General features: G+C 65.1%; 41 protein-coding genes and 4 pseudogenes (1 of these 45 only partly in view). 26 read left to right on the top strand and 19 right to left on the bottom strand.

Annotated elements, in window-relative coordinates:
• Nucleotides 1-936, bottom strand: a 936-nt coding sequence (locus C463_RS10335) for an RNA-guided endonuclease InsQ/TnpB family protein (RefSeq protein WP_008443463.1), incomplete at its 3' end; no start/stop codon positions are given.
• 544 nt (nucleotides 937-1,480) lie between these two features.
• Nucleotides 1,481-2,707, bottom strand: a complete 1,227-nt coding sequence (locus tag C463_RS10330; protein ID WP_008443462.1) for a glycosyltransferase family 2 protein — start codon at nucleotides 2,705-2,707, stop codon at nucleotides 1,481-1,483.
• Between the two features lie 585 nt (nucleotides 2,708-3,292).
• Here C463_RS10330 and C463_RS10325 point away from each other — a divergent pair.
• From C463_RS10325 to C463_RS10310, 5 genes and pseudogenes are all read left to right on the top strand, one after another.
• A complete protein-coding gene (locus tag C463_RS10325) occupies nucleotides 3,293-3,661 on the top strand; it encodes a response regulator transcription factor (protein WP_008443461.1) in 369 nt (122 codons plus the stop codon).
• 424 nt (nucleotides 3,662-4,085) lie between these two features.
• Nucleotides 4,086-5,012, top strand: a pseudogene (locus C463_RS10320) (RNA-guided endonuclease InsQ/TnpB family protein); the annotation flags it as partial.
• A 149-nt stretch (nucleotides 5,013-5,161) separates the two neighbouring features.
• Entirely contained in the window at nucleotides 5,162-5,986 is an 825-nt protein-coding gene (locus C463_RS10315) for an IS5-like element ISHla3 family transposase (protein ID WP_008443456.1), read from the top strand.
• 25 nt (nucleotides 5,987-6,011) lie between these two features.
• Nucleotides 6,012-6,353: pseudogene (locus tag C463_RS17755) on the top strand (zinc ribbon domain-containing protein); the annotation flags it as partial.
• A gap of 64 nt (nucleotides 6,354-6,417) precedes the next feature.
• Nucleotides 6,418-7,329, top strand: a complete 912-nt coding sequence (locus C463_RS10310; protein ID WP_008443455.1) for an NAD-dependent epimerase/dehydratase family protein — start codon at nucleotides 6,418-6,420, stop codon at nucleotides 7,327-7,329.
• A 96-nt stretch (nucleotides 7,330-7,425) separates the two neighbouring features.
• Here C463_RS10310 and C463_RS10305 read toward each other — a convergent pair whose 3' ends face one another.
• Nucleotides 7,426-8,703, bottom strand: a complete 1,278-nt coding sequence (locus C463_RS10305; RefSeq protein WP_008443454.1) for an IS200/IS605 family transposase — start codon at nucleotides 8,701-8,703, stop codon at nucleotides 7,426-7,428.
• A 53-nt stretch (nucleotides 8,704-8,756) separates the two neighbouring features.
• Between C463_RS10305 and C463_RS19225 the strand changes: the two genes are divergently transcribed.
• The 6 genes from C463_RS19225 to C463_RS10280 all read left to right on the top strand — a co-directional run bounded on the left by C463_RS19225 (nucleotide 8,757) and on the right by C463_RS10280 (nucleotide 13,628).
• Nucleotides 8,757-8,894: a hypothetical protein gene (locus C463_RS19225; protein ID WP_167539447.1), complete on the top strand. Its 138-nt coding sequence runs from the start codon at nucleotides 8,757-8,759 to the stop codon at nucleotides 8,892-8,894.
• Nucleotides 8,895-9,028: 134 nt separating this feature from the next.
• Nucleotides 9,029-9,592, top strand: coding sequence for a metal-dependent hydrolase (locus tag C463_RS10300; RefSeq protein WP_008443452.1), 564 nt, complete (start codon nucleotides 9,029-9,031; stop codon nucleotides 9,590-9,592).
• A 302-nt stretch (nucleotides 9,593-9,894) separates the two neighbouring features.
• Nucleotides 9,895-11,277, top strand: a complete 1,383-nt coding sequence (locus C463_RS10295) for a hypothetical protein (protein ID WP_008443450.1) — start codon at nucleotides 9,895-9,897, stop codon at nucleotides 11,275-11,277.
• Between the two features lie 248 nt (nucleotides 11,278-11,525).
• On the top strand, nucleotides 11,526-11,798 hold the full coding sequence (locus tag C463_RS10290; RefSeq protein ID WP_008443448.1) for a hypothetical protein: 273 nt from the start codon (nucleotides 11,526-11,528) through the stop codon (nucleotides 11,796-11,798).
• 98 nt (nucleotides 11,799-11,896) lie between these two features.
• The gene (locus C463_RS10285) at nucleotides 11,897-12,346 is read left to right on the top strand and encodes a hypothetical protein (RefSeq protein ID WP_008443446.1); all 450 of its coding nucleotides are present in this window, start codon (nucleotides 11,897-11,899) and stop codon (nucleotides 12,344-12,346) included.
• Nucleotides 12,347-12,377: 31 nt separating this feature from the next.
• Entirely contained in the window at nucleotides 12,378-13,628 is a 1,251-nt protein-coding gene (locus C463_RS10280; RefSeq protein WP_008443444.1) for an RNA-guided endonuclease InsQ/TnpB family protein, read from the top strand.
• 237 nt (nucleotides 13,629-13,865) lie between these two features.
• On the opposite strand, the gene C463_RS10275 is transcribed toward C463_RS10280, so the two are convergent.
• The 3 genes from C463_RS10275 to C463_RS10265 all read right to left on the bottom strand — a co-directional run bounded on the left by C463_RS10275 (nucleotide 13,866) and on the right by C463_RS10265 (nucleotide 15,559).
• Nucleotides 13,866-14,423, bottom strand: coding sequence for a DUF7504 family protein (locus C463_RS10275; protein WP_449271964.1), 558 nt, complete (start codon nucleotides 14,421-14,423; stop codon nucleotides 13,866-13,868).
• A 495-nt stretch (nucleotides 14,424-14,918) separates the two neighbouring features.
• Nucleotides 14,919-15,245 (bottom strand): DUF5615 family PIN-like protein, encoded by a 327-nt coding sequence (locus C463_RS10270; protein WP_008443441.1) that lies wholly within the window; start codon nucleotides 15,243-15,245, stop codon nucleotides 14,919-14,921.
• Nucleotides 15,246-15,247: 2 nt separating this feature from the next.
• Nucleotides 15,248-15,559, bottom strand: coding sequence for a DUF433 domain-containing protein (locus C463_RS10265; protein WP_008443439.1), 312 nt, complete (start codon nucleotides 15,557-15,559; stop codon nucleotides 15,248-15,250).
• Nucleotides 15,560-15,718: 159 nt separating this feature from the next.
• On the opposite strand from C463_RS10265, the gene C463_RS10260 reads away from it, so the two are divergent.
• Both C463_RS10260 and C463_RS10255 read left to right on the top strand, forming a co-directional pair.
• On the top strand, nucleotides 15,719-16,009 hold the full coding sequence (locus tag C463_RS10260; RefSeq protein WP_008443435.1) for a UPF0175 family protein: 291 nt from the start codon (nucleotides 15,719-15,721) through the stop codon (nucleotides 16,007-16,009).
• Nucleotides 16,006-16,524 (top strand): annotated as a pseudogene (locus C463_RS10255) (DUF3368 domain-containing protein). Before C463_RS10260 ends, C463_RS10255 begins: the two are co-directional and overlap by 4 nt.
• A gap of 223 nt (nucleotides 16,525-16,747) precedes the next feature.
• On the opposite strand, the pseudogene C463_RS10250 reads toward C463_RS10255, so the two are convergent.
• From C463_RS10250 to C463_RS10230, 6 genes and pseudogenes are all read right to left on the bottom strand, one after another.
• Nucleotides 16,748-18,068 (bottom strand): annotated as a pseudogene (locus C463_RS10250) (RNA-guided endonuclease InsQ/TnpB family protein).
• A 165-nt stretch (nucleotides 18,069-18,233) separates the two neighbouring features.
• A complete protein-coding gene (locus tag C463_RS19220) occupies nucleotides 18,234-18,392 on the bottom strand; it encodes a hypothetical protein (protein ID WP_167539446.1) in 159 nt (52 codons plus the stop codon).
• Between the two features lie 137 nt (nucleotides 18,393-18,529).
• The gene (locus tag C463_RS10245; RefSeq protein WP_008443429.1) at nucleotides 18,530-18,748 is read right to left on the bottom strand and encodes a type II toxin-antitoxin system RelE family toxin; all 219 of its coding nucleotides are present in this window, start codon (nucleotides 18,746-18,748) and stop codon (nucleotides 18,530-18,532) included.
• Nucleotides 18,749-18,854: 106 nt separating this feature from the next.
• The gene (locus C463_RS10240; RefSeq protein ID WP_008443427.1) at nucleotides 18,855-20,153 is read right to left on the bottom strand and encodes an IS200/IS605 family transposon protein TnpB; all 1,299 of its coding nucleotides are present in this window, start codon (nucleotides 20,151-20,153) and stop codon (nucleotides 18,855-18,857) included.
• Nucleotides 20,154-20,404: 251 nt separating this feature from the next.
• Nucleotides 20,405-20,692, bottom strand: a complete 288-nt coding sequence (locus tag C463_RS10235) for a ribbon-helix-helix domain-containing protein (protein ID WP_008443419.1) — start codon at nucleotides 20,690-20,692, stop codon at nucleotides 20,405-20,407.
• A 59-nt stretch (nucleotides 20,693-20,751) separates the two neighbouring features.
• The gene (locus C463_RS10230) at nucleotides 20,752-22,464 is read right to left on the bottom strand and encodes an L-lactate permease (protein WP_008443417.1); all 1,713 of its coding nucleotides are present in this window, start codon (nucleotides 22,462-22,464) and stop codon (nucleotides 20,752-20,754) included.
• Nucleotides 22,465-22,675: 211 nt separating this feature from the next.
• Here C463_RS10230 and C463_RS19215 point away from each other — a divergent pair, with 211 nt between their 5' ends.
• Nucleotides 22,676-22,825, top strand: coding sequence for a DUF7550 family protein (locus C463_RS19215; protein WP_004595158.1), 150 nt, complete (start codon nucleotides 22,676-22,678; stop codon nucleotides 22,823-22,825).
• Between the two features lie 648 nt (nucleotides 22,826-23,473).
• Here C463_RS19215 and C463_RS10225 read toward each other — a convergent pair.
• The 3 genes from C463_RS10225 to C463_RS10215 form a co-directional block, all read right to left on the bottom strand.
• Nucleotides 23,474-24,661 (bottom strand): ABC transporter ATP-binding protein, encoded by a 1,188-nt coding sequence (locus C463_RS10225; protein ID WP_008443415.1) that lies wholly within the window; start codon nucleotides 24,659-24,661, stop codon nucleotides 23,474-23,476.
• 160 nt (nucleotides 24,662-24,821) lie between these two features.
• Nucleotides 24,822-27,095, bottom strand: coding sequence for a phosphoribosylformylglycinamidine synthase subunit PurL (gene purL, locus C463_RS10220; protein WP_008443413.1), 2,274 nt, complete (start codon nucleotides 27,093-27,095; stop codon nucleotides 24,822-24,824).
• Between the two features lie 137 nt (nucleotides 27,096-27,232).
• On the bottom strand, nucleotides 27,233-28,456 hold the full coding sequence (locus tag C463_RS10215) for an RNA-guided endonuclease InsQ/TnpB family protein (protein WP_008443411.1): 1,224 nt from the start codon (nucleotides 28,454-28,456) through the stop codon (nucleotides 27,233-27,235).
• Between the two features lie 289 nt (nucleotides 28,457-28,745).
• On the opposite strand from C463_RS10215, the gene C463_RS10210 reads away from it, so the two are divergent.
• Nucleotides 28,746-29,960: an RNA-guided endonuclease InsQ/TnpB family protein gene (locus tag C463_RS10210; RefSeq protein WP_008443406.1), complete on the top strand. Its 1,215-nt coding sequence runs from the start codon at nucleotides 28,746-28,748 to the stop codon at nucleotides 29,958-29,960.
• Between the two features lie 170 nt (nucleotides 29,961-30,130).
• On the opposite strand, the gene C463_RS10205 is transcribed toward C463_RS10210, so the two are convergent.
• Nucleotides 30,131-30,508, bottom strand: a complete 378-nt coding sequence (locus C463_RS10205) for a hypothetical protein (protein ID WP_008443404.1) — start codon at nucleotides 30,506-30,508, stop codon at nucleotides 30,131-30,133.
• 104 nt (nucleotides 30,509-30,612) lie between these two features.
• On the opposite strand from C463_RS10205, the gene C463_RS10200 reads away from it, so the two are divergent.
• From C463_RS10200 to C463_RS10165, 8 genes are all read left to right on the top strand, one after another.
• Nucleotides 30,613-31,662 carry an MBL fold metallo-hydrolase gene (locus C463_RS10200; RefSeq protein WP_008443402.1) on the top strand — a complete coding sequence of 350 codons (1,050 nt, stop codon included), beginning with the start codon at nucleotides 30,613-30,615 and terminating at the stop codon, nucleotides 31,660-31,662.
• 116 nt (nucleotides 31,663-31,778) lie between these two features.
• Nucleotides 31,779-32,726 carry a DUF4129 domain-containing protein gene (locus tag C463_RS10195; protein WP_008443400.1) on the top strand — a complete coding sequence of 316 codons (948 nt, stop codon included), beginning with the start codon at nucleotides 31,779-31,781 and terminating at the stop codon, nucleotides 32,724-32,726.
• A 52-nt stretch (nucleotides 32,727-32,778) separates the two neighbouring features.
• Entirely contained in the window at nucleotides 32,779-33,330 is a 552-nt protein-coding gene (locus C463_RS10190) for a DUF7269 family protein (RefSeq protein ID WP_008443398.1), read from the top strand.
• Entirely contained in the window at nucleotides 33,327-34,850 is a 1,524-nt protein-coding gene (locus C463_RS10185) for a DUF58 domain-containing protein (RefSeq protein WP_008443397.1), read from the top strand. Before C463_RS10190 ends, C463_RS10185 begins: the two co-directional genes overlap by 4 nt.
• A complete protein-coding gene (locus C463_RS10180) occupies nucleotides 34,790-35,473 on the top strand; it encodes a DUF7519 family protein (RefSeq protein ID WP_008443395.1) in 684 nt (227 codons plus the stop codon). Before C463_RS10185 ends, C463_RS10180 begins: the two co-directional genes overlap by 61 nt.
• A gap of 56 nt (nucleotides 35,474-35,529) precedes the next feature.
• On the top strand, nucleotides 35,530-36,225 hold the full coding sequence (locus C463_RS10175) for a phosphoribosyltransferase (RefSeq protein ID WP_008443394.1): 696 nt from the start codon (nucleotides 35,530-35,532) through the stop codon (nucleotides 36,223-36,225).
• Nucleotides 36,226-36,237: 12 nt separating this feature from the next.
• Complete coding sequence (locus tag C463_RS10170; protein ID WP_008443392.1) at nucleotides 36,238-36,930, top strand: HD domain-containing protein; 693 nt, start codon at nucleotides 36,238-36,240, stop codon at nucleotides 36,928-36,930.
• A 180-nt stretch (nucleotides 36,931-37,110) separates the two neighbouring features.
• Nucleotides 37,111-38,535: an FAD-dependent oxidoreductase gene (locus tag C463_RS10165; protein ID WP_008443390.1), complete on the top strand. Its 1,425-nt coding sequence runs from the start codon at nucleotides 37,111-37,113 to the stop codon at nucleotides 38,533-38,535.
• A 61-nt stretch (nucleotides 38,536-38,596) separates the two neighbouring features.
• Here C463_RS10165 and C463_RS10160 read toward each other — a convergent pair whose 3' ends face one another.
• On the bottom strand, nucleotides 38,597-40,039 hold the full coding sequence (locus tag C463_RS10160) for an HD domain-containing protein (protein ID WP_008443388.1): 1,443 nt from the start codon (nucleotides 40,037-40,039) through the stop codon (nucleotides 38,597-38,599).
• 129 nt (nucleotides 40,040-40,168) lie between these two features.
• On the opposite strand from C463_RS10160, the gene C463_RS10155 reads away from it, so the two are divergent.
• The 3 genes from C463_RS10155 (at nucleotide 40,169) to mtnP (ending at nucleotide 42,320) form a co-directional block, all read left to right on the top strand.
• Nucleotides 40,169-40,357 carry a hypothetical protein gene (locus tag C463_RS10155; RefSeq protein WP_008443387.1) on the top strand — a complete coding sequence of 63 codons (189 nt, stop codon included), beginning with the start codon at nucleotides 40,169-40,171 and terminating at the stop codon, nucleotides 40,355-40,357.
• Nucleotides 40,354-41,352, top strand: coding sequence for a YeiH family protein (locus C463_RS10150; RefSeq protein WP_008443380.1), 999 nt, complete (start codon nucleotides 40,354-40,356; stop codon nucleotides 41,350-41,352). The genes C463_RS10155 and C463_RS10150 overlap by 4 nt, the downstream gene beginning before the upstream one ends.
• Before the next feature lie 101 nt (nucleotides 41,353-41,453).
• On the top strand, nucleotides 41,454-42,320 hold the full coding sequence (mtnP, locus tag C463_RS10145; RefSeq protein WP_008443379.1) for an S-methyl-5'-thioadenosine phosphorylase: 867 nt from the start codon (nucleotides 41,454-41,456) through the stop codon (nucleotides 42,318-42,320).
• A 434-nt stretch (nucleotides 42,321-42,754) separates the two neighbouring features.
• Here mtnP and C463_RS10140 read toward each other — a convergent pair whose 3' ends face one another.
• Both C463_RS10140 and smc read right to left on the bottom strand, forming a co-directional pair.
• Entirely contained in the window at nucleotides 42,755-43,738 is a 984-nt protein-coding gene (locus C463_RS10140; protein WP_008443378.1) for a segregation and condensation protein A, read from the bottom strand.
• A protein-coding gene (gene smc / locus C463_RS10135; protein ID WP_008443377.1) for a chromosome segregation protein SMC crosses the window boundary here: on the bottom strand, nucleotides 43,731-45,508 show its 3' end. Its footprint extends 1,804 nt past the window's final position; the window shows 1,778 of its 3,582 coding nt (coding positions 1,805-3,582); the start codon falls outside the window, past its right edge; its stop codon occupies nucleotides 43,731-43,733. Before smc ends, C463_RS10140 begins: the two co-directional genes overlap by 8 nt.

Here is a 45,508-nt window from a genome sequence, read left to right as displayed (position 1 = left end):
CTTGTACTCGACGTACTCGGACAGGCGTCGAAACGCCCAAATATGGTGCCACTTCGCGTCCGGAAGCCGCTCGCGGATGTCCGTTAGGTCCTCGAACACGATCAGGTTACAGTCGTGTTCGACGGCTTCCGAAACGATCTCGTTGGCAACCGTGTGGATGTATTGTTTTCGCCACGCTTCTTCACGCTTTCCGAGGCGAAGAAGCGCATTGTGTGCGGCCTGCGTCCCGCGCTGTTGTATCTCACCACGCCGCTTCTCGAACTCGCGGCACCAGTGATCGTATTCGTCACCCTGCCAGAACGTGCCGGTCGAAGCTACTGCGAGGCTGTTGACTCCGAGGTCGATACCAAGAACTGTTTGGTGCCCGGTATCTGCCGAACCCTCGGACTCGTCGTCATCGTCCTTCCGGGTTGTAATGTGGAAGTAGAACTCGTCAGTCGCCTTGTCGTATTGGAGTGTACTCGCCCGGAACTCGTACTCGTCCGAAAGAACATACCGTTCGTAGGGTGTCGGGCTGTCCGCCGGGAGTTCAAACTCGCACTCAACACGCCCGTTGACGGTTGAAAGCGAGACTTTATTCCGGTAGAACGTTGCGCTTCGCTTATCGTAGAGCATACTCCACGACGTGAACTCCGGCTGGCTCACACGCTTCCCTTGTTTCCACCGTTCGACACACCCTTTCGTTGCTTGGACGGCACGTCGGATAGCCTCTTGGACAAGGTTCGCGGTGAGTTCAGTTTCCTCTCGCAGTTCCTCATAGAGCGCGTCTCGCGCAGTTGAGTTCGCCGTAACGCAGTTCGTGTAGGAGCGCTCGTCCCAACAGAACTCGGCGGCACGGTTCGCACAGTGAAGGAACTGACGAGCTGACTCGTGGAGGTCGTCGCGTCGCTCGTCGGGAACGACGAGCTTGACCGGCGCGGTTCGACGCCCCTCCATACTTCAGATGAAGAGCTATCGGTTCTTAATTATTTGGGAGTCAGGTGGCCACGGTATGTCGGTTGTGTCGTACCATGTCGGTTTCCTCNTACTTCAGATGAAGAGCTATCGGTTCTTAATTATTTGGGAGTCAGGTGGCCACGGTATGTCGGTTGTGTCGTACCATGTCGGTTTCCTCACCGACCTACTCGCTCGCTTCGCTTACTCCTTGAGGTCGGAGGCTCCACCTTGTGTAATGCTGAGCCGTCGGGGACTCCGCTCCGCGTCGTCCGAATTCCGCGGCGACCGCCGCAACGGACGGTCACTCGAACCACTCGAGGTATGAACACGACGGACAGGTCGCCCGGGTAACCCACTCATCGCCTCGGTCGTGGTTCCGGGGAGGAACGTTCGTCACGTCGAGGTCACCGTCCCCGCACGCGGGGCAGTTCGATGGGATCGGCATCGGTACGACACTCCGAAATCCAATCGGGAGGTATCAAGCTACCCCTATTACGTGTTAATTGAGTAATAATTCAGTTTCACCGGAACGGGCCGAGAGCGATCAGTTCACCGAGCTGAGGAAGAACGACGAGAAGACGAGCTGGACGCCGATCACGATCGCCGTGAACGCGAGCAGGGAACTCGTCGTGAACGGGACGGAACCGAATCCCCTGAGCGCCCAATCGAGCACGAGCCAAGTCGCGTACACCGCGCCGGCGGTGAAGACCGCGAGCCCGGCAGACGCACCGCGTTCGAGGGTCGCGTTCTCCATGATCCACGACGTGGCCATGTCGTTCGGTTTCTGTATCGGGTCGCTGGCGACGGTGGCGAACACGCCGAGCGAGCCGACTTGAACCCCCAGTATCGAAAACAGGCTTCCCGCGATCATCGAGTTAGTGCCGAGCGTCATCGCGCCGATCTCGATACCGGTGTGCGCGATCAGCAACACCGCCGCGCCGAACGCCGTGAGGAGCATCCCCGGGACCGAAAAGAGGTACCCCGGTGCGTTCACGAGCATGAACCGGACGTGCCGCCAGCCGTCGCGGAAGCTGTCGAGGGTCTCTTCGCCCTTCCGTTCGTGATAGATGATCGGTACCTCCTCGATTTGGAGATCGCGGGCCCCGGCGTCCATGATCATCTCCGAGGCGAACTCCATCCCGGTCGTCTCGAGATCCATCCGCTCGTACGCGTCCCGAGTGAAGATGCGAAAGCCGCTGTGGGCGTCGCTCACGCCGGCTCGATAGAACGTGTTGAGGAACCGCGTGAGGAGCGGATTGCCGATGTACTGATGGAGCGTCGGCATCGCGCCGTCTTTGATCTCGCCGTCGAGCCGGCTCCCCATGACGATGTCTGCTCCCGTCTCCTCTAGATGGTCCAACAGCCGCGGGATCTGCGTGAAGTCGTACGTCGTGTCGGCGTCGCCCATCACGATGTACTCGCCGCGGGTCCGTTCGAAGGCGTACCTGTACGCGTACCCGTACCCTTTGCCGTCGGGCTCGACGACGACCGCGCCCATCTCACGGGCGATCTCGGGCGTCCGGTCGGTCGAACTGTCGCTAATCAGGATTTCGGTAGGGACCTGTAGTTCCTCGATTGCGGCTTTGATCCAGTCGATACAGGTTCTGATCCCGTCTTCTTCGTTGAGCGTCGGCATCACCACACTCAACACGGGCGACTCGTCGGCGTCGTCCCGCACCAGTAGTTCGTCTGCTGACCGCTGCGTCCGATCGACAGCCTGGTCTGCCGACTGTACCACCTCGCCGCGCTGCGTCTCGGTTTTCGTGGCCATCGAATGTTGTCTTGATCTTATTCAATTTCACTAACTATTTGAAGGTTGCGTGTGCCGGCAAAATGCGGTGTTATAACATTAACCTGACACAACATGTAATAAAATCGGAACGTGCTGTCTGGTGCGATGAGCGCTCCCGTGTAAACTACCCTACTCTACTCCACTCACCCATACGGGGTTCGCTCGTTGAGGTCGGGGGCTCCACCTCGAAAATGCTGATCCAGTCGCCTGCGCGGTTACGGTCTCCGGCCGACGGCACTACCCCACGCCTGTCGTCGAACAATCGCTCGACTACACGGCCACAGATCGGTATCAGAGACGAAAGCGAGTCCAGTAGGCGTGCGTGCGCGTGTCGCGCTCGGTGTCTTCCGTCCGGCTGTCTCGTCGACGTTCGTGTACTCGTCTCGTGGCCCTCGGCGCCGTCGTACCTCCGAGACATCAAAAAAGAGCGCATCCTGGCCATCGCCAACACCACCTAGCTATCGTAGCGATACAACTACCAGTGTCCGGCAATATCACGGCTCGAATCCCGAAAAATGTCAAAATAGCCCAAAGTATATTACACTGAACTAACTAGTTAAGCGTATGACAGCTGAGAGGACCGTCCTCCTTGTAGAGGATAACGATGATCTTGCGTCCCTCTACCGACGCTATCTTGATGGTGAGTATCGAGTACGCTCGGCCCGGACAGGACGAGAGGCGATCCGAAAGGCAACGCCAGCTGTCGATCTTGTGGTCCTTGATCACAAGCTACCAGATATGCTTGGCACCGACATTCACGACCAGTTTCGAACCAGTGGCTTAACGACACCAGTGGTGATGGTCTCTGGCACCGATCCAGAGTTACTTCCGGACAGTGATGGTATCGCCGCTTGGCTTATTAAACCATTCTATAAGGAGGAACTACAAGAAACAGTTCAAGCGGTTCTCACTGCGGCCGAGCCGGAGAGGTAACCGTATATACAATTTTTCAAGGCGAAAGACAACAGTAGTAGCCCTAGGGCAGTACTTCCTGAGAAAGAACTATATTGTGTAATATCCAACAGTAGTCCATGGCAGAGACCACGGAGGGGCCACGCTGTAAATGTGGACGACGGATCCCACGCGGACTCTCGGCGGCAGCCCAGTGCGACCGGTGTCGAAAACAACAGGGCGAACGCTAGAGAGCTGAGAGAGTCGTTCAGACTGGCGTGCTGTCTCGGTGCGACACAGCTAAATGGAGACGACGCGACTACAGAGAGATCTTTTCAACTGAAGCGGTAGCGCGGAGTCCCCTTCCTCAAGGAGCGACCGAAGGGAGCGAGTAGGGAGGGGACGAGCGCGTTCGTATCTGTAACAAACACCAGATTATAAGTAGCCTCTCGTACACATTGAAACTGTGGCAGACGACCACGTGCGTCGGACGGCAATTACTCGTCTCTCGGTAGACGGTGAGCAACGCGGGTTGCTTGAGGAAACCATCTCCGAGTGGAAGCGTGGGTGCCAACTCGCCACGGACATGGCGTGGGGGAAGTGTAACGCCAAGAGCGACGTACAACCCCTCGCCTACGACGACGTGCGCGAGGAAACCAACCTCGGGAGTCAGCACGCGATCCTCGCCACCCACCAAGCCGCACAAGCCATCACCGGCTGTCTCGAACGCCGCTCGAACGGCAAACAGGCCAGCAAACCCACGTTCACCGCCCCCACGATAAAGTACGACACTCGAACGATGACGCTGTTCGATGACGATACAGTGTCACTCTCCACGACGGAGAGTCGCGTTCGATGTGAACTTGCGCTCCCTGAAGCCGAGGATGGCTACCAACGGCAGTACCTCGACTCCGACCACTGGAGCGTCACGGAAAGCACGCTCACCGCTCGTGACGGCGACTATTTTTTACACATCGGCTTCCGCCGACCCAAGACCGACACTGAGCGAGACACCGCCGAGGACGGAACGGTCCTCGGGGTCGACCTCGGTATTGAAAACCTTGCCGTCACCAGCACAGCACGATTCATCAATGGGCGCGAACTCTCACACAACCTCCGCGAGTTCGAGAAAGTCCGTGCGGGACTCCAACAGACAGGCACGCGAAGCGCCCACAGAACGCTCGAACAATCAAGTGGACGCGAACGACGATACGTTCGTGACGTGGTTCACCAAGCGTCGAACGCGATTGTGGATGAAGCACTTCGATACGAGTGCGACGTGATCGCGTTCGAGGACTTGACTGACATCCGCGAGCAAACCGGCGCGTCGTGGGGGCATAAGTGGGCGTTCCGAACGCTGTACGAGCAAGTGGCGTACAAAGCCGAAGCAGTCTGCTGTGTTGAATAGCGATCTAATCAGCTGTTATCACGGAGCAGAAGGACGAAGCCGAGGAAATCGATTCTGTCCATGGAAGTCGATCTCCTCGACTTCGTTGAGCAGTGTCGTCGCCTAGTCAAACAAGCGTNAAATCGATTCTGTCCATGGAAGTCGATCTCCTCGACTTCGTTGAGCAGTGTCGTCGCCTAGTCAAACAAGCGTTGGGAAAGCACGCGGGCGAGCCCGCCAGCGGCGGGTTCGCCCGCTGGAAACATGTTGTGCTACACTGTCTTCGGCTCGAAGACGGCCACAGCTACCGAGAAACGCCGAATCGGCTGAAGTATATGGCCGAGATTCGTGACGCACTCGGCTTAGATCCAGACGATCTCCCAGACTACAGCACGATCTACAAGTCGTTTGATCGGCTGAAAATGTGGGTATGGCGGGCGCTGCTGCGCGTTTCCGCGCAGCAGCACCCGCAGTCCGGACACGCTGCGCTCGACAGCACGTTCTTCGATCGGCGACGTGCCTCCTCGTACTTTCGCCAGCGGGCAGGACGGACGATACAGACGCTGAAAGTGACGACATTGACTGATGTGGAATCACTAGCTGTTCTCGACGTTCACATCGCAGCGCGGTGGAAGCATGACACGAAGACGGGACCGCAGGTCGTCCGCCGAAACGCGGACGACCTGCAGTCCGTCGCTGCCGACAACGGCTTCCAAGACTGGCACACCGAGTACGAAATCGCCGCACACGATATCGATTACCTCGTTCATTATCGCGGCTCGTCAGCGAACGCAGCCGCGAAAAACGCTCTGAACCGGGCAAAGGGCTACTCTCAGCGGTGGATGGCCGAAACATCCTACTCGACAACCAAGCGCTCGCTCGGCGATGCCGTGCGAGCGCTTGGCTGGTATCGGCAGTTCCGTGAAATCGTCTTGATGTTCGCCATCACCAACATAGAACCACTGTGTGAGCCGCTGTAACCGTGACTCAGCATCTATTCAACACAGCAAAGCAGTCGGCATCTCTGTGAAGCAAGTGGGGTCGGCGTACACGTCGCAACGGTGCGCCGAGTGTGGATTCACGGCAGACGAGAATCGCCGAACTCGCACGGAGTTCCGGTGCGTGAAGTGTGAGTCGGAAGCGAACGCGGACTACAATGCGGCGAAGAACATCGGGATGCGGTATGTCCGTCGAGGCCAACAGTCGTCTCGGCGGACGGGCGACAGTCAACTCGCCCTCAAGTCTGGAACGGTGACGCCAAGTGGCGGATTCTCCGCCCACCCGGGCGGGTTTGAGGCTGAGCTCACGGACAAGCCCCTCCCTCAACGAGCGAACCCGTCAGGGTGAGCGAAGTAGGGAGGAGTAGTTGACTACCGCAACCCTTTCACGGAACCGTTGAGCAGAGAGACGCATGGACGATACACGTGTGCTCGTCACAGGCGGCGCTGGCTTCATCGGCTCGAATCTCGCCAATCACCTCGCTGAACGCAACCACGTAATCGCTGTCGACGACTGTTATCTTGGCACCCCTGACAACCTCAGCGACGACGTCGAGTTCGTCGACGCGTCGGTCGTCGATGACGATCTCCCAACTGACGTCGACGTTGTGTTCCACCTTGCGGCCCTCTCATCATACAAGATGCACGAGGAGAATCCCGCACAGGGCGCTCGAGTCAACGTCGAGGGGTTCGTGAACACCATCGAGCAAGCCCGCCAGGATGGGTGTGACACCGTCGTGTACGCAACCACGTCCTCGATCTACGGCGACCGCACGGAACCCTCACCCGAGACGATGGACGTCGAAGCCCGCACCGGTTACGAAGCGTCCAAACTCGCCCGGGAGCGCTACGCGGAGTACTTCCACAACTTCCATGAGATGACCCTCGCCGGGATGCGCTTTTTCTCCGTATATCAGGGCTTCGGTGGCGCCGAAAAGCACAAAGGCGAGTTCGCGAACACGGTCGCACAGTTCACCGACAAGATCGTGAACGGGGACCGCCCAGAGCTGTTCGGCGATGGCACCCAGACGCGCGATTTCACCCATGTCGACGACGTCGTTCGCGCGTGTGAACTTGCCGCCGACCACAAACTCCAGGGGATCTACAACGTGGGCACCGAAGAGAGCTACTCGTTCAACGAGATGATCGAGCTGATCAACGACGAGCTCGGCACCAACGTCGAGCCCAAATACATCGAGAACCCGCTGGACGAGTACGTCCACGACACGATGGCGGACTACTCGAAACTTCACGAGGCCACCGGCTGGGAGCCAACGATTGCGTTCGAGGAAGGCGTGTCGCGGGTGTGTGAACCGTATCAATGACATCCTCCTCGCCGTGAACGGAGAGGGAGCGAAGCTCCCTCAAGCAGTCGGGCTACGCCCGACGACGGCGAGGTTTCCTCGCGCTGGGGGTATCGGTTACCTTCCCACGGAGGCAACTTGCGGGTTTGTATGCTCCTCGTTGGGACGGGGAGAGCGTGGTGACTCTGACCATTCGTGGTCGTCCCACTTGAGGCATACAGGCCGTGCCATCGACCGTGTTACCGTTGTCTGCCGCCGAAGGAACGTCTCCGACGCTGTGAGGTCAGCGTGCCCCTCGAATCCACACGGACACGTCAGCGTGTCGCGGTGGCGCGTCGTGTCCTCCGTCGAACCGCAGTTCGGACACTCCTGACTTGTCCACGCCTCAGACCGTACTTCCACCGACATACCGTATTCCTCAGCGGTACACGCCAGTCGGTTCACGAACCCTCTAAACGCCCAGAAGTTGTGCGTCTTCGCGTTCGTCTCAACGGACCAGTGTGTGTCGAGTACGTCCGTTAATGCGCCGACGTACACTGTCGAAACGCCTTCATCGTACAAGCGTTCGATGAGGTCGCGGGTGAGTGCGTCTTGGGCGTGGTCACGTCGCTTCGTACGTCGGTCGTACAGGCGCCGGATGCGGTGGCTACTGTATCGACCGTCCTCCAGCAGTGATTGGAGTCGGGCGATTTCTCGCGTGGTTTCGCGGAACCTGTCGAACAGCTCGCGTCCTTCGTACAGGTATTGCTGACCTGTCGTGGTTGTACAGGCGACGAGGTTGTTCGCACCGATGTCCAGAGCGGCTTCTTCTGAAGCCAGTGGTTGTGCCAGTCGAGAATCATCGACGGTGACTGGCTGAAAGGCCCTGAACGATTGTGCTTGCTCGTCGTAGAACAACTCTAACCGACCTTGCTTTTCGTATTCCTTCCAGTTGGGATTGCCTCGAACTTCGAGTCGCAGACGTTCGCGGTGTCCTAGTCCGTACTCGTCTTTCAGGTCTTTGCCGACGAGAATTTCAAGGCGGGAGTATTCACCCCATTCGACGGAGTACGACGTGTTTCGGATGTACGTGCGAAGTTCTCGTCCATCGTCTGAGTTGCCCCAGAATCCGGGTTTGCCGTTGGCTTCGCCTTTCTTTTTGAGGCTGAAGAACGACTTCCACGCTTCGCGGTTCTTGCGTTCGATTTGCTGAACCGTGGATGCGCCGAGTGTTCCGCCGTAGCGACCGCGATACTCGCTGATGTCCCATACGTCTTCGTCTGGGTCTTTGTAGTGTTCGCGGCGCTCGTAGTTAATTTCGTTCCAGAGAGCGGCAGAAGCGTCCAATAGCCGTCGAAGTAACTCCTCATCCTCCTCAGACTGCGGAATCACCTCAAACGTGTTGGATCGCTTCATCAACTACTGATTGAATCGGAACACACATAAAAATGTGGTTTGTGTGTTACTGTATGGTCGAAGTCCGAATCGAGTTTGACGACGACGAGCAATACGAGCGGTTGAAAAAGCTGAAGAAGCACCGTGGGTTGACATGGAAGGGATTACTCCTCGAAGGCGAAAAGAAAGTCAGAGAGGATACCCCGGAGTAAGCGCCGAGCGTGGTTTGTGAAGTGGAGTGTCGGATTCACGCCCAGCCTAAAGGCCGAGACTCTCTCCTTGCTTATCTGTAGGTCAGCGCTCCCGATCGACTACTCTTATCCACGCAACCCACTATCTCCCCCTTATGCTTCCATTAGGCCACCTTGCTTTCGCGTATCTCTGGTACGCAGTGTACGCGGCCACCAGCACCCATCGACTCCCCGCTCGGCTTGCGCTTCTCCCGCTTGCGTTCGGCAGCCAATTTCCTGATCTCGTGGACAAGCCACTCGCCTACATTGGTATCCTCACGTACGGTCGCTCACTCGCCCACTCGCTGTTCGCATTCGCTCTGTGTTCGCTCACGGTCTGGTGGCTCACAATCCGGCTTCGTGGTCACTGGAGTGCCGAGACGCTCGCTGAACAACTTCGAATTGTCACCCCCGCAGCGTTCGCGATCGGCTACGCGAGTCATCTCCTTGGTGACACCTACCGGTTCTTGCTTACGGGCGATGTGTGGACCGCACGCTTTCTGCTGTATCCGCTGTTTCCCGTCCCGGAGTCTCCGAGTGATGATATCGCGCCGTGGGTTCGGCTCTTCGAGATCTACCAAGAGATGGGAACGCATCCGCAGATTGGTCTCATCGTTCTTGCTGTCGTTGTGTTTGTGGGACTTCGCGCGCGCCAGTACATGGCTTCCTCCCCGCGTTGACATCCTCCCCGCGCTGAAGCGCGAGGCTTTCTCCTCGATTCTCCGTAATATGCTGGAAGCGCTGACTCGTCGGACTCTCCGTGAGAGTAACTCACCGTGTTCCTCGTCCGTGCGTTGCTGGCCGCTAACTGCGTCGCGATCCAATAGTATCGCCCCCATATAGAATACATTAAACTAAGATTTGGTACTGATAAACTCAAAATGTCGGGTATGAAGTCCGATTTGAGTTACCGACTACGAGATTACCACCAAAAAATGTCGCCACACAAGAGATTTATACTGGTTAATGCTTCCCTGCCAACATGAAACAGACTCCCAGCGACAGACTGGATACAGTCGCGGATGTCGCTGCTGCGATCGAGACTGCTGGCAATGAGATCACGGATTTACGTGTCACTGTCGACGACGACAGCGGGCGTGGCACAGCACGTGTTTCGGTTCCGATCGTCGACGAACGTGTAGACGCTTCGTGTGAGCTCGATCTCGTCGCCGCGACGCTCGAGGACGGAACGCTCCAGATCGAACTTGACATTGCCACCGGGACTCCGGAGTCAACAGGCGACGAGACTGCCTCACTAGAGACCGGGGCGACCGAGACATCCGACGAAGACGGTGCTGTTCAACCCGTTGACGCCGCTCGGTCGACACAGGTCGACGAGAACGCGTCGACTGAGCGCGACTCGACACGCTCGATAGATGCGGATTCATCGGTGGGGTCGGCAGTTGATGAGGACTCGACGGCTGGGCGCGATTCAGCAGATCCGGGAGCCACCGAGGGGTCTGTGGAGTCGACACCCGGCGAGGCCACCGCTGACAGCGCCACTCCCGCGGACGATAATTCCCCGGCGTATCGTGACCCCGATCAGCTCGCCGCGGTGTACGACCCGGAGGCAACGTTCTCCGAGATGACCGACGCGCTCGGGGTGGATGTGACCCCGCAAACGGTTCGGAGATATATGGTCGAACACGGCATCCACGAGCCGACGTCACGGGCGAGCGATACGCTTGCCGAGACAGAGATGGACGCCGAGGAAGTGACGAGTGCCGCGACCCAATCCGGGCACGACGCGGAGACTGGAGAATCTGAGACTGGTGAGGCGGACCCAACAGGGTCAGAGACGGCTCCAGCCGACGAGGAACACTCACGGCGATCAGGCGGCGATGTCCAGGCGAACGACGCTGATGACACCACAGCGAACGACGCTCCCGAGACGCCCACACAGAAAAAAGCTGACCGGGCCACTGAGGTAGTTGAATCGGGCGATAGTGACTCCACAGCATCTGCCCACGCAGGCGACGACGAGGGGGTGACAAAAAAAACACAAGCGAGCGGCAACGGAATCGACGACACGGCCGCCGACCAACCAGAGGAGTCCGCCACAGACACACAGACAACCGCGTCGACGGCGACTGACGGTGGTACACAACCGACACTCTCCGCGGTTGCGTCGCTTGACCTGCCGGACGAGGTGTCTGTAGGCGAACTTGTCGCTGTCCTCACCGACTCGCGGACGGTGTACGAGGTTCGGCGGGGACTCGGCGTCGATGACGGCCAGGCCCGCGCAATCTTGCGACGGTATGACCTGATTGATCTCGTGACCGGCCGGATCACGCGGGGTGTGGAGCCTCCGGACAAACAGGAAGTACTCTCACGGCTGATCGAAGCGAGCGACCACGCGGCGTGACCGTCTCCACCACTTTGATCACGGCGTGAATGCCACGTCACGGTCGCTCGTTTCTTGCTGAACACGAGGTCGCTGTTGTTCTAGTCACAGGTACCATCATCTCGCCACGCTCCGAGACCCCCGTTCTACCGCTCATCTCGTGCTGTTCGGTCCCCGATGTCCGATGCGAGGTCATTTCAAAAAAAGACAACGAACATGACGGTGAAATGAACGGATCCGTATTTATCAATCGACGGTAATGTAGCCGTATGGGCAACGGGGGCGTGGAGAGTGACCGCGACGACAGCATCTCCCCCGGCCCCGTCCATCGAAGCCACGCCAGAGAGCTCGGAGTGATGCTCTGGGGGCTGGCAATAGTCACGATCATCGTCGTCGGCAGATACGCGACGGTCGGAGCCGTTCAAGCGCCGATACAGGAGTCGTGGCTCGTGCTGCTACAGGTGGTTGTCGTGTTGGCCGTATTCGCGGTAATGAGTCCGATTCTCGCGGCCTACCTCAGCGGGACCGGCTTCTCGCGATAAGCGGTGCGTCGGCCTCATTACGCGCGTAACTCGGTTCCCGTCAGAACCGGTCAACGAGCCAGTATATTTATCGCGACTAATAATATATCTGAAACCACATGAAACGCCTTGTCACGCTGAGCTTCCGTGCGTACAGCGCGATCGCCGTAATCTTGGCTGGCCTCACCGGACTGTGGGCGCTCGACATCATCTCTGTCCCGATTCCTCTCGTCGGATACGGCTGGGTCGGGGTTGCCGTCGTCGGCGCCGTCGTTGCGACGGGGATGCGCGCTGCCCCCGAGGAAGTGATCGAACCGGACGCGACCGACGATCGGATCGAGACGTTCGAGGAGAGCACAGTCACGGGACGCCCCCTTGAGCTGTACATCAGCGCGCTCGCGCTGTGGGCCGCCGTCTCGTTCAGGTGGGTCCTTGGCGGGATGAGCGCGGCCGGCCTCACGCTTGTCGGCTATGGGTGGTTGGCGATCGCTTTTTACAGGCTGTCGAGGCGAATGCCACGGGGCTTGACCCCGTGGATGAAGCCGACACTCCGTGACACAAGCCATTAACTAGCAACGCAGCGATAATCGAGGTACGGCGATGTGGTACGACTACCGCTTCCGCGCCTACCCTGACCGAACAGGTGTGACTGCGGAAGTGGAACGCCACATCGACATCCACCGCCAAGCATACAACCACACCCGCTACGAATACAGTGTCCTCGACACCGACGAGGACAACATCGGTTCGGCGTACCAACACCAGAAACGCCTCACCGAATGGAAAGACGAGTGGCCTGTGTTCTCCAAAGTCCACTCGAAGGCGTTACAGAAGACCGTCGAACGCTTCTACGACAACCTCTCGAACCTCTCCGAGAAGAAGCAGAACGGGCACAAGGTCGGGTGGCTCAACTGGAAGTCCCCAAGCGAGTACCAGAGTATGACGTATTCGCAGTCTGGCTTCGAACTCAAAAACACGAGTGGCCGGACTGCCACAATCTGGCTCTCCAAAATCGGTGACATCCCCATTCGATACCACCGTTCCATCCCCGACAACGCAGACATCAAAGAGGTGACGCTCAAGAAAGAGACGACGGGTGAGTGGTACGTCACGTTCGGCCTCGAAGTCGAAGACACCACGCTCCCCGAGAAACCCGCCGTAGACGACGTGGATGTTGAGGACTGTATTGGCCTCGACCTCGGCATCCAGAACTACATCTACACGTCTGACGGCGACAGCGTGGACTGGCTTGACCTCTCCGACGAGTACGAACGCCTGCGTCGGGAGCAGCGCAATCTTTCCCGGAAAGAACACGGGAGCAACAACTGGGAGAAACAGCGCCGCGGGGTTGCCAAGATTAAGCGCAGAATCAAGCGGAGGGTTGAAGACTTCCAGCACAAGCTCACGACGTGGCTCGTCACGACGTATGACGCCGTGTTCGTGGAAGACTTGAACGTCTCGGGAATGCTTCAACAGCGTGGGAACGCTCGGAATAAGCAGGATGCCGTGTGGCGCGGATTCATCGAGATGCTGGAGTACAAGAGCGACCTGTACGGTACGCACGTGGTCCAAGTAGATCCTGCGGGGACGACCAAAGAGTGCGCTGAATGTGGTGTCGAGACAGACAAACCGTTGTGGGTGCGGGAACACAGTTGTCCGAGTTGCGGGTTCAAGGCGGATAGAGACGCGAATGCGTCGTACAACGTTCTTTCTCGCGGTCTTCAAGAGTTAGGTCTGGGACAGGCCGAATCGACGCCCGTGGAGACTGCGACCGCTGTGGAAACCGATGGAGGACAGTCTTCGTCGGTTCCTGTAAGTCGCGTCATCGAAACGGGAAGCCTCAGGGCTTGACCCCGAGGCGCTTCACGGTGTCGGCGGCGGCGCTGGGCTCGTGGTCACCCACAGCGACGACGTTGCCACGGCAGTCGATCCGAGTGAGACGCTCGACACGAGCGAGTGAGGTCACGGCTGCGGGCAGGCAATGCCTGAACAGCAGGTGAGCAGGAGGCTCGCCTTGACCTCCACCTCGGGAGGAGCTATGTCCGGTCTACCGTTGTTCCGATCTCCGAGTCACCCGGCACTTCGCCCTCAAAACGTCTCCCATTCCGTGCGCTCCGGTTTGCGGATCCGAAACTCTTGGTCTTCGTCGTCGGTGCGCCGCGTCTCGATCACGCCCTCGAACAGCGGAACGAACTGCTCAACGGTCGATGCGTCGTGAACGCTAGGGTCGATCGTCGCGATCACCGGCCAGCCGGTACCGATCGATTTCTGGACGAGAATATGTGCGAACTGGAACACGTCGGAAGGCGACGTGTATACCAGCAGCGGCGAGAGGTTCGTGAGGCCGACAGAGAGTTGATCCGTTTCGTGCTGGTCGAGAACAGCAGCGAACTTCGTACCGATCGACGTGAGATTCCCCGGGTCCTGTGCGTACTTCGTCGTCTCCGTGTCCTCCTCTGATCGGCCGAGAGAGTTCGTGATACAGTCGATGACGATCGGAGTAGACGCATCGTCGCCAGTCAGCCGGTGGTACCGCGACCGAAGACACTCTGTGGGCTCGCGCGTTGCCACCACAGCCGGCCGCCCTGGCGACTCCCGTAACAGCCGGTAGAGTAACCGCCGCCGTCCTGACAACGTCGGACCCATTATCAACGTCGACCCGCTGTCACGCACGGGGAGATTCATCAACAGGTAGAAGTTAATAATGAGATAATTAAGTTTTTCCAATCATTTATCGGCGAGACCCCTCCGTCGATCTCGTTCAGCGCGCAGGGCGATTCCTGCGTGCTCTCGATTTGACCGTTCACAACCCGTTCTGCTGTGGTCCCCGTCCCTCCGGCGGGTTCGCATGACGTGCTTGCCTACTGAGAGACACTCGGCAAAGGTCGGACCTATTCCGATCGCCGAACCGTTCGATCGACGATTCCAGCGAAACCCATGAATACATCGTACACGGAGCAAACGCCGTATCCACACCATCTTCCCCCGCGTCCGTGGTTCGCTCGCCGGTGAAACGCGAGAAGCTATCGTCCGATCGGGGACGCGAGACAAACGACGCAATGACCGAACGCGGGTGGTGCGTTGCTCCGGACCGACACACGTGACTCGCCCGGAAGTCGGAATCGATCGAGTTAACGGCGATCAAAGCGACGAGAGCCAGATGGGATCCGTCTCCGCCGGATCGAACGGCAGCGCCTTGATACGTGCGACCGCTGCACGGACGGCCCCGCCGGTCATATCCTGCGGTGCGACGAAGACCGGGACGACGGCGTCGCGATCAGCGAAGTCTTTCACATCAGTCGTGACGATAGCCATCCCTTCGGATTCGGCGTACGCCACAATCGCGTTGTCAGTCGCTTCGGGATCGAGTCCGGATATCTCCCGGGAGTACACGACGTCGTGCCCGTCGCCTCGGAGCGCGGAGACGTACTCCTCGGGCACGTTCGCGTCTGCGAGGATCCGCGACACGGCTACGCTGCGTCCTCTGTCGACCCCGAGTTCTCGCCGTGGAGTTCCTCGACGAGGGCGCGCGTCCGTCGCTCGCCATCGCGACGCGTCCGCTCGGCCTCCCGCTCGTCGTCCTCGAACGCGTCGCGGTGTTCGTAGTAGTGCGCGAGCGCGCCGAAGAGGTCGGCCATCGAGATCTCATACTCGCCGGCGACGACGTGTGGATCCTCATCGGCGTCGATCACGCGCCGCTTGACGTCGCGCACGGTGATCCGCGTCCCTTCCACACGCGGCTCGCCGGAGCGAATCGCCTCGTCCCGGACGATCGAGGTCATACGATGAAATACGACCGATATCCGTTTAGTCCTTCGGGCGGCTCGGAAGACTGCGTCGGTCTCCGCCAGCTGGTGTGCGGTGACACGATGGTGGTCAGCGTGATCGCTAGATCTACGCCCGCCGAAACCTATGAATACATCATATACATAGCAAACAGCATGCCAACCATCTCCACTCGGGTCCCCGAGGACCTCGAAGCGGAACTCGAGGCGTACCTCGAATCGGAACGCCTCGACCGGAGCACGGCGGTCCGGAAGCTCCTCAGCGAGGGGCTCGAAGCGTGGCGCACCGAGCGCGCGCTCGAACGGTTCGCCGACGGTGAGGTGTCGCTCACGAAGGCCGCGGACCTCGCCGAGGTCTCCGTCTGGGAGTTCGCCGACCTCGTCGCAGACGCCGACAACGTGTGGGTCTCGACCGATCACCTCGAAGCCGACCTCGACGAGCTGTGAGCTGGGTTTTCGACGCGACGCCGCTGATCTACCTCGCGAAGGCGGACCGGCTCGACGTGATCGAGACGCTGGACTAGCCGCGAGTCGTTCCGGAGGCCGTCTACCGCGAGGTCGTGACGACCGGCGTCGAGCGCGGGTACGACGACGCGCGTCGGATCGAGCGCGCCGTGGAGGACGGTCTCGTCGACACTTTCGCGGTCGACACCGACGATTCGCCGGTCGCGACGCGACTCGCGCGGCATCCGGGGTTGAGCGACGCCGACGTCGCGGTCCTCGCCTGTGCGGACGCCCGCAGCGCGGTCGCCGTGATGGACGAGTCCGCCGGACGCTCCGCGGCCGCGGTCGAGGACGTCGAGACGCGCGGGACCGCGTACGTTGCCCTCTCAGCTGTGAAGGACGGCGCGCTGACGACTGCGGAGGGCCGTGACGCCATCGACACGATGATCGACCACGGCTGGTACGTGGCGCCGAACGTGTACACGAAGATCGTCGGGAAATTGGAGTCGTTCGAGTAACGACTATGAGGGCTCGTGAGAGAGACACCGATATGGCATCATCGCTCCCGCTATCGGATGACGAAAAAGAACAGATGCAGCGTGGTCGGGTCAGTTCCGGGGTCGCGACCGACGAAGCGGATATCGACGAGATACTCTACGGGTAAACTACCCTACCCTACTTCGCTCACCCCATACGGGGTTCACTCGTTGAGGGGAGGGCTTTGATGTGGACTCCCGGCAATCAGTCGCCAGCAAGAGGCTGGTGACTCTCACCGTTCAACGTCCCACCATTCACACGCACGTCTACTTGTGCGTCTCCGCTCCCCGACTTGGGCGAGGAACGGAGTTTGTGTTGTCGCTTCCGGGCGTACCGCACGCCAATATTCTTTGCGGCGTTGTAATCCGCGTTCACTTCATACCCACACTTCTGGCACTCGAAGTGTTCGCCGTGGCGGTTGCCGTCGTGCGTGAACCCACAGTCTGTCTGAGAACAGCGTTGGGATGTGTGGTCCGGCTCAACCTGCTCCACGGAGACTCCCTGTTCAGGGGCTTTGTAGGAGACGTACTCAAACAGGCGTCGGAACGCCCAGACGTGGTGCCACTTCGCGTGTGGAAGCCGCTCTCGAATGTCGCTTAAGTCCTCGAACGCGATTACGTCGCAGTCGTGTTCGACGGCTTCCGAGACGAGTTCGTTGGCGATCGTGTGGATGTACTGTTTGCGCCAGGCTTCTTCACGCTTCCCGAGGCGAAGCAGGGCCTTGTGTGCGGCCTGCGTGCCNGATGTACTGTTTGCGCCAGGCTTCTTCACGCTTCCCGAGGCGAAGCAGGGCCTTGTGTGCGGCCTGCGTGCCGCGCCGTTGCATCTCGCCACGCCGCTTCTCGAACTCACGACACCAGTGGTCGTAGTCGTCCCCCTGCCAAAACGTGCCGGTTGAGGACACAGCGAGGCTGTTGACGCCGAGGTCGATACCGAGGACCGTTTGCTCGGAGTGCCCGGTATCTTCCGAAACCCCATCGTCACTGTCTGTCCGCCGCATCGAAATGTTGAGGTAGAACTCGTTAGTGGCCGCGTCGTACCGAAGCGTACTCTCGCGGAACTCGTAGTTCTCGGAGAGTACGTACCGCTCGTAGGGCGTCGGACTGTCTGCCGGGAGAACAAACGACGGTTCGACTCGGCCCTCAACAGTTGCCAGCGACACCTTGTTCCGGTAGAAGGTCGCGCTTCGCGTGTCGTAGTCCATCGTTTCAGCGGTGAACGTCGGTTGAGAGACGCGCTGTCCCTTTTTCCACCGTTCGACACATGCTTTGATGGCTTCGACAGCGCGTTTGATGGCGGCTTGGACAAGTTGGGCCTGTAGGTCCGTCTCCTCCCGAAGTTCGGAATAGAGCGCGTCACGAACCTCTCGCTTGTTGGTCTCACACTCAGTGTAGGAGGTGTCTGACCAACAGTAGTCGGCGGTTCGGTTCGCGCAGTACAGATATTGCTCGGCGGTTCGGTGGAGTGCGTCGCGTTGCTCGTCGGAAACGGCGAGTTTCACGACGGCGGTTCGACGCACGCCCATAGTTTCAGAGAGTACCCGACGGTACTTATATGATCGGGAGTCGGTCGGTCGGGGTGTGGTGGTTGTGTCGTCCCATGTCGGTTTCCTCCCCGACCTACTCGCTCACTCCGTTCGCTCCTTGAGGTCGGGGGCTCCACCTCGAAAATGCTGAGTTCTGGTGTCGATTTACTCCCCGTCCTCACCCTCCTCATTGCTCTCACCTTCCGCCCGCAACGTCTCGTCCGCGAACTCCCGAATCCGCTTTCTGTCCTCGGCGCTCACGTCGACCGCCTGCGCGCTCTCGATCTGTCCGTTCACGACGGCGTTCTGCTGTGGTCCCCACACCTCCGGCGGCTGTGCTTTGATGTACTCGGCTCACTGGATCAGCCGCTCGTAGAGGGGCGGTCCGTCCAGACTGTCATCGGCATCGGACGAGTTCTCCTCAGGTGTTTGTGAGTCGGTCATTACGTTCGAATCGGCGCTCAGTCGTCGCCCGGGCGATACGCGCCCGATCGATGCTCGATGTCGTAGATCACCACGACCTCTCGGTCGCGTTCAGCATCGGCGCCGAGGCGAAAGTCACCGATACGGATCTTCCCGTGCGGAACGCCGGAGAGGGGTTCGATATACTCTGGTGGGTCCCGCCACTCGTCGGTCACGATGTCGTCAAGCTTCGAGACGATCCGCTGCTGTATCGGCATATCGAGCCCCTCGAACGCTCGCGCGGCAGGAGGTCGAAACTCCCACGTCCAGTCTTGACATCCTCCCACGGCTGAAGCCGTGGAATTCCTCCGGTGGGGATGTTGGCTATGCCGTCCCCACAGAGGCAAGTTTCCCGTCGCCGGTACTCTGGTTTGTGCGCTCCTCGTTGGGACTGGCCCTCTCGGGAGAGTGTGATAGCTCCGACCAGGTGTGGTCGTCCCACGTGAGGCGCACGGGCCGTGCCATCGACCTAACGGGTTCGCTAGCCTGCTCGTCAAGGAACGTGCGAGACGCACACAGGTCGGCGTGGGCTTCATGACCGCACGGACACCGGAACACGTCGCCGTCCCGGTCGGTGTCATCCTGCTCGCCACACACCGGGCACGTTCGCGTTGTGTCGGCTTCTGGCCGTACCTCGACCGTGATACCGTATTCTTTGGCGGTGTACGACAGCCGCTCGATGAACGCCCGGAACGCCCAGAATTGGTGCGTCTTTGCGTTCCCCTCGGCACACCAATGCGTCGAAAGAACGTCCGTGAGGTCGCCCACGTATACCGTGGTGACCCCTTCGGCATAGAGCCGTTCCATCAGGTGTCGAACCAGCGCGTCTTGTGCGTGGTCGCGCCGTCGCGTCCGTGTGCGATACAGCCGCCGTATCCGCTGACTGTTGTATTGTCCCTCGCGGAGTTTAGACTGTAACCGGGCGATCTCCTCGGTTGTCTCACGGAAGCGGGCGAACAGGTCACGCCCCTCGTAGAGATACTGCTGGCCGGTCGTGGTCGTACAGGCGACGAGATTGTTTGCGCCCACGTCCAGCGCGGCTTCGTGCGAAGCCAGTGGTGAATCCTGCCGAGAATCAGGCACGGTGACAGGCTGAAAAGCTCTGAACGTGTCGTCTGTCTCGTCGTACTGTATCTCCAAGCGACCTTGTTCGCCGTCCCACTTCGGGTTGCCAGCAACTTCGAGGCGCAGGCGGTCGTGATAGCCAAGTCCGTACTCGTCTTTCAGAGCGTGGCCGACGGGGATCTCGACTCGTGATCGCTCGCCGGCTTCCAGCGTGTATTGGTCGTTGCGGATGAACGTGCGGAGTTCTCTGCCGTCGTCCTCGTTGCCCCAGTAGCCCGGCGGAGCGGTATTCTCGCCGTTTTCGCGGGCGGCGAAGAACGACTGCCACGCGGATGTGTTCTTCCGAATGATCTGCTGTGCGGTGGCAGAGCTGAGCACATCGACGTACTGCTTCCGGTAGTCGGCGGTGTCCCACACGCTGTCGCCGTCGAAGAACTGCTGGCGGCGCTCGTAGTTCAACTCGTTCCACAGGCTCGCAGAGGCGTCCAACAGGTCCCGCAGTAGCCGCTTGTCGTCGTTGGAGAGCGGGCGTACCGCGAACGTGTTGGTTCGCCTCACGACACCAATTAATATAGTCTTGCGGTCCTAAAGTCTTGTCACTGATGCGTCCAAACGTGGATATTCCGTGGTCGCTCCACGGACAGGTGAAAGAGTGGGCCGAGGAAACCGACCGGACCCTCACCGAAGCATACATCGAGTTAGTCAATACAGGACTCGATAAGGTGGAATATCCAGAAGAGTCGTAGCGGGTGGTTTCCTACGGAATGTTGTCGCTCAGACCCACCCCTGAAGGGGTGGGCTTCCGCTCGCTACGTGTCATCGATCAGCTCGACGACCTCGTCGCGAGAGACGGCCTCGCTCTCACCCTTTCGCATCGCGTACTCCTCGGCGGCGATGCTCGCCAGCATATCACGTGACGCGCCCGGATGCTCCGTCGCGTCCCGGATCGCGTGCCGGAGGAACTCGCTCCGAGACGTGTAGCCCTCTTCCTTCCAGGCCGCATCGATCTCCGCCAGTTGGCGCTCGGTGACGCGGACGTTGATCGTCGTCGTCTCGGGGTCGTCGACATCGGAGTCGTTCGTACCCGTTTCAGACATACGTGTGTGTTGCGTCAGCGGTTATATAAAATATCGGCCCCGAACCGACCCGTCCCGGGTCAGAACAGCCCGGGGACGAGAACGTAGCTCAGGAGCATCCCGAACAGCCCGGCGAACAGCGCGAACAGGGCCATCGGGACGACCGCCTTGCGGAGCAGGTCGCCCTCGCGGCCGGTGATGCCGACGACGCCGCAGATGGCGGCGACGTTCAACACGGAGACCATGTTGCCGAGGCCGCCGCCGACGTTCTGGAGGCTGACGACGATCGTCCGGGAGAGCTCGACCGTCTCGGCGGCGTTGTACTGGAGCACGCTGAAGAGGATGTTCGAGGAGGTGTTGCTCCCGGTCATGAAGGAGCCGATGGCGCCGATCCACGGCGAGATCATCGGGAGCAGGCCGCCCGCGCCGATCGCGAGCGCCCGACTGAGCGCCTCCATCATGCCGAGGAGGCCCGCGGTGTTCGTCTGCGACTGGATCATCACCTGCGTCATCGACACCGCGATGATCAGCGTGAGCGCGGCGGGCGCGACCTGCTCGACCGAGCGCCGCCACGCCGCCCCCATCTCGTCGAGGTCCATCTTGTGGATGAGCCCCGTGAGGACGGCGATGGGGATGAACGGCATCGTGCCCGGGAGGTAGAGGTACTGGAGCGTGTAGCCGAGCTCCGTGCCGAGGATCGAGTCGATGCCGACGGTGAAGCTCTGGATCCACGCCAGCACCCCGGTCCCGGCGACGGTGAGGTCGGGCCACCGGGTGACCAGCAGGGCGAGCGCGACGAGCAGGTACGGCGTCCACGCGAGCAGCACCGACATCTCCTTGTTCGGCTGGTCGCGGGAGATCTCGTCGAGGTCGAGCCCCCCGAGCCAGGTGTCGCTCCACTGGGAGTCGCTCGGGAAGTCCCACTCGCGGTCGGGGACGAGGATATCGTTGTTCGCGAGCAGGAGCCCGACGCCGAGGACGACGAACCCGGCCGCGATGTCGGGGAGCGCGGGCCCGACGAACCACGCTATCACCAGCTGCGTTCCGCCGGTGACGACGCCGAGCAGGAGCGCGAACGGGGCGATCGGGAGCGTGTCGCGGACGGCGCCGCCGAGGCTCCGGCCGCCGTCGGCGTCGCCGAACCAGTACGTCAGGAAGAACACGCCGAGCAGACCCCAGAACACGTACGTCACCCCCGTGACGACGCCCGACCACGCGGAGACCATCGAGAGGAACTCGCCGACGCTCACCGAGCCCGACAGCGCCGGTTCGATGACGGCCCCGGTGCCGCCGATGACCGGCGTTCCGGCCGCGCCGAACGGCGGGTTCGGGGCGTTGAAGAAGAGGCCGAACACCGCGGCGGCCAGCGGCGGGAAGCCGAGGCCGATGAAGAGCGGCGCGGCGAGCGCGCCCGGCGTCCCGAACCCGGCCGCGCCCTCGATGATGGTCATGAAGCCGAGCCCGATGAGCAACACCTGGATGCGCCTGTCCTCCTCGATCTGTCCGAAGTACCAGCGGATGGTGGCGATGGCGCCGCTCCCCTCCAAGTAGTTCATCAGGAGGATGGCGCCGAAGACGATGAGGATGATGTCGACCGCCTGGAACGCGCCGTAGACGGCCGACGCGATCAGCCAGTCGAGCTCCATACGCCAGTACGTGAGTCCGATCCCGCCCGCGAGCAGCCACCCGACTCCCATCGCGCGGGCGGCGGACCACCTGAGTCCGGCGAGCAGGACGAACGCGACGGCGATCGGAACCACGCCGACGAACGCCAGGGTGAGGACACTTGTCATAGGTATCTTCTTTGGGCGTACGTTTCCGTCCCGCAACTGGCTATATGTAATTTTCTTTTTGACTGAGATTATCCACGGCGATCGGGACGCCGGAACGCGGTGTGCCGCGTGGTCAGTGACAAGTCAATTCGGCGCTTCAACGCCGCGGCGAGGAGGGTCACCTCCGCCGGGTACAGGTGGGCTTATGTGTCCCCCGACCGGATCCGCGATTATGGACGACCACTCGCACGAGCCCGACCCGGACAAGCGCGTGACCGCACCGATGCAGGAGTTCGGCAGTCGCGAGGTCGGTATCGGCGCGGCCGTCACGCTCGTCGGCCTGCTGATCGCGTACGCGGTTCCGTTCCTCGCTACCTTCTGAGCCGCCGCTCGGCGACTTTTGAATCGGACGGCACCATTGAGACACCCAGCAGCTTGTAGATTTCCTCATCAGTACAGCGGTAGCGGCGAGCGATAGCGGGAGTGGGTATCTCAGATCGCCGGCCGCGATGTCGTATTTAAATAACCGTGAGCGGCGGCGACGAGGGGTTATAAAAGGGGTGCGGTGGCGCGCCTGCGAGCGGCCGGAGCGAAGCGGAGGCCGCGAGCCAGCCCGCGAGGGACGCGGTGAGCGCTCGCAGAGCGCGAACCGCGAGGCTGGGGGAGGCGTGAGGTGCGGTCGCTGTGCGGTGCGGGGTGGGACTCAAAGGGGCAGTCGCGAGGGCGAAGCACGCCGCAGTAAGCACCGCAAGGAGCGAGTGAAACGAGCGACTGAGGAGCGCAGCAAGGCGCGCGAGCCGTCGCGACTGGGGCTTTGGAGGTCGCCATCCCAGTAGCGCTGATCACTTATAAACAGCCGACAACAACACCACAACTCTCCTTATAAATGGCCTCACTCACGATATACTACACCTACTCCCGCACTCGATCAAGAAGCACCGTTCAGCGAACAGCTGGTTCAGACGGTAATATGTCTGAAAAATATATGACAACCGGGCCAATCGTGCCCGACGTCCCAACCGCGACGCGCTTACCGGGGGTACCAGGCCAGCGGGTGGTCCGCGGTGAGCTCCAGGGAGACGGGCTCGTCGAGGTCGAACTCCTCGACGTGGTTGTGGAGGCAGTGGACGGCCTCGCCCGAGTCGAGTTCGACCCGGTAGACGAAGGAGGGGCCGACGTACTGCCGCGAGGTGACGACGCCGTCGGCGAGCTCCGGGCTCGCGGGCGTGGCGCGGAGGTCGTCGGGCCGGACGAGCACGTCGACGGGCGCGCCGTCGTAGACGGTGTCGTACCCCTCCAGCGTCACCGCGTCGAAGCGGCCGATACCGGTGTCGACCTTCCCGTCGCGGAGCTCGCCTTCGAGGAACGACGCCCGGCCGAGGAAGGAGGCGACGAACTTCGACTCGGGGCGCTCGAAGACGGACTCGGGGCGGCCGACCTGCTCGATTTCCCCGTCGTTCATCACGGCGACGCGGTCGGAGATGGAGAGCGCCTCCTCCTGGTCGTGGGTGACGGAGACGGCGGTGACGCCCGCCTCCTTCAGGATGCGGCGGACCTCCTCGCGCATCTCCACGCGGAGGCGCACGTCGAGGTTCGAGAACGGCTCGTCGAGGAGGAGCACCTCGGGCTCGGGCGCGAGCGAGCGGGCGAGCGCGACGCGCTGCTTCTGCCCGCCGGAGAGCTGGTCGGGCGTCTTCTCGCCGTGGTCGGTCATCTCGACGAGTTCGAGCAGCTCGTCGACGCGGGCCTCGCTTTCCTCCGCGTCGGCGTCGCCGAGCCCGAACGCGATGTTCTCGCGGACGGTGAGGTGGGGGAACAGCGCGAAGTTCTGGAAGACGATCCCCACGTCGCGCCGCTCCGGCGGGACGAACGACCCGTCGCCGGCGACCACCTCGTCGCCGAGCGCGATCTCTCCCTTCGTCGGCTCTTCGAGGCCCGCGATGGTGCGGAGCGTCGTCGTCTTGCCGCACCCGGAGGGGCCGAGGAACGTCAGCAGCTCGCCGGAACGGACGTCGAGCGAGACGTCGTCGACGGCGGTCTCCGGGCCGAACGCCTTCGTGACGTCCGACAGCGACAGGACGGGGTCCGCGCCGGCGCTCGACCCGTCGTCGGAAGCGGCGCTCGCCCGGTGTTCGACCGCCGAGTCCTCCGATCCCTCGGCCGTCGCGTCGTCCGACTCGACCGAGCGCGTCGTGCCGACTGGTTCCGTGGATGCCATCGATGGGGGGCGGGCGCCGGGCGGACCGGCATCCCGCGGTTGCCACCTCATACTTTAGGAGTACCTAAAAGCGTATCGCTCGCTTTCGCGGCGTCGAAATCGGGTGATCGCGAGGAGTCGGCGTGCGCGGCTTGCCGTTTTCCAACCGCGTCGCGCCGGTTCAGGCCAATTCGCGTTCGATCACGTCGCGGTGGTCGCGGACCGCGTCGGCCGAGAGCGCGACCGACTCGTCGCCGACGGTGAGCGAGAGGGTGCCGTCGGTCGTCACGTCGCCGAGTCGGAAGACCGGGAGGTCGCCCGCCGCGGCCGCGACGGCCTCGGGGTCGGTCGTCTGGACGAGGAGGCGGCCGGGCGTCTCGTCGAAGGCCGCGACGCGGTCGGGGAGCGTCGCGTCGGCGCCGGCGTCGTCGGTCACCAGCTCCGCGAGCGCGACCGCGAGCCCGCCCTCGCTCACGTCGTGGGCCGCGAGCGTCGACTCGTGGCGCGCGGCCGTCGCGAGCGACGCGACGAGGTCGCCGAGCCCGTCGGCGGCGCCGGACTCGTCGGGCAGCGTCGGGAACCGGTCGCTGCCGCCCGCGTGCGCGAGGTACTCGGAGCCGCCGAGCGCGTCGCCGCCGGCGCCGACGAGCAGGAGCTCGGAGTCGGCCGCGCGGTCGGCGTCGAGCGCGGCGGGCGGGGCGTCGTATCCGCGCGTCGTGCCCAGCACCGCGAGCGTCGGCGTCGGGGGGATCGGCCCCTCGACGCTGTCGTTGTACAGCGAGACGTTGCCGCCGACGACCGGCGCGTCGAGCGCCGAGCAGGCGTCCGCGAGGCCGTCGACGATCCCTTTAAACGCGCCGTACACGTCCGGCTTCTCCGGGTTGCCGCCGTTGAGGCAGTCGACCGCGGCGAGCGGGACCGCCCCGGTCGCGGCGAGGTTTGTCGCGTTCTCCAGCGCGACAGCGCGGGCGCCCTCGTACGGCGCGGCCGCGGTCCACTTCGGGTTCGCGCCCGAGGCGAGCGCGAGGCCGACGCCGTCGGCGGGGTCGTCGCCCGCGTCGGTCTCGTCGTCGGCCGGCTCCGTCTCGCGGATCGCGAGCACCGCGGCGTCGTCGCCGGGCTTCACGGCGGTGCGCGTGCCGACCTCGTGGTCGTACTGGCGGTACACCCAGCGCTTGCTCGCGGTGGAAGGGGCCGCGAGGACGGCCGCGACCGCCTCGTCGAGCGGGGGGTCGTCGGCGGGGAGGTCCCTGTCGGGTTCGCTCGGCGGCTCGCTCGCGAGGTCGTTCATCGGCGCGCCGTCGGCGAGGAACTCGGCGGGCGCGTCGACGACGGTCTCGCGGTCGCGGTCGGGCGCGCCGTCGCCGTCCGCGTCGCCGGCGAACTCGCAGACGTAGTTCCCGTCGGTCACCTCGCCGATCACCGAGCAGCCGAGGTCGAACCGGTCGGCGAGGTCGGCGACGCGGTCGACGTCGTCGGGGGCGACCTCGTAGCACATCCGCTCTTGGCTCTCGGCGAGCAGGATCTCGGTGGCGTTCATGTTCGGCTCGCGCTGGTGGACGGCGTCGAGTTCGATCCGCGCGCCGAGTCCGCCCTTCGCGACGAGTTCGGAGGAGGCGCCGCCGAGGCCGGCCGCGCCGAGGTCGCGGGCGGACAGGATCAGGTCCTCGTCGACGAGGGCCTCGTTACACTCGATCAGGCGCTTCTCGGCGTAGGGGTCGCCGACTTGGACCGCGGGGCGGTCCTCGGTCTCCGCGTCCTCGGCGAGGTCCTCGCTCGCGAAGGAGGCGCCGCCGAGTCCGTCGCGACCGGTGCCGTTGCCGACGAGCACGAGCTTGTTCCCCGGCTCCTGTGCGGTGGCGGTGACGAGCCGGTCCTCGTTCGTGACACCGACGCAGGCGACGTTGACGAGCGGGTTCCCCTCGTAGCCGCCGTGGAAGGCGACGCTGCCGCCCACCGTGGGGACGCCGATGCAGTTGCCGTAGTGGGAGATGCCCTCGACGACGCCCTCGAAGAGGTACCGGGAGCGCTCGCGGTCGAAGCCGCCGAAGTACAGCGAGTCGAGGAGGCCGATCGGGTACGCGCCCATGCTCATCGTGTCGCGGACGATGCCGCCGACGCCCGTCGCCGCGCCGTCGAACGGGTCGACGAAGGAGGGGTGGTTGTGGCTCTCGACGCCGAAGGTGACGTATGTGTCCCCGTAGTCGTCGGCGTCGCGCTCGGCCGCGGGCCGATCCGCCGCGTCCGGTTCGGGCAGCGCGAGGACCGCGGCGTCGTCGCCGGGGCCGACCACGACTTGGTCGCCCTCGCTGTCGAACGCCGACAGGAGGGGCCGCGAGGAGCGGTACGCGCAGTGCTCGCTCCAGAGGTTCTCGAACAGCGCGGCCTCGGCCGCCGTCGGCTCCCGACCGAGCTCCGCGGTCACGAGCTCGCGGTCCGCATCGGACAGACTCATTTTTACAATCGAGAAACCCTACCGTTGATGGCAGGGAGGAAGGCGATATAAGTCGAATCCACTCCACTCTTGATTGCTGGCATATTTCCTCTCATGAGCAGAATTCTCATAAAGCTACTCAAGTGAACTACCCCACCCTACCGCTCGCCTGACGGCTCGCGCTTGAGGGTGGGGCTTCCTGTTTCCACGACGCGCTTTGCAGATACCGAGGTATCCACAGGGAGCGCAGTCTCCACAGGCGTTGATTCGGAGCGTCCCGCTCCTAACCGCTTTGTGATACCGCGAGAAAGAATGTTCCACGCCGCGTTCGCGTCTCTATCCGCCTCGAAACCACACGCCGGACAGGAGTGTTCACGGACCCACAGCGGCTTCTCCGTCGAAACGTCGCAGGACGCACACTCTTTCGTCGTCCCACGAGGATTCACCGCGACAAAATACGTTCCTTCCCGTTCGCACTTGTATTCAAGCATCCGCAGGAACGTTCCCCACGCCGCGCCCGCTCGGTTCCGCGAGTTGCCCGGCAGTTCGATCAAGCCCTTTACCTCCAAGTCCTCCACGGCCACGAAGTCGTATTCGCGGGCGTAGTAGTTCGAGAGTTTGTGGAGGAAGTCCCGCCGCTTGTTCTTCAACTCGGCGTGACGCTCGGCCACGACACGGCGCTGTTTCTCCCAATTTGCGGAACCATGTTCCTTCCGCGAGAGGTCGTGTTGGGCGCGTTCCAACCGCTCACGTTCATCGGACAGATCGAACGATTCGACAGCTGTTCCGTCGGTGTCGTGGGCGTACTTGAGAATCCCTACGTCGATGCCAACGCACTTCTCGGGAGTCTCTGGTTTCGCGGGCGGGTCGCCCGGGGTTTCGACGCCGAGGATGGCGTACCACTTCCCGGTCGGTTCCTGTTTGACTGTGACCGTCTTGATTTCGGCGTCGTCGGGGAGGGAGCGGTGGAAGGTGAGCGGGATTTCTCCGAGCTTCGAGAGCCACAGCCGAGTCCGACCGCTCGTGTTCTTGAGCTTGAAGCCGGATTGACTGTAGGTGAAACTGCGGTACTCGCTCGGTGCCTTCCACTTGAGCGTCCCGACGTGGTAGCCATTCTCTTTACGACCACGAAGCGTTGAGAGGTTGTCGTACAGCCGTTGTACGACTTTCTGAAGGACTTTCGAGTGAACGTCTTTCAGGTCGTTCCACCACTTCTTGAGGCTCGGCAGGAGTTTCTGCTCGCTGTATGCCGAGGTGTCGTCGGTGCGGTTGAGCCGGTGGAGGAAGTGGTTGTAGACCTGTCTACAGGTATCGACAGTCCACGCTAACTGTTGTTCGAGAGCGTCGGACGGTCGGAGTCGATACCTGTAGTTGTAGTTCACGAACGTTCTTCGATGAGTTCGTCAAGTTGTCCGCGAACGAACGACGAGAGGTTGAGGTGGTTCTCCTCAATCCACTCGGCTTGGTCTTCGCGGATGGTGATGTTTTTCCGTCTCACTATATGCGTATTATGCGCACTTGTGCGTATAGTTGTTGCGATTGCGTGGGCCTGTGGGCCGAGCGTCGAACGTGTTTGCTACTCGTCCGGCGCTGTATCCCCTCCCTACTCGCTCCCTTCGGTCGCTCGTTGAGGAAGGGGCCTTAGCGCCTCAGTTCAGGTAAATATGAGACATGGCGGAGGTTCGTCGCACGGTCGTCGTCAAACTCGACGTGGACGACAGCGACGCAACTCTTCTCCACGAAACCGTCGAGGAGTATCTGTGGGCGTGTAATTACGTCGTCCGCGACGCATGGCAGGACGACTACAAACCGACGTCCAAGAACGAACTCCACGACCGGACGTACTCCGACGTGCGCGAACAGACACGGCTTCAGGCGAATCTCGTTCAATCCGCACGCAACCGCGCTGCCGAAGCCATCAAGGGCGTTATCACCCGCTGGCAGAACGGCAAGAAGGCGTCGCAACCGAACTTCACGACGCCGTCCGTCCGCTACGACAACCGGAGTGCGACGTTCCACGACGACCATGTCTCTCTCTCCACGGTCAACGGACGCATCGAAGCCGAATACGTCCTCCCACCGGAAGGCGACAACCCGCAGACGACGTACCTCCGCAACGACGAGTACGAAGTGACGAGTGCGACGCTCCAGTACCGCGAGGTGACGGACACGTTTTTCCTCCACATCGGAACGAAGGCCGACGTGGAGTCAGAGATACCGGGCGACGGCGACGCCGAGCACAGCACAGTCCTCGGAGTCGACCTCGGTATCGAACAGATCGCCGTCACGTCAACCGGGATGTTTTGGAGCGGTGACTATCTTAAACACCGTCGGCGAGAGTACGAACGCGTGCGTGGCGACCTCCAACAGACGGGCACGGAGTCGGCGCATCGAACCATCAAACGGATGAGCGGTCGAGAGACACGGTGGGTCGAGGACTATCTCCACCGTATCTCGAAAGCTATCGTTCAAGAGGCTGTCGCGCACGAGTGCGACCGGATCGCGTTCGAAGAGTTGACGGGCATCCGCGACCGGATGCCGGGCGCGAGGAAGTTCCATGCGTGGGCGTTCCGGCGCCTGTACGACTACGTAGCGTACAAGGCCGAAGCGGAAGGCATCGAAGCAACACAGGTGAATCCAGCGTACACGTCTACGCAGTGTTCGAAGTGCGGGACGACGCTGGCCGAAAACCGCCAGTCACAAGCGAAGTTCCGTTGCCAGAAGTGCGGCTACGTGGTCAATGCGGACTACAACGCGGCGAAGAATATCGGATTTCGACTACTCCGTGCGGGGCAAAAGTCTCCGCACGGAGGGGCGACACGTCACCTCGCCCTGAAGTCGGGGACGCTGAACGTGAATGGCGGCTACTCGTCTGCCACCCAGTAGGGTCGGCCAGAACGGAAGTCCACCGACAAGCTCCGTCTTTCAGGGCGGAGAAGGTGACTCACTTACGTGGTTACCTCGTCGGCGTTAACTCGCAGCCGGGACTTAGTACCTCTTGCCCGCTAGGTGGGCTGTATTTACAGATGTTATGGGGCGCACATTCAGGCTACCGACTACAGGAACGCGGTCACCGCAGCGAAGACGGCCACCGTCCCGGCCGCGCCGATCGCCATCGCCTTCGCGTTGAGCTTGACCGCCTTCTTGCGGTCCGCGGCGAGCGCCTCTTCGTTCTCGATCTCGTTCGCACCTTCGCCCACGTCGAAGACGCCCATGCCGGCGAAGCCGACACAGAAGCGCTCGCGGTACTGCAGCGCGCCCATCGCGGCGCCGTACAGCGGGACCACGGAGAGGACGAGCGCCCACCGCGGCCACGCGAGCGCGACGACCGCCGCGACGTAGGCGACGGCGGCCAGCAGCGACCCGACGCCGAGGAGGAGCCGCCGTCGCTGTTGGGTCGGTCCGATGTTACACACGCCCGGTTGGTACTCCATATCGGCGGTGAGGGGCGCGCGAGTAAAAGCCCTCCTGACCGGGTGACCTCGGCCGGGCTCGCCGCGGTGGCAACCCTGAAATGCGCGCCGCGAGACATGGTCGTGTGAAACGGATCCAGCTCGGCAACACCGTCTTCGAGGGCGAGAACGACGCGTACCTGCTCGACGGCGAGACGACGGCGCTCGTCGACACGGGCGTCGCGCTCCCGGAGGTACGCGAGGAGTTGGTCAACGGCCTCGCCGAGTACGGCCACACGTTCGCCGACATCGACGCCGTCGTCCTCACCCACTGGCACCCGGACCACGCGGGGCTCGCCGGCGAGATTCAGGCCGCGGGGGGCGCCGACGTGTACGTCCACGAGGCCGACGCCGGCCTCGTCGACGGGACGGAGACGCCGCTGTTCGCCGACCGCGACCTCCAGCGCGAGACGTTCGAGCGGTGGGGGATGCCCGCCGCCGACCGAGAGCGACTGATCGACTTCTTCGACGCGGTCAGCTCGGACCTCTCGGGGGAGCCCGCCGACGTGACGACGTTCGCGGACGGCGACGCGATCGAGGCCGGCGGCGTCGAACTCGAAGCCCTTCATCTCCCCGGCCACACCGCCGGGCTCTCCGGGTTCGCGTTCGACCCGCGGACGGTGCCGGACCACGAACCGGTCGCCGGCACCGAGGCGACCGAGGAGGTCTTCACGGGCGACGCGCTGCTCCCGAAGTACACCCCGAACGTCGGCGGCGCGGACGTGCGCGTCGAGGGCGCGCTCGCGGCCTACGCCGAGAGCCTCGCGCGGATCGTCGCTCGCGACTTCGACGCCGCCCACCCCGGACACCGCTGGCGGATCGACGAGCCGAGCCGCCGGGCGGCGACGATCCTCGACCACCACCGCCACCGGACACGCCGCGTGATCGAGGTCCTCGACGAGTCGGGGCCCGCGACCGCGTGGGAGGTGTCGGCCGCGCTGTTCGGCTCGCTGGAGGAGATCCACGTCCTCCACGGCCCCGGCGAGGCGTTCTCGCACCTCGACCACCTCGCGGACGCCGGGGTCGTCGAGCCCGACGGGACCGCGTACCGCCTCGTCGATCCCGACCCCGACGTCGACGCGCTGTTCCCGACCACCTCGCTCGACGACGTCGTCGACGGGAGCGAGGACGGATAGGCGAGAGCGAGGGCGGATAGGCGAGAGCGAGGGCGGGTAGTCGGCGTCGTCCGGCGGTCCCTCGTTCGAGTCGCCGTCGCCGAAAGCTATTCCCGGCGGCCGTCGTATTCGCTGACGTGAAGCGGGACGCCCTCGTCGCGGTCGTCGTCGCCCTCCTCGCCCTCGTCGCGCTCGGCGTCGCAGCGGCGACGCTGGACACCGCCGTCGACACGGGTAGCGGCGGGTTCGGGGGGAGCGGCGGCGACGCGCCGAGCGTCGGATCAGACGCCGGAGACCCCGGCGTCCTCACGTCGTCGGGCGAGGGAGGCGAGTTCTCCGCGTCGGGGCTCTGTTTCCCGGCCCTCAGGGAACCCCCCGCGGTGATCGCGCTGCTCGTCGGGGTGACGCTGCTCGCCGGGATCACCTACCGGGACACGGCCTCGCCGCTCGCGAGCGTCGCCGTCGCCGGTGTCATGGGCGCGCCGATCGGGGTTCTCTTCTGGGTGCTGTCGACGTGTCGCTCGGTCGCCGAGAACGTCTCCATCGGGCTCGGCCTCGGCGGTAACGGGACGGGGCTGTTGCCGGCGGGCGCGGCCGGCGGCGGCGGGTTCGGGAGCGGCGAGGGCGCGGCGTCGGCGCCGCAGATCCTGTTCGCGGTCGTCGTCGTGGTCGCGGTGATAGCGAGCGTCGCCGCGCTCCTCCTCGCCGGCGGCGACGACGAGGCGGACGGGGACGCGGGCGGCCGGACCGACGAGCCGGCCGACGAGCCGCCGGACCTCGCCGCAGTCGGGCGGACGGCCGGCGAGGCCGCCGACCGGATCGAGTCGTCGGACGCGGACAACGAGGTGTACCGGGCGTGGCGGGACATGACCGACGTCCTCGACGTCGACCGCCCGGCGTCGTCGACGCCGGCGGAGTTCGCGACCGCCGCGGTCGACGCGGGCGTCGACGAGGAGCCGGTGACCGCGCTCACCGAGGTGTTCGAGCGCGTGCGGTACGGCGGTGAGGACGCGACCGACGACCGCGAGCGCCGCGCCGTCGAGGCGCTGCGCCGGATCGAGGAGCGACACGGAGGGGACTCGTGACCCGCGACGGTGTCGCGGCCGCGGGCGCCGGCTCCGCCGGAGGTGACCCGTAGTGCGACCGCTCGCGGTCGCGGGGGTGCTGGCGGTGGCCGTCGGCCTCCTCGCGGCGCTCGACCGAGGCATCGCGGCCGCCATCTCCCCCACCTCGGCGGTCGTCACGCTGCTCGGCGTCCTCGGCTTGGTCCAAGGGGTCCGGTACGCGAACGCGCGCCGCGATCGGCGGCGACTGCCGACGGACCCCGGCGAGCCGGAGCGGCGCGCCCCCGCCGCGGTGCCCGGCTCGGACCTCGACGAGCGGATCGCGCGGGTCGCCAGCGCGGCGCCGGGTAGCTACCGAGACCGCAGGGACCTCCGCGACCGGGTCCGGGAGGTCGCGGTCGACGCCGTCACCCGCGACCGCAACTGCTCGGCGGCGGCCGCGGCGGCGGCCGTCGACGACGGGACGTGGACGGACGACCCCGCCGCGGCCGCGTTCTTCGACAGCCGGTCCACGTACCCGCTCCGGATCCGGCTGTCGGCCGGGATCAGGGGGCGCTCGAACTACTGGTACGGGCTCCGGGCCGCGGTCGACGAGATCGGACGGATCCAAGGGGGTGCGGCGTGAGCGATCCGAGCGGCGCCGCGGTCGCGTCCGAATCGAGCGAGTCGGAGCAGGGCGGCGCGGAGGCGGGGAGCGCGGCCCGGAAGAAGGCGGACGAATCGAACGCGGACGAGGCGAACGCGGACGAATCGAACGCGAACGACGGCGTCGCGACCGGACAAGTGAGCGAGACGACCGTAGAGGGGAACGAGACGCCCGGTGAGGGAGGTGACTCGACCGCGACGGCGTCGACCGACGCGCCGACCGACCGGGAGCGCCGGCGCGAGGTCGCGACCGACCGCTGGCTGGGGATCGCCGGCGCGGCGCTGGCGCTGGTCGGCCTCGGCGTGCTCGTCCGGCAGTCGTCGCTGCTGCTCGCGGGCGCGGTGGGCGTCGGCTACGCCGTGTACGCGCGGGCGGGCGACGCGCCGACGCCGACGCTCTCGGTGACCCGCTCCGTGAGCGACGAGGCGCCGGCGCCGGGCGACGAGGTGCGCGTGACCGTCCGCGCTGTGAACGTCGGGGAGACGGCGCTCCCGGATCTCCGGCTCTCCGACGGCGTCCCGCCCGGGCTGGCGGTCGTCGACGGCCCCGCGCGGGTCGCGACGGCGCTGCGGCCCGGGACGGCGGTGACGTTCGAGTACACCGTGCGCGCCGCCCGGGGCGACCACGAGTGGGAGCCGCTGACCGCGATCACGCGCGACGCGGCCGGGGCGCGCGAGCGCTCGACCGCCCTCGACGCGCCGACGTCGATCGCCTGTACGCCCGAACTGACCGCCGGCGGTGACCTCCCGCTGCGCGGGCTGACGACCGTCAACCACGGGCGGGTGCCGACGGACGTGGGCGGGGCCGGCGTCGAGTTCCACGCGACCCGGGAGTACCGCCGCGGCGACCCGCTGAAGCGGATCGACTGGAACCGGCGGGCGCGGACGGGCGAGCTGTCGACCGTCGAGCTGCGCGAGGAGCGCGCCGCCACCGTCGTGCTGCTCGTCGACGCCCGCGAGTCGGCGTACGTCGCGGCCGACCCAGACGCCGAGACGGCGGTGGAGGCGAGCGTCGCGGCCGCCGGCCAAGCGTTCTCCGCGCTCCTCGACGGCGGCGACCGGGTCGGGATCGCGGCGCTGTCGCCGCTCGACTGCTGGCTCCCGCCCGGCAGCGGGACCGTCCACGCCGCCCGCGGGCGCGAGACGCTGGCCACCGACCCGGCGCTGGCGCCGACCCCGAGCGACGGGCGGTTCTACCGGTCGCTGTGGCTCCGGCGGTTCCGGCGCCGGCTCCCGGTCGACGCGCAGGTGCTGTTCTTCACCCCCCTCGTCGACGACACCGCGGCGACGCTCGCTCGACGGATCGACGCGCACGGCCACCTCGTGACGGTGCTCTCGCCGGACCCGACGACGACCGAAACCGCCGGCCAGCGGCTGACGACCTTCGAGCGACGTCAGCGCCTGCGGTCGCTCCGGTCGGCGGGGATCCGCGCGGTCGAGTGGGGCGACGACTCCTTCCCGGTCGCGGTCGCGGCCGCGACGAGGCGGTGGTCGCGATGAGCGGTGCGATCGGCGACGGGGACGCCGCGGGGAGCGAACACGCCGGCGACGGGAGGACCGAGGCGAAAACGGACGACGCCGACGGCGCGACCGGGGCACGAGCGCACGACGACGACGCAGTCGCCGAGTTCCACGAGACGGACGCGCGGCCGCCGACGGTCGCGGTCGTCGTGAGCCTCGCGGCCGCGGGCGTCGCGGCGACCGCCGGGCTGGTCGCGAGTCCGACGGGCGGCGCGCTGCTCGGCGTCGCCGCGCTCGGGTTCCTCGGCGGGTCGCTCCGGAGTTCGACGCGGGCCCTGACGTGGGGCGCGGCCGTCGGCGTGGTCGGCCTCGCGCTCGCGGGGTACCGCGGCGCGCCCGCCGAGGCGCTCCTCGTCGCGGCCGTCGGGCTCGTGGTCGCGTGGGACGTCGCGGACCACGGCGTCGGCCTCGGCGAGCAGGTGGGTCGGGGCGCCCGCGTCCGACGCAACGTCGCGGTCCACGCGGGGGCGAGCCTGCTCGTCGGCGCGCTCGCGGCCGGCCTCGTCTACGGCGTCTCGCTCGCGGTCGGCGGCGGGCAGCCGGTGGCCGCGCTCGCGCTGCTGTTGGCGGGCGGCATCGCGCTCATCTCGGCGCTGCGGTGACGGCAGGAGTGGCGGAGCTAAACCCTTATCAGCGCGCGGGTGGCAGGTACGCTCGTATGAGCGACCTCCCGGACGACTTCGACTGCACGCTCACCAACTGGGAGTACATCTACGGGCTCTGCCGCAACGTCTCCGATGCGGTGAAGCGGGCCGACTTCGAGCCGGACGTGGTCGTCGCCCTCGCCCGCGGCGGCTGGTTCGCGGGGCGCTGCGTCTGCGACTTCCTCGGACTCAACGACCTCACCAGTCTCAAGATGGAACACTACGTGGGGGCCGCCGAGAAGAGCGACGAGCCCCGGATCCGCTACCCCATGCCCGAGGGGAGCGTGGAGGGGAAGAACGTCCTCATCATCGACGACATCGCCGACACCGGCGGCTCGATCCGCCGCGCCGAGGAGTACGTCGACGACCGGGACGCGGCCGAGATCCGCACCGCGACGCTCCAGCTGCTCGGCACCTCAGAGTTCCAGCCCGACTTCGTGGGCGAACGGCTCGAACAGTGGACGTGGGTCGTCTACCCGTGGAACTTCCTCGAAGACATGGTCGACCTCACGGAGGGCGCGATGGAGCGCGCCGACGAGTCGGCGTTCTCGCGGGAGGACCTGCGCCACTACCTGGAGGAGTTCCACGGCATCGGTCGGATCGAGATGGAGGTCGCCCAGCCCGACCGCCTCGACGAGGTCATCGACGAGATGGTCCGCCGGGACGTCGCCGAGCCGGTGGGCGACGAGACCTGGGCGCTCGCGGAGTAGCGGGCCGGGGCGATGGCTCCGGGAGACGACGACGGCAACGCTGACCCCGCGGACGCCGACGCGGCGCTCGACGCCGTCCTCGCCGCCTACGACCTGAAAGACGAGCGGCGCACCGGCTGGCAGCTTCGCGGGGTCGAGGACCCTGAGTCCGTCGCCGCCCACTCGTGGGGCGTCGCGTATCTCGTCTTGACGCTCGGGGACCGGTTGGCCGCCGACCTGCCGGGCGTCGACCTCGACCGCGCCCTGCGGCTCGCCGTCGTCCACGACGTGGCCGAGGCGGAGACCGGCGACGTGGCGACCCGGGCGGCCGACGTGGCGGATCACGGCGAGGACACACCCCGCGCCGATTCGACCGCAGAGGCGGCCGACTGCGAGGCGAAGGTCGCCGCCGAGCGCGAGGCCATGCGCGACCTCGCCGGCCCGCTTCCGGAGCGGGTGCGGGACGCGTGGGAGGCGTACGAGGCTCGCGACTCGCCGGCGGCGGTCCTCGCCAAGGAGTGCGACCTGCTCGACACCTGTCTTCAGGCCGTGACCTACGAGCGGGACGACCGGTACGACCCGGAACGCGGCGACCCCGACGCGTTCCGCGAGTACGACGACCTCGACGAGTTCTTCGCGACGACCGAGCCGCGGCTCCGGACCGAGACCGGCCGGAAACTGTTCGCGGCGATCCGCGAGCGGTACCGGGCCGCGCGGGACGAGTAGGCCGGACCGAGCCCAGCGAGGCGAGTCGGTGAGACCGACCCGAGACCCGGCTCCGACCGAGTTTCGACGATCGTTGTATTGTAAATCGACGTTCGTAGGCTCTCTACCGGGAGATTTCGGCCGAGGATGGTAAAAGGGTTAACGGGGGAGGTACTCGCACGAGGTGAGCTTTCACCACGCATGTCTGACACCGATCTCGTAATCATCGGCGGAGGGATTAGCGGGGCGTCGCTGCTGTACACGGTCGCGAAGTTCATCGACGTCGACGACGTCACGCTGATCGAGAAGGAACGAGAGATCGCCGCGATCAACTCCGCCCGGACGAACAATTCCCAGACGCTCCACTTCGGGGACATCGAGACGAACTACACCCTCGAAAAGGCCGAGGAGGTCAAGGAGGGCGCCGAGCTGCTCGCGGGCTACCTCGAAGGGTCGGACCCCGACCGCGAGATGCACAGCAAGCGGAGCAAGATGGTCCTCGGCGTCGGCGACGAGGAGGTCGCCAAGCTGGAGGAGCGCTACCGCGAGAACGGGTTCGGCGACCTGTTCCCGAAGCTCCGCGAGATCGGCCGCGAGGAGATCGCCGAGCTGGAGCCGAAGGTCGTCGAGGGGCGCGACCCCGACACCGAGCTGAAGGCGCTCCAGACGCCCGACGGCTACGTCGTCGACTACGGCGCGGTCGCGAGGTCGTTCGTGGACGCCGCCCGTGAGGAGGAGGGCGTCTCCGTCCACCTCGGGACGGCGGTTACGGGCGTCGACGACCGGGGCGACGGGTTCCGCGTCGAGACCGACGACGGCGCGTTCGACGCCGACGCGGTCGTCGTCGCGGCCGGGTCCCACAGCCTCCAGTTCGCCAAGGAGATGGGGTACGGCGAGGGGATGTCGCTGCTGCCGGTCGCGGGGAGCTTCTTCCTCGCGGACGACCTGCTGAACGGGAAGGTGTACACGCTCCAGATGAAGAAGCTCCCGTTCGCGGCGGTCCACGGCGACGCCGACGTCCACGACGGGAGCGTTACCCGCTTCGGGCCGACCGCGAAGCTCGTGCCCGCGCTCGAACGCGGCCACCTCTCGACGGTGAGCGACTTCGTCGACGTGTTCGGGTTCAACCCGGAATCCGTGCTGAGCTACGTCAACATCCTCTCGGACCGGATCCTCTTCCCGTACGTCGTGCGCAACCTCGTGTACGACCTCCCCGCGGTCGGGAAGCGCGCGTTCCTCCCGAACGTCCAGAAGGTCGTGCCGAGCGTCGACGTCGACGACATCGACCGCGCGAAGGGGTACGGCGGCGTGCGCCCACAGATCGTCGACACCGAGAACAAAGCGCTCGACATGGGCGAAGCGAAGATCGTCGAGGACGGCATCCTGTTCAACATCACGCCCTCGCCGGGCGCCTCGACCGCGCTGAAGAACGCGATGCGAGACGTCGAGACCGTCCTCGGCTTCTTCGACGAGGACGACTACGAGTTCGACGAGGCCGCCTTCCGCGACGCGACCATCGAGAACTTCCCGCGGCTCGACGGCGAGACGGAAGCGGACGGCGACGAGGGTGAAGCGGCCGAACCCGCCGCGGACGACGAGGAAGTCGCGGCCGAGGCCGACGACTGATCCGGTCGACGACCGAGCCGAACGACGGTCGACTCGGCCATCGGCCGCCTCGAACGACGGCCTATGTGCGCGTCTTTTCCGCGACCTCCCGCTCGAAGGCCTCCTTGAGCACGCGGATCGCCCGTCGCTTCGTCCCGTCGGGGACGAACACGAAGGGGATCGGCACGTCGAACGCGCGGTCGCCGTACAACCCCCAGTCGGCGACCGACCGCGTCGTGCCGCCGTACGCGATGGGGATGTCCTCCAGCTCGTCGGGATCGTACGCCGGGACGTACGAGCGGTCGATCCACACCTCGTGGACCGGCACGTCGAGCGCGTCCGCGAGGAGTCGCTCCAAGCGGTCGTCGCCGGCGGTGAGCCACGTCGTGAACTCGTCGAGGCGGTCGCCGTGTCCGCCCTCCCCGCCGTCCCCGTCGAGGTCGTCGGCGAGGTCGCCGCCGACCCGGTCAGCGAGCGCGATCCGGTGTTTCCAGCAGGTGGCGGGGAAGCGCCGCCCCCGGAAGCGGTCGTACATCGACGCGAGCGTCGAGTCGGGGTTCTCGCGGGCGGCGGTCCGGAGCCGTTCGAGCACCGCGTTGTCGTCGAGTTCGCGGTCGATGATCCCGTCGACCGTGACGGGGCTCTCGCCGGTCTCGGCGGCGTACTCCCGCAGCAGCGCCTGAAGCAGCCGGTTCGCGTACACCGACTTGTGGTGCTGGGTGACCCACATGTACAACGCGATCCGCCCTTCGAGGTAGTTGCCGATGGTCGAGAGCGCCTTCTCCGAGAGCGCCAGCCCCGCCTCCGGGTGGGCGGTGTACGCGTCGACCATGCGCTCGACGTCGAAGCTCAACACGCCCGCGCCGGTCATCTCGTTGTCGCGGGTGATGTAATCGAGCCGGTCCACGTCGATGGGCGAGTGGAGCAGCTGCGCGCCGACCCCGTACTGCCACGGCTCGCCGCGCTCGTACGCGAGGCTGTAGCCGAGCACGTACGCGCACACCTCGAAGGGGTCCACGTCGAACGCGCGGAGGGCGTCCCCGTACTCCTCGACGATGATCACGCAGCCGAGCAGCTCGTGCGGGTTCGCCGAGCGGAGCGGGGCGCCGCCGACGCCGGCGTCGTCGAAGGCGTCGACAAGCCCGGTCTCCGCGACGCGCTCCCGCAGGACCCCCTCGTCGAGGAACCCCTCGGAGAGGTGCGAGAAGGGCGGGTGGCCCACGTCGTGGAGCAGGCAGGCGCACTCCAGCGTGCGCTGGATCTCTTCGAGTTCGTCGGCGGCGGCGTCCCGCGTGAAGTACGACTGCCGACGGAGGTTCTCGAAGACGGTCCGTCCGAGGTGGTAGACCCCGAGCGAGTGCTCGAACCGGGTGTGGTTCGCGCCCGGGTACACGAGGTGCGTCGCCGAGAGCTGGCGGACGTACCGGAGCCGCTGGAACGGCCGCGTGTCGACGACGCCCTCGACGAGCGCGTCCGGCAACTCGATGTAGCCGTGGACGGCGTCTTTGATCTGCGTGGTGGCCATCGATTGTGGGCACCACACCCTCCCGCGTCCTGCCTCTTTCGGTCGGCACCCGACCGCGGTTCGCTCCATCGGCACCCAAGGAGGGGCCCGAGCCACACCGCATAAATGCGAGCGCGGCGAGCGACGCGTATGGTATCGGACGCCGCCGACGGGACGGACGGGCGGTCGGACGCCGCCGACGAGGCCGGCGCACGCCCGGACGCCGCCGCACCGACCCCCTCGCTCGTCGACCGCTGGACCGCGCTCGACCGCGGCTGGCAGGCGCTCGCGCTGGGGCTCGGGATCGTCGCCGCGCACCTCATCGGACAGGCGCTGTGACCGGGATCGCCGAGGCGGTCCGGGCGCACCTCCCCGGCCTCGCGCTGCTCGCGGGGGGCGCGATCGCGGCGACGCTCATCGCGGGCGCCGTCCCCGGCCTCCAGCCGCTCGTCGTCGCCGTCGTGATCGGCGTCGGTGTCGGAAATACCGTTGGTGTCCCCGAGATCGCGGAGCCGGGCGTCGGCGTCGACAAGCTGTTCCTGGAGACCGGGATCGTGCTGCTCGGCGCGGCGGTCGCGGTCGAGGAGTTCCTCACGGCGGGGCCGACCGTCCTCGGCCTCGTGGTGGCGGTGGTCGCCGGCGGGCTCCTGTTGGGAGAGGTCGTCGCGCGCGGCCTGTTCCGGATCGGCTCACCCACCTCCTCGCTGTTGGCCGCGGGCGCGAGCATCTGCGGCGTCTCCGCGGTCGTCGCGATCGGGAGGGTACTCGACGCGCGCGGGGCGGACATCACCTTCGCGGCCGCGACGATCCTGCTGTTCGACGCGGTGACGCTCGTCGCGTTCCCGCTGGCGGGCGAGTGGCTCGGGCTCACGAGCCGACAGTTCGGCGTCTGGGCGGGCGTGAGCATGTTCTCGACCGGCCCCGTCGCCGCCGCGGGGTTCGCCTACTCGCCCGAGGCGGGCCAGTGGGCGACCGTGACGAAGCTCGCGCGCAACTCCCTTCTGGGCGGCGTCGCGGTCGCGTACTCGGTTGCGTACACGGCGCGGTCGGCCGCCGATCCCGACGTCCGGCGGCTGTGGGCGGAGTTCCCGAAGTTCCTGCTCGGCTTCCTCCTCGTCGCGGCGGTCGCCAACAGCGGGCTGCTCTCGCCGGCCGCGCTGGCGTCGATCGGGCGCGTGTCGGACGCGCTGTTCGCGCTGGCGTTCGTCGGCCTCGGGCTCTCGATCCGGATCGAGGATATGCGCGCGGTCGGCGCCGCGCCGGTCGGCGCGGTGTTGGTCCACCTCCTCGTCGTGAGCGCGACCGCGCTCGCGGCGGTGCGCTGGCTGCTGTGAGGTGGGTCGCGCACCGGGCAGCCGACCGCGCCGCCGGGAAGTCGACCGCGCACCGCGATCTGGTTCACTCCTTATAAGTAGCGAGCGGGCGCACTCCGGGTATGGGAACCATCGGATTCATCGGCGGCAGCGGCATCTACGAGGCGCTCCCCCTCAACGACGTGCGCGAGGTCGAGTTCGACACGCCGTACGGCGAGCCGAGCGACGCCGTGACGATCGGCGAGTTCGGCGGCACGGGCCGAGAGGTGGCGTTCCTCCCGCGCCACGGCGCGGACCACGGCGTCTCGCCGACCGACCTGCCGTACCGCGCCAACATGTACGCGCTGAAGAAGGCGGGCGTCACGCACGTCTTCGCGTCGAACGCGGTCGGAAGTCTGAAAGAGGAACTGGAGCCCGGCACGCTCGTCGTCCCCGACCAGATCTACGACCGGACGAAGGGCCGCGACCTCTCCTTTTACGGCGACGGCGTCGTCGTCCACCAGCCGTTCGCGGACCCGTACAGCCCGGAGCTCGTCGACCACCTCACCGAGGCCGCGGAGTCCGCCGCGCCCGGCGACACGAAGGTCGTGAAGGGCGGCACCTACGTCTGCATCGAGGGGCCGCAGTACTCGACGCGCGCGGAGTCGGAGTTCTACAAGAGCCAAGGCTGGGATCTCGTCGGCATGACCGCGATCCCCGAGGCGAAGCTGGCCCGGGAGGCCGAGATCGCGTACGCGACGATCGCCGGCGTCACCGACTACGACGTCTGGAAGGCGGACAGCGAAGTGACGCTCGAAGAGGTGCTCGAGAACGCCGAGAAGAACCAGACGGCGATCAAGGCCGCCGTCGAGGAGGCCGTCCGGACGCTCCCCGAGGACCTGGAGTGTGACGCGCACACGTCGCTCGAAGGCACCGTCAACACGCCGACGGAGGCGATCCCCGAGGAGACGAAGGAGCGCGTCGAGCCGCTGCTGGGCGACTACCTCTAAATAGACACGCCGTGCGGTGGCGCGTGCCGACGAGCGCCCGAAGGGCGCGAGTCGCACGCGCGAGGGAGTCGCGAACGAAGTGAGCGACGAGGCTGGGGAGGCGTGAGGCTGCGGTTGCGGTGCTGTTCGGGTGGACTCAAAGGGGCAGCCGCGAGGCGGGCACAGGCGACGCAAGCACCGCAAGGAGTGAGCGAAGCGAACGACTGAGGAGCGCAGCGAGCGTGCGCCCTCCTCGCGGCTGGGGCTTTGGAGGTGTTCTTCGCGGACGCAACAACGTACAGCCGAGCGGCCGGGGCTTTGGAGGTGTTCTTCGCGGACGCAACAACGTACAGCCGAGCGGCCGGGGCTTTGGAGGTGTTCGCTGCCGATTGGCGGGCAGTTATTCATTACAGAACGGCGATATCCTCGGAACCGAGTACCACATCAAAAACGTACTAGTCCGCGATCGCTTCCGACTCGCCGGTCATCGCGGTCGGGTCCTTCACCCAGAGGTCGCCGAACAGGTCGTCCTGCTGGAGTCGGACCGAGCCGCGGTGGGCCATGAACAGCAGCGCGAGGTACGTCATGAACGGGCGGCCGCCGGCGCTCTCGATCTCGGCGAACAGCACCTCTGTGCGCCCGCGGTCGAAGTGGGTCCGGAGCGCGTTGTCGATCTCCACGATCACCTCCTCGATGTCCTCGTCGTGGGTGCGGTCGGTCGCCTCGCCCGCGGTCGGCTCGCCGTCTTGCCGGAACTCGTCGCCGGCGTGGTAGTCGAGCGTCTGCGTGCCGCGAGCGTGGCCGTGCGGCGACTCCGAGGTGTCGTACTCCCGGGAGTCCTTCCACCACGAGCCGCGCTCGGCCTCGCGCAGCTCGCGGACCAGCTCGTCGAGCGTCTCCGGCGAGCCGCGGGTGTTCTTCCGGTCGAGCCGGCGGTCGATCTCTGCTTCCAGCTTGCCGACCGGGTCGAAGTCGTCGGCGGCGGGGTCTGGCGCGCCGCCCTCCATCGCGACCTCCCACGGCTCCGGCTCGGGCTCCTCGTCCTCGTCGTCGTCCGCGAGCATGCCGTCGCTTTTCATCCGCAGGAGGACGCTGGCGTAGAACAGCGCCCGCCCGGTCGTCCGGAGGTCCGTCTCGTCGAGCTTCTCCAAGAACGCGTCCGTCACCTGAACGATGTCGATGTCCCACGGCTCGATCTCGCCCTCCTCGGCGAGCTGAACGAGGAGCTCGACGGGCTCGACCTCGTCGTCGTCGGTCTCGTCCGGCGGCGACACGTCGGGCACGTCCGAGTCGGGCTCGTCGCCTGCGCCGCGCTCGACGGTCTCGCCCCCCTCGCTTCCGGACGCGTCGTCGGCGAACGGGTCCGCACCGTCGCGCTCGCTCGTCAGGTCGAGGTCCGGAACGCCGCCGTCGGCGGCCCCGTCGCCGTCCTCAGTCATCCGCGCTCACCTCCTCGTCGGCGTCGTCGCCGAACTGCATCCCGGTCACCGCCGAGAGGTTATCGCCCTGCATCGTGACGCCGATGGCGCGGTCGGAGCGCTCCAGCAGCGCCGAGCGGTGGCCGACGACGACGAACTGCGCCTCCTCCGCCAGCTCCTCGATCATCTCGCCGACGCGCTCGGCGTTGACCGCGTCGAGGAACGCGTCGATCTCGTCGAGCGCGTAGAACGGCGCGGGGTTGTGCCGCTGGACGGCGAAGATGAACGAGAGCGCGGTGAGCGACTTCTCACCGCCGCTCATCGCGTCGAGGCGCTGGACCGGCTTGTCCGCGGGCTGCGCCTTCATCGTTAATCCCTCCTCGAATGGGTCCTCAGGGTTCTCCAGAACCAGCTCCCCCGACCCGGCCGAGAGCCGCGCGAAGATGTCCTCGAAGTGGTCGTTGATCGAGTCGAACGTCTCCATGAACGTCTCCTTCTTCGCCGCTTCGTACCCCTCGATGCGCTCCTCGATGGCGTCGCGCTCCTCGACGAGCACGTCGCGACGCTCCTGTAGCTCGTCGAGCGCCGCCTGGACCTCCTCGTACTCGTCGATCGCCAGCATGTTCACCGGCTCCAACGCCTCCATCTCGGCCTCCAGCTCCTCGATCCGCGACTCCACCTCGTCGAGGTCGGGGATCTGGTCGGCGTCGTACTCGCCCACCTGCGACTCCAGTTCGTCGATCTCCCACTCCAGCCGGTCGCGGCGGTCGGTGAGGTCCGAGAGGTCCGACTCCGCCTCGGCGACGAGCGACCGCTGCTCGTCGCGCGCCTGCGTCGCCTCGCGGATCTCCTCGCGGAGTTCCTCGCGTTCCGCCTTCAGCTCCGTGAGCTCCTCCTCCAAGTCGGCGATCGCCGCCTTCTTCTCCGCCAGCTCCGCCTCCTTCTCCTCGATCGCGGCCTCGTGGTCGGCGATCGCCTCCTCCGCCTCCGCCTTCGCGTTCTGTGCCGCCTCGACGTCGTCGTGGAGGTCGTCGAGCGCGTCCTCGGCGTACCCCTTCTCCAGCTCCAGCTCGTTGATCCGACTGTCGAACGAACTCATCCGGTCTTCGAGGTCGTCGATCTCCGCGCGGATCTCGTCGGCGCGCTCGGAGAGCTCCGGGATCTTCGAGTCGGCGAGCTCGGCCTCGATATCGTCGATCTCGGCGGCGAGGTCGTCGATCTCCGCGTCGGTCTCGGCCAGCCGCTCGTCGAGCGCCGTCATCTCCGCGTCGACGGACTCCCGTTCCGCCTCCAGATCGTCGAGCTCGGCTTCCAGCTCCGCGATCCGGTCTTCCGCCTCGGCGAGGTCGTCCTCGGCGCGCTCGACGTCCGCCTCCAGCGACCGGACGCGCTCGGCCGCGTCGGCCTTGCGGTCGCGGGCGTCCTCGATGTCGTCGTCGAGGGCGTCGATCTCCGACTGGGCGGACTGCCGTTCGTCTTCGAGGTCGGATATCTCGGTCGCGAGCCGTTCGATCTTTCCGCCGCCGGACTTCGTGAACGAGTAGCGGGAGCCACCGCCGGAGCCGCCGGTCATCGCGCCCGACTTCTCGACGAGGTCGCCGTCGAGGGTGACCATCCGGTAGTCGCCCATCAGCTCGCGAGCGGTCGACATGTCCTCGACGACGAGCGTCGAGCCGAGCACGTACGAGAAGATAGAGTCGTACTCGGCGTCGTAGTCGACGAGGTTCCGCGCGAAGTCGACGACGCCCGGCAGCGAGGGTTTCCGCGGCAGGCTCCGGTCGTCCATCTTCG

The sequence above is a fragment of the Halorubrum californiense DSM 19288 genome, assembly GCF_000336875.1.
In the GTDB taxonomy this organism is placed as follows: Archaea; Halobacteriota; Halobacteria; order Halobacteriales; family Haloferacaceae; genus Halorubrum; species Halorubrum californiense.
This window is presented reverse-complemented; position numbering and strand designations above follow the sequence as displayed.

Excerpts from the sequence above, each read along its gene's own strand:
- C463_RS19215 (WP_004595158.1), top strand. The coding sequence starts at position 22,676 with ATGGACGACCACTCGCACGAGCCCGACCCGGACAAGCGCGTGACCGCA.
- C463_RS10235 (WP_008443419.1), bottom strand. The coding sequence starts at position 20,692 with ATGTCTGAAACGGGTACGAACGACTCCGATGTCGACGACCCCGAGACG.
- C463_RS10290 (WP_008443448.1), top strand. The coding sequence starts at position 11,526 with ATGGGCAACGGGGGCGTGGAGAGTGACCGCGACGACAGCATCTCCCCC.
- C463_RS10230 (WP_008443417.1), bottom strand. The coding sequence starts at position 22,464 with ATGACAAGTGTCCTCACCCTGGCGTTCGTCGGCGTGGTTCCGATCGCC.
- C463_RS10170 (WP_008443392.1), top strand. The coding sequence starts at position 36,238 with ATGGCTCCGGGAGACGACGACGGCAACGCTGACCCCGCGGACGCCGAC.
- C463_RS10160 (WP_008443388.1), bottom strand. The coding sequence starts at position 40,039 with ATGGCCACCACGCAGATCAAAGACGCCGTCCACGGCTACATCGAGTTG.
- purL (WP_008443413.1), bottom strand. The coding sequence starts at position 27,095 with ATGAGTCTGTCCGATGCGGACCGCGAGCTCGTGACCGCGGAGCTCGGT.
- C463_RS10330 (WP_008443462.1), bottom strand. The coding sequence starts at position 2,707 with ATGGCCACGAAAACCGAGACGCAGCGCGGCGAGGTGGTACAGTCGGCA.
- C463_RS10275 (WP_449271964.1), bottom strand. The coding sequence starts at position 14,423 with ATGGGTCCGACGTTGTCAGGACGGCGGCGGTTACTCTACCGGCTGTTA.
- C463_RS10225 (WP_008443415.1), bottom strand. The coding sequence starts at position 24,661 with ATGGCATCCACGGAACCAGTCGGCACGACGCGCTCGGTCGAGTCGGAC.
- mtnP (WP_008443379.1), top strand. The coding sequence starts at position 41,454 with ATGGGAACCATCGGATTCATCGGCGGCAGCGGCATCTACGAGGCGCTC.
- C463_RS10245 (WP_008443429.1), bottom strand. The coding sequence starts at position 18,748 with ATGCCGATACAGCAGCGGATCGTCTCGAAGCTTGACGACATCGTGACC.
- C463_RS10210 (WP_008443406.1), top strand. The coding sequence starts at position 28,746 with ATGGCGGAGGTTCGTCGCACGGTCGTCGTCAAACTCGACGTGGACGAC.
- C463_RS10295 (WP_008443450.1), top strand. The coding sequence starts at position 9,895 with ATGAAACAGACTCCCAGCGACAGACTGGATACAGTCGCGGATGTCGCT.
- C463_RS10175 (WP_008443394.1), top strand. The coding sequence starts at position 35,530 with ATGAGCGACCTCCCGGACGACTTCGACTGCACGCTCACCAACTGGGAG.
- C463_RS10315 (WP_008443456.1), top strand. The coding sequence starts at position 5,162 with ATGGAAGTCGATCTCCTCGACTTCGTTGAGCAGTGTCGTCGCCTAGTC.
- C463_RS19225 (WP_167539447.1), top strand. The coding sequence starts at position 8,757 with ATGGTCGAAGTCCGAATCGAGTTTGACGACGACGAGCAATACGAGCGG.
- C463_RS10325 (WP_008443461.1), top strand. The coding sequence starts at position 3,293 with ATGACAGCTGAGAGGACCGTCCTCCTTGTAGAGGATAACGATGATCTT.
- C463_RS10280 (WP_008443444.1), top strand. The coding sequence starts at position 12,378 with ATGTGGTACGACTACCGCTTCCGCGCCTACCCTGACCGAACAGGTGTG.
- C463_RS10300 (WP_008443452.1), top strand. The coding sequence starts at position 9,029 with ATGCTTCCATTAGGCCACCTTGCTTTCGCGTATCTCTGGTACGCAGTG.
- C463_RS10310 (WP_008443455.1), top strand. The coding sequence starts at position 6,418 with ATGGACGATACACGTGTGCTCGTCACAGGCGGCGCTGGCTTCATCGGC.
- C463_RS10285 (WP_008443446.1), top strand. The coding sequence starts at position 11,897 with ATGAAACGCCTTGTCACGCTGAGCTTCCGTGCGTACAGCGCGATCGCC.
- C463_RS10140 (WP_008443378.1), bottom strand. The coding sequence starts at position 43,738 with ATGACTGAGGACGGCGACGGGGCCGCCGACGGCGGCGTTCCGGACCTC.
- C463_RS10205 (WP_008443404.1), bottom strand. The coding sequence starts at position 30,508 with ATGGAGTACCAACCGGGCGTGTGTAACATCGGACCGACCCAACAGCGA.
- C463_RS10265 (WP_008443439.1), bottom strand. The coding sequence starts at position 15,559 with ATGACCTCGATCGTCCGGGACGAGGCGATTCGCTCCGGCGAGCCGCGT.
- C463_RS10260 (WP_008443435.1), top strand. The coding sequence starts at position 15,719 with ATGCCAACCATCTCCACTCGGGTCCCCGAGGACCTCGAAGCGGAACTC.
- C463_RS10155 (WP_008443387.1), top strand. The coding sequence starts at position 40,169 with ATGGTATCGGACGCCGCCGACGGGACGGACGGGCGGTCGGACGCCGCC.
- C463_RS10165 (WP_008443390.1), top strand. The coding sequence starts at position 37,111 with ATGTCTGACACCGATCTCGTAATCATCGGCGGAGGGATTAGCGGGGCG.
- C463_RS10305 (WP_008443454.1), bottom strand. The coding sequence starts at position 8,703 with ATGAAGCGATCCAACACGTTTGAGGTGATTCCGCAGTCTGAGGAGGAT.